Here is a 56263-nt window from a genome sequence, read left to right as displayed (position 1 = left end):
GCTGACAACTTATTTTCCTCTCAACTTAAAAAATGCTCATCAGGATTGGAGCAAAAGGCGGCGAAAGCTGTCACGAAGAACAGCTTTTGCGAGTAAAAGCGTAGCGTTAGGAGCAACGGTTCACCGAGGCTGCCTTAAGTTCTGTAAAATGCACAGAATTTAAGTCAAAGCTCACCCTGCGCAGTTGGCTTGGCTGAAGTCGTGCCCGGGGAACGCGCCGTCTGGAGCGGAAATCCGGTGTTTATCGAGGATTAAGGGAAATTGGATATTATTATATCTCACAAATTGGTTAACCAACTCGCCTGTTATCGTAGAATCGTTACTCTAAGGTGTGAAAGTAAAGAAAAGTGAATCAATTTGAATGAACCGTGAAACTTTGGTATATTATAAGCAATATGGAATCTAAGAAGTGGCCAAGTAGATGGAAATTGTGAAACAGAAAGTATAGCGAATGTTGAGAGCTATACCACCGCTTTTCATTGAACCCTACCACGGAGATGTTATGCAAACATAACCGAGTCGTTTTCGTTACTAAACGTCCGAGGGCTTATGAACGTTATAAGCTGAACGAAGGTGGTACCACGTCTATCCAGCACAAAGACGTCCTTATTTGAGGGACAGCTTTGTGCTTTTTATTATGTCTAGGGAGGAAAATAGTATGAGCAATCAGCAAAACGATTTTTCAAAATGGTATATCGATACGATCCAAAAGGCAGATTTGATGGATTACACGCCAGTGCGTGGGTGTATCGCATTTAAACCGGATGGCTTTGAAATTTGGGAGCACATCCAAGAAGAGATGAATAAGCGCTTTAAAGAAACGGGCCACCGTAATGCGTATTTCCCAATGTTAATTCCTGAGTCATTCTTCCAAAAGGAGAAGGATCATATTGAAGGGTTTTCTCCTGAACTACCATGGGTAACGGAAGCTGCGGGCGAGCAGTTGGAAGAGCGTTTGGCGCTACGTCCTACATCTGAAACGATGATCGGTCATTTGTATTCGGATTGGATTAAAAGCTACCGCGATTTGCCAGTGTTAATTAACCAATGGGCGAACGTTTTCCGGTGGGAGAAGAAAACATTGCCGTTCATCCGTACATCCGAATTCTTATGGCAAGAAGGTCATACAGCACATGCGGATGAAGAAGAAGCACGTACAGAAACAATGCAAATGTTGAATATTTATAAAGAAGTGGTTGAAGAATTGCTTGCGATTCCTGTCTATGACGGTCAAAAAACGCCATCAGAACGCTTTGCCGGTGCGGTTGACACGTATTCAATCGAAGCGATGATGAAGGACGGAAAAGCGGTACAAGCAGGAACGTCCCACTATTTAGGTACGAAATTCGCGGAAGCGTTCGACATCAAGTATTTGACGAAGGAAAACCGTCATGAATTTGTCCATACGACATCTTGGGGCACGTCCACGCGTCTTATCGGTTCTGTCATTATGGTACATGGTGATGAGCAAGGGCTCGTATTACCACCACGTATTGCACCAACACAAGTCGTGTTAATCCCAGTAGGACCATGGAAGAAAAATCCTGCCATCATGGAGAAACTCGACGCAATCTTTGCGGAGTTAAAAGCGAAAGGTATCCGCGTCCGTTTGGATGATTCCGATCAATCGCCAGGTTACAAATTCAACGAGTGGGAACTAAAAGGCGTTCCTGTTCGTATTGAGCTTGGACCACGTGACTTGGAAAACAACCAAGCACTTATGAAAGCACGAGATGAAGGCGAGAAAGTAGCAGTTGAATTGTCTCAAGTTGTTGAAAGTGTAGAAAAGGAATTACAAACGATGCAAACGCGTTTGCTTGAAAAGGCACGCGCATTCCGCTCGGAGCATTCCCACACACATATCGACACATTGGACGAGTTGACAAAGCATATTGCGGACTCAGTAGACAAAGGCGAAATCCCTGGATGGATCCTTGCAGGCTGGTGTGGAGACGACGCGTGCGAAGAGCACGTGAAGGAAGAAACGAAATTTACAACACGTAACATCCCATTCAATCCACCAGCAGAAAAGTCGACATGCATTAATTGTGGCAAAGACGCTAAGCATACAGTGTGGTTCGCGAGAGCTTATTAATAAAAAGCTTAGTGAATTAGGCAGTTCCACATTGAAGTGCATGGAATATACCATATACCCCCCTGTTCAGTTTTCCGACTGAATGGGGGATTTTTTTATTCTGTTTTTGGGAGTGCATGTTGTTGGGGTGATGTAGTACGAAGGTCATGAAATGGCAATAACTTTCACTATACGATTGATAAGTCGACGTATCCAATCGATAACTTCTCGTATCCAATCGAATAAATTGTGAACTCGATCGATAAAAAGAACCCACCATGATGAAAAACCTTTAGTTGATCAAGGGCATGCAGCGCAAAGAAAGATATGAGCATAATAAATGGGTCATACATTATAATTCTACCAACTTTACCATACTAAATGATAATAGTTCCCATGTTTCTTTAATTTGCCACAAAGTTGTTTCAATCTTAAAACATATAGAAAAATGCATAGAAAAAGAATGAAGTACAGGGTAGGGTTAAAGTATAGAAAAGGAGGTATTAGAAATGAGAAAAACTTCAACACTCGTTCTAGGATTCCTATTAGTAGTGGCATTTTCAATGGTTGGCATGATGGCAAATCAATTAAAAGCCAACAAAGAAGAGGCGAACAAAAAAGAAGAAACAACTGTAGAAACACCAACACAAGTAGCGGGCATTGTACATAATCCTCCATCTTTGGATGATGTACCGGACGGCCCATTAGGAGAAGCCATTTTACGTGGTTATGAACTAACAAATGACACATCGAACGTTTTGAGAAGCGAAGCACCAACTGCCGCAGATGGTGAGGCACGTGTTAATGAATTATCATGTACTAGCTGTCACGCAGGAGCAGGTATGGAAGAGGAAGTATCATCACTCGTCGGGATGGCATCTGTATATCCCATGTACATCGGACGTTCAGGACAAATTGTTACTTTGGAAGAGCGGATTAATGGATGTATGGTCAGAAGTATGAATGGCCAAAAGTTTGCGGACGACGATGAAGATTTAGATGCAATGGTCGCATATTTAACGTATATTTCTGAAGGGATTCCTGTCGGTGCAGACCTTCCATGGCGACACCAAAGTAACATGGAAGACGTCCCGGTACCTAGCGTTGCGGATGGTGAAAAGCTTTATCAGCAATCCTGTATCGCTTGTCACGCAGCGGATGGGGCAGGTACAGGCTCTAATACAGGTCCAGCGTTATGGGGGGATGGTTCATTCAATGACGGCGCAGGCATTTCAAGAATGTCCAAAATGGCAGGTTACATTCAACATAATATGCCGATCGGGGCAGCAGGTACTTTGACAGACCAAGAGGCAAGTGATTTGGCGGCATTCATCCTGTCACATGATCGCCCGGAATGGAAAAATCATGACAAAGACTGGCCAGCTGGCGGAAGACCAACTGATATCATTGATAAAGAGCGTCGTGAGCAAATCCAAAACGGTACAATTGATTGGAATGAAGTGCTCGGCAAAAACTGAGTCATAGCATAATAAAACCGCGTGAAACGAAGGATGTTCACGCGGTTTTTTCATTAGCTCAAGCTTTGTTCCATTACCCGTAAAATTTCTTCACTAGAAATGGCACGCTCCCCGCCACCTTGGACAAACGATTCATTTCCGCCTCCTTTACCATTCATTAATGGCAAAGCCGCAGCCGATACTTGTTTCATATTCGCTTCACAAGAAGAGCCACGAGCTGCAACAAATTGTAATTTATCTTCATTCACAGCGACGAGCAACACAACGACCTCACTATCCAAGCCGACAAGAAGGCGCGCTAGTTTTTGTAGCTCTTGTATCGATCGATTCTCAAATGTACCTTTCACAATTGCATCATGCTGACAGGCCAATAAATCTTTCGCTTCAAATGTCAACAATGCTTCTTTGGCGTCTTCAAGCGATTTCTCCAACAGTTGCTGTGAAGATAGTAACTTCTCAATCGCCATACTAACACCGGTTTCCGGGGCACTTAATAATTTTGAAGCTGTTGAAAGTTCTTCATGTTTACGATGAAGCTCATGTAGTACGCGTTCACCACATACAAAATGTACACGAACTTTCCGTTTCTGCTTTTCCGTAGAAAGGATTTTCAACATTCCAACTTCACCTGTTGAGCGGGGATGCGTTCCCCCACAACCGTTATAATCAAAGTCTGGAATGATGACAAGACGAATCTCGTCGGTTACAGCGACTTGTTTACGTAGAGGGTAATGCACCAATTCATCCTCCGTCACCCACTTCGTTTCAATAGGTCGATTTTCAAGAATGATCGAATTGGCCAATTTTTCAGCCGCTGCCAATTGATCTACTGAAATTGACTCCACGTCTAAATCAATCGAAACGAGCTCCTTCCCTAAATGAAAACTTACCGTCTGGAAGCCAAAAAGCTCAACAAACGCTGCCGTCAAAATGTGTTGGCCAGCATGCTGTTGCATATGGTCAAAGCGGCGCGGCCAATCAATTTCCCCTGTCACTTCTGGTGAACCTAGATAGTGCTCATCAAGAAAATGCCGAATTTCGCCGTCAACTTCCTCCACATCTATAACCGTAATCCCTTCAAGGGTCCCCGTATCATGCGGCTGTCCTCCACCGGTCGGATAAAATGCAGTATTATCAAGAACAACATAGGGACGCCTGTTTTCATCCTCACCACTATGTACAATGCATGCACGAAACGACTTTTGATACGCATCTTCATAATAAAATCGATTTTTTAACATAGAAACGTCTCCCTTAGAATGTGTAAATAGCAGTGTCCATCTACAAAATAATGATAGTTTAATGCTTCACGTAGTGTAAGTGTACATGAAATAAAAAAAGCTTCCCACTATTTCAGTGAGAAGCTCCGTTCATTTTTTTGCAAAAAAGTCACAATCCGTTCCATCAACAGATCATATTTGTCCTTCCATAACGACTTCATCGCAATCGTTAAAAATAGAAGTGACACTAGAAGAATACTAGATACAATCGTCGTCAGTTTAAAAAACAACATCTCGTTCAGTCCACCAATTGCGATGGAAATTGCAATACTACCAAGTAACATAATTGACACGATAGGCAGTAGCTGGATGAATAAATCATAATTTCTCTTTTTCATAAATTGAATAATGAAAGGCGATATAAAGCCAATCAAGAGTATATACAGTACAATAATTAGCGTATCTAAAACGACCAAGAATTTATCCACTTTCAAGCCCCCTTGCTAATCTACTTTTACAATCTATACCCGATATCCACGCAAAATATTCATAGACAAAAAGAAAAAGAAAAGGCCCGAGCAATGAAGAGGGATTAGCATCCTACAAACGAAGCATAATTCCTCAGAACACCGTATAACCGTTCATAAAACCCTAGTTTGTCAAAGGCATTCAGCGCGACAGCAACTCCACCAACAAAAAATCCCCGCGATCATAAGTGTTCAAACGTGGCAAACTTCTCCTTAACGGTTCATATTCCACGCAAACGCGGCAAAACTCCGCAGAACGCGGCAAACTTGCCCAAAACAACTCATACTTCTTGAAAACGCCGCATAACCGTTCATAAAACCCTTGTTTGTCAAAGGCATTCAGCGCGATAGCAACCCCACCAACAAAAAATCCCCGCGATCATAAGTGTTCAAACGCGGCAAACTTCTCCTTTACGGCTCATACTCCACGCAAACGCGGCCAACTTGCCCAAAACAACTCATACTTCTTGAAAACGCCGCATAACCGTTCATAAAACCCTAGTTTGTAAAAGTCATTCAGCGCGACAGCAACTCCACCAACAAAAAATCCCCGCGATCATAAGTGTTCAAACGCGGCAAACTTCTCCTTAACGGCTCATAATACAAGCAATCACGGCAAAATTCCTCAGAACGCGGCATATCCGCTCCAAACGCGGCATAATTCCCCAGAACGCCGCATAACCCCAAAAAAAAGGATGAACAAAAAAGTTCATCCTCTCCCATCAATTATTTATTCAACAATCTCAAAGCTCTCTAGCATATGCGTAAATCTCGCGCCGTGCCCCTCGGCCGCTTCAAGAAAATACTTTTGCGTAATGACAAAGCTTCCGTCCTTCCCGTTACTAGTCACGTAAACATCGATCACTTTCCCATCCCATGTCGATTCAGTGAGGCCATGTAGCCAAAAACCTTCAACTGGCTCCGTCACCGTTTCGATCGGTCGCAATTCAGGAAAGTCCTTTTTCAATGCTTCCTCAATTTCCTTTACCAACAAATCCGGTTTTTTAGATGCGACCTGCTTAATCTCCATACTGACTTCAGGATAATTTTCAGGAAGGGGCTCAATCGTAGTAATGACATCCGCTTCTTCTCCATTGATCATCTTATAACGTGATTCATCCACGTATATAACATATTCAGAATTGGCGCCTTCATTTAACGTAACGTTGGTCGCCTCATCTTTCCCCTCAAGACTTTGAATAATCTCCTTTTCCGGAACAAACATATCTTTTACACTCTTGATAAGGGCTAGGCCAGTGTCCGTTTGCAGAGTGAACGCAATAATCACTGCCGCTGCAGCGACAATAACGGCGGAAATCAATCCTTTTCGTTTTTTCACTTTATGCTTCCTCCCTTTAAATAGCTCTTCATCCAAATGACTCCAAATGTCTTCTTGCAATTCATTCACAACATCATCTGTCTGCTTGTATAATGCCTTCTTCACATGCTCCTCAAAGTTACTCACCCGGATTCGCCTCCCTTTCAAACGGCTCCAATTGAACCTTCAGCCGTTTTCTTGCTTTAAATAATCGCGACTTGACGGTGTTTTGATTCAACCCTAAAATGTCCGCAATCTCTTTTTCGGAAAATCCTTTAATATATTTTAGGATGATTGGTATACGATGCCCATCATCTAAAGCTTGAATCACATCATAAAGATCCGCCAAATGGTCGAATGAAGCTTCTGCCAATGCTGCATTGTTCGCTAAATCAGAGGGTGAAATGTTCACCAATGAAGATTCTTTTTTCATTAACCGTAGGCATTCATTTGTCAGTATTCGGTAAAACCAAGGGTCAAAGGGTAAATTTGTATCGTAACTGTCAATTTGCCGGAAAACACGGATAAACGTTTCTTGCACCGCATCTTTTGCTGATTCTCGGTTGCGGGTAATTGCGGAGGCGGTGCGGATTGCGTTGCTTGCATACGCCTCATAAAATTGACGGAAAGCAAGTTGATTTCCGAAACGTATTTGTTTGACCCACGTATTGTCCTTCACGCGGCGCACTCCTTTCACTGCCAACGAATTTTGTTGTCTTCACTATATATACCCTTCGAATGTTTAAAAAGTTTTCAGCACAAAAAAAGATTTCACAAGAGCCAAAGCGGTTCTGTGAAATCTAAGTCGTTATAATTTCTTTAGTGCAATTTTACGATTTGCGAAGCTAGGCAACGTCATGCCGACTAAAATAATGGCGATGCCGACAAGTTGCAAGATGGTCAAATGTTCTTGCAATAAAAGCACAGAAGCTGTGACAGCTACCGGTAGTTCAATTGCACTCAAAATGGAAGCAGCCCCTGCCCCCACTTTCGGAATGCCGATTGAAAACAGTAAAATGGGCAAGATGATACCAAAGACACCTAAAATCAGTCCGTATATCCACAATCCATCGACCAATGTGCCATCAAACAAAATCTTCGGCTCTTGGAAAAATGTGATAGCAATTGCAGCAAAAAAAGACATGAACAGTAGCCGTGTTTGCATATCCATCCCTTCAACAGGACGTGAATTAGACATTAAAAAAGCAGAAAAACTCACTGCTGCAGCCATCCCCCAAGCCCAACCTTGCCAAGGAATGCCACTTAGGTCTGCATCAATGACTCCGGCCGCTAAAAGGGTTCCTCCGAACAAAAAGACCAATGCAATAACTTCAATCCGCTTAGGTAATCGCCGACGCGCGATACAGTCGAAGAGCATCCCAATCCATGTGAATTGAAAAAGCATGACCACGGCAAGAGAAGCAGGCATGTAACTAATTGCTTTACCGTAAACAGTTCCAGTCAAGGCGGTGAATAAACCAGCGATGACAAGCGTAAAACCGCCCCCAAACTTTGGGAGTTTTCGATGTGTCACAACGAAAATGATTACTGCTAATACAAATCCAATATAGTATTGGCTAGTCACTGCCTGGGCAGCTGTATAGCCATCACGGATAGCCAATTTAATGATCGTCGATAGAATACCATAACTGCTCGCACCAATAATGACGAACAATGGATACATCCAAAATTTCATGTATGCTCCTCCAGTCCACGAAATAGTATAGCACGGACTGAATGGAATAAGCATTGAAAAATCTTTTAGTTGTTCTATACAAACTAGAACAACGGGTGTTATACTATTTATAGAACAAACAAAAGAAAGGGTGTAAGTGGTATGGAAGAGTTAGCAAATATCCCGTGGAAGCTTATCGCGCCGGTGCTTGTACTGCAGTTCATCTTAATGGTAATAGCCTTAATTGACCTCATCAAAAATCAGCGGACAAAAGACTCATTCATTATGTGGTTATTCATTATTTTACTTCTCAATCTAATCGGTCCTATTTTGTATTTCATCTTCGGGAGGCGTCAAGAATGACTCAACTTCTTCACGTGCAACAACTTACTAAGGTGTTTGGCAATCATCGAGTGGTAGACAGAATTTCATTTGAATTAGCAGAGGGAACTTCCACCGCGTTAATTGGACCAAATGGGGCAGGCAAAACGACGACATTGTCCATGTTGGCAGGGTTAGTGACACCTACAGAAGGAACGGTATTGTTTCATAATGAACAAAAGAAGGATTTGCGCTCATCTATCGGTTTTTTGCCGCAATATCCAAAGTTTTTCCCATGGCTGACGGCTTTGGAATTCACGGAGATGGCCGCTCGTTTAAGTGGGGTAGAAACGAAACAAGCACGATTAGAGGCGCAGAAGACACTTGAATTTGTTGGACTTAGCGACGCATTAAAAAAGCGAGTGGGCACTTTTTCAGGTGGTATGAAACAACGTTTAGGATTAGCGCAAGCAATCGTACACAAACCTGAACTTTTACTGTTGGATGAACCAGTATCAGCGCTTGACCCAGTAGGGCGTCGGCAAGTCATGAATTTGCTGAAAGAATTGCAGCAACAAACGACAATTTTATACTCAACGCACATTTTAAATGATGCAGAAGAAATGACGGACCAGCTTTTATTTTTACGAAAAGGTGTGCTAGTGGAAAATGGTTCCCTCACAGACGTTAGTAAAAAATATGCGAATCCTCGTATTCTTATTGAGTTTGAATTAGATACGGAATTCAAAAGGTTCGTCGCACTTGCGCCATGGAAGGCAACGAGTGAACGTCAACGTGTTTCAATCGATCCAATAACGGAAGAAACGAATATGTCAGAAGTGCTAGCGTTCTTGCATACCCATTCTTGCATCGTTCGAAAAGTTGAACTGCAAACCGCGAGCTTAGAAGAAATCTTTATGAAAGTGGTGGTCGAAGGATGAGAAATCTGGGGGTTTTATTGCAAAAAGAATGGCGGGAAAACGTCCGTAATTATAAGCTATTTTGGATACCTGTCGTGTTCATCATCTTCGGGATTATCGAACCAGTCACAAACCACTTTCTTCCGCAAATTATGAAAAGTATCGGGAATATGCCTGAGGGGACGGAATTCGTGTGGCCGGAACTTCGAGGTGAAGATATATTTGTATCTTTAATGGGGCAATACCAGATGATCGGAATGCTTATTCTCATTCTTGCGTTTATGGGGTCTATCGCTAGTGAACGAAAAAATGGGACGGCTACGTTGCTTTATGTACGACCGATGGATTTTGGAAGCTATTTTCTCAGCAAATGGATAGTTGTCAACGCCATTATGCTGGGAAGTATGTGGGCGGGTTTCCTAGCTGCTTGGTATTACATCGACATTTTATTCAACCCAGTTGATGTAGGGGAAGTCATGCAGTTTGCCGGCACATATAGTTTGTGGGTTGTTTTTGCGGTCACAGTCGTCCTTGCGTTAAGTGCATGGCTTTCCACAGGAGGTGTAGCGGGCGTTTCCATTTTGGTGTTAATCGTTTTACCGGTAATTGATTCTTTCGTTGGTATGTATTGGACGATTTCACCTTTGAAACTAGCGACGTACGCATCATATGCTTTTCAAGATGCGCTAGTGGAGACTTCAGCGGTTTGGCTGAGTATCGGATTAACTGTTGGGTTAATTATCGGGTTACTCCTGATTGGGATTTTTTTCGCCAAGCGCAATGCTGCGAAGACGACTGTGTAAAGAAGATCTCTTGGGGGGATGCCGCGTTCCGGGCGGTTATGCGGCGATTTGCTGGAATATGCTGAGTTCTGTGGGTTTATGCGGCGATTTGCAGGAACATGCTGAGTTCCGTGGGGTTATGCGGCGTTTTGCTGGAATATGCTGAGTTCTAAGAGGTTATGCTGCGTTCGGGGGAACTATGCGGCTTTCCCAAGAAATATGCCGCGTTTAAGAAAAGTATGTGGTGTTCTAAAGCTTCAGAGTAAAATGGATACTGGATTCCCAATCAGCATGAACCCGCGTGGAGTTCCTGTAGGCGGAAGTTGTCTTTCGCGCAGAATGCTTTTACCAAACAAAAGGTTTTGATTTAGTGCTTTACAAGTAATCGAGAGCGTTCATGAGTATGCATGCTGTTTTCGTTCAGACTTTTAATCTCGTCCAGTATAAAACCGCGTGAAAGCAAGGTGTATGGAGCCATTGCTTCGCGCGGTTCTTTGTGGTTGCTAACAGGTGTAATTGGTTTTACTCAGTTGAAAATTTTTCTTCACTTGAGGAGGAGTCTTTCGTATCCCGTGGTCGATTTTCCTCTTCCTCTTCCATCCGCACATCTTCTAGTGGGATGGAGTCGACGGTTTGCATATCTTCATGCATATCGTAAATACTTTCCTTGTCTGTTGGCAGGTTTTCAGGATTGTCCATGAACGAACCTTCTGCATCTTTTCTGTCGTTTTCCGTGAAATTCCGTTTTTTGTTCATGTGTGACACGTCCTTTCTTGTTACGCTTTTTTCTACTATTCACGTTTTAATGTGAGATGAAACATGCAGGTGTTTTTGATTGAAAATTGGGTAAAGTATACTAAAAGTCAAGAAGAATAGGAGCGTTTTGCCAAATGACGAAAAAGCATGTGGGAACATTTAATGGAGTAGATGAGGCGGTAATAAAAATCTCGGGATTACAAGCTGAAGGATATCGAGATGAACAAATTTCAGCGGAAGTGAGTTCGGAAAATGTCGCGTCTGCATTAGAAAAACGCACTTCAATAGTAGTCGATAAAATGACGGATCCACATCAAGAAGATCGAGCAGTATCGCTTTTCATTGAAGCTGAAGAAGAGGAAAGGGATAGTAGTGCTGAATTGACTGAAAGTGGAGAAGTTCTTTCCAGTGAGGATCATAACGAACCAAGGGATGCCAACTCTGAATTGATGCCAAGAATTAATACAACAAACCTTTAAAAGGAGTAAGGGACAGTCCTCGTCACAGGGGGTATGACGAGGACTGTCCCTACCAATGAAAATGCATTATCGTCGGCTATGATGATCATCCAAATGTTCTTTGAATTCACCGACTTCTTGTTGGGCTTCACCTTTCAGTTTGTCCATTTTTCCATCAGCTTGCATTTTTGCATTATCGGTTGCATTTCCAAATTGATCTTTTGCTTCGCCTTTGACTTTATTGACTGCGCCCTTCGCTTTTTCAGAGTATCCATTGTCTCTCATGTTAACATCCTCCTTAAATCGTTGTAGTTATTGGATACCCCACAGAAAAATTTACTAAACGCAGCAAGTTAGCAAATTGTTTTTCTAGTTGTCATGAGGGGAAAGTACTTAATAGAGTTCGTAATTTTGCGGACAAACTCATCTTTCTCGGCTAGGGCGAGTTGGATATAATGGTAATGTAGCGATATGTTTTGGAGGAGATGGCATGATTCGAAAAGGACGTTTTGCAATTTGGAATGGGAAGGAATATCCCATTGTTTCAAGAGATCGCAAATACTTTCTACAATCAGAAAATCTTGAGGATGCGCAGCAAGGTTTTATCAGCTTAGAGCAGGAAGGTGTACTCTTTAAAGAAGTTGCAATCCAAGAATTGGAGGATGCATACGAAATTTTCCCTTATGCGATGCTTTCAGGCTACCGCTTTGCGATGGAAAGCTATAACGAGCAAAATGGAATGATCACGCTCGTTACGAATAATCCGTATGCAATTAAAAAAGTCGATGTCAGTCCACATGGCAAAGATGAATACCAGATACAGATTCCGTTTGAACAAATTACGGTTTTAGAAGACCGAATACCGATACTTGGATTTGAAGAATGAAGGAAGGGAGCGAGGAACTCTCTTCCTTTTTTCCTGCTCGCAAGCAGGTGAAGCGGTGCAAGTTGTCGTTAAGATCCTTGTTTCAACAATTGTAGGACAGATTGAGCTTGTTGCATATGCAACGAGAGGACGTATTGGCTCGCTTGCATAAGCACATTCGCTTTTGTCAGTGCCATCATTTCTTTTGCGATATCGACATCTCGTATGCGTGATTCTGCTGCAGTCAAGTTTTCTTCCATCGTCAATGCGTTGTTATAAGCATGTTCTAGACGATTGATGTAGGCGCCTATTCTAGAACGTTCGGAGGAAACCTGTTTAATGGCATCGTCTACAAAAGAAATCGCTTCATTCGCTTGTTCTTGTGTGGCAATTGAAGCGTCTTTCAGTGCAAGCGCGTCGATCCCCATATTCCCGATTGTAAATTCTATGGATTGTCCAGCGTTCGCTCCTGCTTGTGTTTTGAATGAAGACTGAGAGCCATCGAGCAACGGTTTTGTATTGAATTCGGTATCTTTCGAAATACGTTGAACTTCTTTTTTTAACTCTTGGAATTCGAGTTCAAGTTGTTCACGGTCGACATCTGTCATCGTACCATTAGCAGCTTGAACACTTAACTCACGCATGCGTTGCAAGATTGCATGGGTTTCGTTCAACGCACCTTCTGCAGTTTGAAACATTGAAATACTATCTTGAATATTACGTTGCGCTACTTGAAGACCACGGATCTGAGCACGCATCTTTTCCGATATTGCTAAACCAGCCGGGTCGTCTGCTGCGCGATTTATGCGTTTCCCTGAAGAGAGTCTTTCCATAGATAGAGCAATTTGGCTTTGATGCATGTTCATATTCCGAACGATGTTCAATCCCATTGCATTCCATTTGCCGAGCATACCTGTTCCCCCTAAACAGTCATTATAGTTAGTATCGGACTAATATGGAGAATGTTAACAATTATGTGCTACTATTCAGGTTTATTGTTAATTTTGTACAAACTATCGTCTGTTTGTGAAGGTGTCCCACGGCCATCCGTATTATTGGAGATGAAAAATAAAGAATCTCCGTCTGAGTATACGTCACGAATACGTCCATAGCCTTCAATCGTATCTACTATTTTCATATTTTCAGGATCAATAACCAATATTGCTTCTCCACGAAGTGCAGCTACATATAACAACCCCTTATGAAATGTCATTCCCGAAGGTGCCCAAGTTTCATTGTTTCCTGATGTAAGTAAAGGGGCTTCCGTCCCCGTCAATGTTTCCTGTCCTTCGACGAGTGGCCATCCATAATTCCCACCTTGAATAATCCTGTTCAATTCATCATTTGCAGATGGTCCGTGTTCTGAAGAATAAAGGTTTCCTTTCTCATCCCACGCAAGTCCTTGAGGATTCCGATGACCTAAGCTAAATATCGTGAAGGTTCCATCCGCTTCGAGTTTTAAGATTTTTCCATTAAAACTTGTTGGATTCTGTGCTTTGTTAGGAACAGATCCATCACCAATCGTTGCATAGAGCACGCCTTCCGGTGATAATGCCAACCGACCACCATGGTGGAATGAGCCGGATTCAACCGCATCCAATAGGATAGCTTTTTCGTGCCATGCATTGTTATCGTACGTGAGCGTCACAATTCGATTAAAGGGCTTACCGTTTTCGTCATACGTATAAAATGCATAAGCAGACTTGGATTGACTGAAATCGTCTTGAAGCACAAATCCTAGTAAACCTGCTTCAGCTGCATTGGATAACGATTTTGAAAGACGGACGCGTTGACGTTCTTTCGTTCCGTCTTGTTTGATTTTCACAATCGTTCCGTTGCGTTCTGTTATGAAGAAGTTCTCACCGTCTGATGCAATCGCCCAAGGTATTTCTAAGTTGTTTGCAATTTTTTCAATGCTTCTATCGTTCTCATCAAGTTCTTTCGATGAACAACCTGCTAAGACAACTATTACAAGTATCCATACAAATCTTTTCATTGATAACCGTCCTCTCAACAAATATTCAAGAAATGTGCCGGGTCTACAGAATTCAAATTCAACGAGTATGAAAACCAGGGAGAAACGGACATGCTAGAAATGACTACATCGAAGGAGGAAGGAAGATTGTCGAGGAAGCATACCCATTTTTATCGATGAATCTCCTCATACCGACTGTTATACAAATCGTTTAGGCGGGTCAGAAAATGAAAGCACGATTATTTGTATAGGAAGGGAGGCATACTAAATGAGCTTGGCAAGTATTGGAGTACCTGGTTTAATCATCATTTTAGTCATTGTCTTAATACTGTTTGGACCTAGAAAATTACCGGAGGTCGGTTCGGCAGTTGGTAAGACATTGGCAGAGTTTAAGAAATCGGCTCGTGACATCATTGACGATGAAGAAGGCAAGAAGGAAGAGCCGAAGAAAACCGATATTGCTTGAAGGTGATGAAATGGTAGCGCATGATGAAGAAAAGGAACCGTCCGCAACTGTCGATGGACAAAATGCAGCGGCAAAGATGACAAGCAAGGAAACTGATTCGACACCGCTAATCTCTTCAAATCAAAGTGGCGATGGAGGAGAAGAGGATCCAACGCTCGTCGATCATCTGACGGATTTGCGTAAACAACTGATTAAGAGTACGGTGACATTTGTCGTCTTTTTTATCTTAGTTTTTTCGACAATAAATTTATGGTTTCCAGTTGTTACGAGAGGTCACGAGCTCATTGTGCTTGGTCCGTTAGAAGTTGTTACGTTCTATATGTCTCTCTCGCTGGCCTTGTCGTTCGGCTTATCGCTCCCCTTCATTTGCCATTATCTTTGGCAATTTGCAAAGCCGGGTTTACTAGAGAAGGAAAGCCAATTCATCGGGTTGTACTCGCCAATTATGCTCTTGTTGTTCATAGGGGGATTGGCCTTTGGGTATTTTGTTGTTAACCCATTAAGTTATCGCTTTCTCGTATCCATAGGAGCGATGAATTTTACCGTCATGGTGTCCGCACAAGAGTACGCTAAATTTTTGCTGATGACGACGATGCCGATAGGTTTACTATTTGAATTGCCGATTGTCGCAATGTTTCTATCCGCAATTGGTTTACTGACAGGAGATACATTAAAAAAAGTACGAAAATGGTCGTATATCTCACTCGCAATCATTTCCGCACTTATTACGCCTCCTGATTTCATTAGCCAACTCATCGTGCTTATCCCGATGGTTTTGCTCTACGAAGCGAGTATACTAATTGTGGTCTATATGGAAAAACGAAAAAACAACGGGGCTGTACAGAAAGTCAGTGAAAACTGATTGACTGTGTCAGCCTTTTTTAGATTGACGCCCCATAATCTGTTGCTCTCGAGGTGATGGGTTGTATTAGTGGATGGGGATTAAAAGATCGACTTGTTCTTCCGCAGCCTGCTCGTCTAAGTGGAAGCGTTCAAGGTGGAAGGCATCACTTCCTTTTGGAGTATACCCATTATCCTTTATCCACTGAAAAATCTTGTCATAGCCATTTACAATCGTTTTGTTTGTACAAGTTGTTTTGGCATATTGCATCGTTGGAATGGTAAAGCCAATCATCTCTTCAGGAATGACTTCCAATGTCGTCACTTCAAGGCAAGCAAAATAGGTCGTCACAATTCCGTTTCCTACATATGGAGAACATAAAACTTGTCGATCCACATAATTCTCTACTTCGAGCATTCTCTTTTCAAATTGTTGTTGTACTTTCATGGCAGCTTCAGGAAAGCCGGATGGAAACGGGGCAGTCGTACTTATTCCGACAAATTTGAATTCCTTTGTTACAATCTCACATTCTTCTTTAGCATGTACGTGACTCATTTCGTTTTTCCAACCCTTTCAAATCTTTTTTAAAACTTACTTACGTTAATTCGACAGCTTGTATGAAAATTCCTTTCACAAAGGGCTGTTTCTTTAGAAGATTTTTAAATATCCTTCTACTGAGGGTGGAGAGTGCTATAATGAACCTATTAAATTGTCTGACGACTGGATGTGGGAACATGCAACAGGAAGGGTACACACCAAAAGATATTCAGTTTTGGAAAATTGTTTTTGGATTAGGAATGGCGTCTGTATTTATATTTGCGGCGATGTATTCCATGCAGCCGTTGCTACCTTTATTTACAAAGCAGTTTGGGATATCTGTATCCTATGCGAGTACAGCGATGTCGATAACGACAATCGGTCTTATTGTTGGTTTGGTGGTTCTTGGCTTTTTCTCCGATCGAAATGGAAGAAGGCTTTACATACAGTTATCACTGATAGGATCCGTCATCCCTTTCTTCATAATCCCTTTAACAGATTCTTTTTTTGTCATTATCCTGTTCCGCTCCCTCCAAGGATTTGCTTTAGCAGGTGTTCCTGCGGCTGCCCTTGCGTATATGAGTGAGGAAATACATGTACGATATATTAGCATTGCAACTGCAACGTATATTTCTTTTAATAGTTTGGGGGGCATGATTGGTCGTTTTTTGACAGGTTTTGTCGCTGAACAATATACGTGGCAGACATCGTTATACATACTCGCTATATTTGGTGCTGTCCTCTGGGGGATTCTGCTGTTTGTATTGCCAAAATCCAAGAAGTTTGTCCCGAGTGCCAATGGAATGAAGAAGGATATCGAAGGATTCATGTTCCACTTGAAAAATCCTTCGTTGCTGCTCGTTTTTGGGTTAGGGGTTGTGCTCCAATTAGCATTCACAGGTGTATGGACGTTTTTGCCGTTTCATCTCATGGAGCCGCCTTATTCACTATCACTAGACACCATTTCATATATGTATTTAGCGTATGGGTTTGGAGTAGTTGGTGCACCGCTTGCAGGTTGGTTGGCGGGCAAGTATGGGCTTAGAAATGTACGATTAGTCGGTGTCATTCTGTTATCAACGGGCATTGCAATGACTTTGTTTGCCCCGCTTGAATTGATTGTTATCGGCTTATGTATCATTTGCCTTGGATTTTTCACAGCGCATTCATTGACAGCAGCTTCTGTCAGCAAAGAAGCGACACATCATAAGGGGAGCGCGTCCAGTTTGTATCTCGTCTCCTATTACATCGGTGTAGCAATGGGAAGTACGTTGCTTAGTCCACTTTTTGAAGCGGGAGGATGGAGTGTTCTTATTGCGTTCACAGCAATCTTACCAGTCGTATATGTCAGTATTATTCGGTTTAATAAAAGAAAGAAAGCGCATGGAGTGCGTTGATTTGTAGGAAGGAGTGAGGAATTGACGAGCGCATTATTCGGGCTATCTATACTATCCACCGCCCTCATTGTACTTTGTTTTTATTTCACCTTGACGTTTTTTCAGCATATAAAGTCGGGTGATGAACGGCTTGCTCAACAGTCGAAAGTTGCTGCGGTTATTTTACTTGCTGCAAGCTTGTTACTGCCTGCCTTCGTTGCATTTTAATAAACAAACCGCATGGAGCCAAATCTTTGATTCCATGCGGTTTCTTCATTTGATTTTACTGAAAGGTTTCCGGAATGCTATGGAGGTCAATGCCCCATACAGCCGGGAGTAAGAAATAGATGGCAGTAGTTACTAACAGAACGCCGATAATATTGAGCACCAAACCGGCTTTTGCCATATCCGGAATGCGTAAATAGCCGGAGCCGAATACAACGGCGTTTGGCGGCGTTGCAACCGGTAACATGAATGCACAAGATGCAGCAACCCCTGCCGCAATCATTAATGCGTATGGGTGAAAACCGAGTGCAACAGCGAGTGCAGCCATAATTGGGTACATCATGGATGCCGTCGCAGTGTTCGATGTAATTTCCGTTAAGAAGATGACGAGTGTCGCGACAATTAAAATGACGACGAGAATATGAACGCCTTGCAATCCAGATAATTGAGAGCCGATCCATACCGATAATTCCGAACTGACGAAACCAGCAGCAATTGCTAGTCCTCCACCAAATAACAATAAGATGCCCCACGGTAATTTGACTGCGGTGTTCCAGTCAAGCAGGTGGTCGCCCTTCTTGTTTACGGATGGAACAATGAAAAGCAAAATGGCAAAAACCATTGCAATGACACCGTCACTAATCCCGTCGATGAACTTAGACAGAAGGAACGTTCTCGAAATCCAGGCGAAAGCGGCCAAGATGAAAATAATAAGAACCAGTATCTCTTCAGCAGATGCGCTACCTAACTTCTTCTTTTCATTGTCAATGACTGCACGCCCACCAGGTAACGTTTTCAATTTGGAAGGATACGCAAACTTCACAAGATAAAACCACGTGATAAATATGAAGGTCCATGCGAGAGGCACGCCAAACAGCATCCATTTTGCAAAGGATAATTCTATGCCATACAATTTATCAATCGCTCCAGCGAGTAAAGTATTTGGCGGCGTACCGATTAATGTTGCCACACCTCCAAGCGATGCGGAGTAGGCAATTCCAAGCATGAGTGCTTTACCAAAACCGAAATTTTCTTTCGACGTATCAACGGAAGGGTCATCACGTAAAGCATCAGAAATTTGATAGATAATGGCAAGTCCAATCGGTACCATCATCATGGCCGTTGCTGTATTGGAAATCCACATCGATAAAAACCCTGTAGCCACCATGAATCCGAGAACAATACGGTCCATATTCGTACCGATTGCAGAAATAATCGTTAACGCAATCCGTCGGTGTAAATTCCATTTCTCCATTGCTAGCGCAATCATGAAACCACCCATGAATAAGAAAATCGTTTCGTCTCCGTAAGCAGATGCAGTCGCCTTCACGTCCAACCCACCTGAAAGTGGGAATAATACGAGCGGCAACAGTGATGTAACGGGGATTGGAATGGCTTCAGTAATCCACCAAGTCGCAATCCACATTGTACTTGCTAAAATAGCGACGCCTTCTGGAGATAGCCCTTCTGGTTTGAAAAACAATAACGTTATGAAAAATAATAGCGGTCCTACAATGAGACCAACCAATTGTGCTGGAGAATAGCTTCGTGGATCTTTGCCGCCACCGGCATTTCCTACACCAACCGCCTGTCCACCCCCTCCCCCTGAAGCAACTTCAGACGAATTTGGCTGAAAGAAAAACCGAAATAAACCTTTTGCTTGGTCATGCATGTCCCATAAACGGTTCCAAGTAGACGACAACACTTTAAATTCCTCCCTTTTGTTAGAGAATTTTAAATTCTGTTTTTAGTAAGTATACTAATCTATCATTGTCGAATCAAGCTGGAATTAGTAAAATGCTGTCGATTATAGGAGGTGGGAACCAATCGGTTGGTTGCTTAAAGACCCTTCTTCTCGTTTGGAAACAGAGGGCGTTCAAAAAATAGCAGGGGAAGCAATTGCAGTAGAAATTTATAATCCATCGTTGTTTGAGCATTTTCATCTAAAAGTGTTAATGTAGAATTAAAAGAAGATAAATCTTTCTTTTATTTCTCCACTTCATGTTTTTCTGTTCTTATGTCGTCTTTTAACCCTTCCGATATTTTGTGCTTACTTTATCTACCTCCAAAGAATATGAATTCAAACTCTCTGTCTTTGTCAAAAGACATATTAATTAAATGGCTTTCTTCTTTCTCAAGATCATAAATAAAGTAATTGATATCCACACCATCAGGGTGCATAGAAAAACTAGCTATATGCATAGGATATCCAGCTAGTTTAATAGGAAATGGAAGGTTGCTCTCTGGTACGCCAAAATCAATTTTATCATCCTTTAGATTAAACTCTACGTTGTATTCCTTTTTTAGCTCTTCGAACTTTCCATCCGAAATATAGCCCATAATATTTCTCGATTGGCGATCAGCAACCTGTAAGTAACTACTATATTCTGCAATATCCGTTTTGAGTTGTTCATTCTCTTCTTTCAACTCCTGGATTTCCTTTTCTTGATTTTCAATTTTATTCTCGTATTTTTTAACTGTTTGATTCAATTTATCATCATTCGAGCAACCGACTACAAACAACAAAATAAAAGCAAACGCCCATATTCTTTTCAAGTAAATCCAACCTTCCAATTTTATAATAATAGGGTGAATCTTCTTCTACCTGCTCTAGCGTAGGTAGACATTAGACGGCATGAAAGGATTGAAAGTTTCAACAATTCATTCTCCTACAAAAGATTTTTAAATGATGATCAAGTCATGATATGTTCTGGAAATTGAAGCTGAAAAATATTTATGTCCTTCCATCTATTGGGTAAGTTGCTTTGGTTGAGTATCGACATGCTGTTAAATATGTATTTTAGTATATTTCCACAAGAGCCAAGAGTTGAGCATATTTTTTTGAATCCAAAAGTTGCTCCACTCCGTCTAACAGATAAAGTCAGGGAGGTGTTAACAGTTAATCATGCAAAATAACAATGATTTCGGGAGCATTCTAGATGATTATGGAGAGTCTCTATTGCGGTTAGCTTTTACATACGTAAAGAGCTATCAGACTGCTGAGGACATTGTGCAGGACGTTTTCATGCGTGCGTATGAGAAAAGAGCGGATTTCCGGGGTGAGGCAAGTTACAAAACATATTTGTATCGCATGACAATAAATCGCAGTCATGACTACTTAAGAAGCTGGCACTATAAAAATACGCTCCTTACAAATAGAATAGCTGAAACAATTCATAGAGCATCTTCTACTGAAGCACTTATTGTAACCAAAAGTGAAGAAGACCAACTTGGAAAAAAAGTACTTGAACTTCCTGTGAAATATCGTGAAGTACTCGTTTTATATTATTATGCAGATTACACAATAGATGAGATAGCAGAAATTCTAGACTGCCGGACAACCACAATTAAAACTAGACTTCGAAGAGCTAGACAGCGAATGAAGGAGAAGCTGAAGGCTAAGGAGGTATTTCTGAATGGATGACAAAAAAATCAAGGAAGCTATCGATAATTATATTGGAAAAGAAAAAATGTATGACCCTGCAATGAAGGAAAGGTTTCTAAATGGTTTATACTCTAACCGTGAAAAAAGAAAGAAGTATGCGCCCACACGTTTAATCCCATCAGTATCTTTACTCTTCTTGCTGTTTGGTGGTGCATTCTTTTATTATATTTCAGTTGAAAGAGAGAATAATGAAGTTATCAATCAAACACACATTTCGCATCCAAAACTCGAGAATTCTGAAGGATCTTTAATCCCTGATGAAGAAATTGAAAAACATGATCGCGCGGAAAACAGTTCAGAAAAAGAAATTGAAAAAAAGTTATTAGCATTGACGGAAGAACTTTTTTCCCTGTTAAAGGAGTCCAACTACGAAAAAATAGCTGAAAAGGTTGATCCCGAACATGGTGTTATCTTTGCTTTTTATGCGGATTTTGGTCATCCCGATGGCTATGGAGGGCAATATGTCAACTTATCAAAGAAGGACATAAGTAAAAAAAATGATACAAAGTATGTATGGGGAATGGATGAATCAGAAAAAGAATTTGAAATGTCTTTAGATGAATATGTTCAGCAGTTCCTCTTACGAAGATGGGGATGGAGAGATGTAGATTATAGTATTGTTACTTTTAATGAACCAGCAGAGAATTTTGCGGGTGTTATCAATACCGTCCATGAATTTTACCCCGATGCTAAATACGTAGAATACTATTCGCCAGGAGAAACCGAGCATTTATTCCAATCACTGCGGTTCATCTACCAAGAAAGAGACGGAGAATGGTTTCTTATAGGAATAGCTCGTGATGTAGCTACTGTATGACAAATAGTAAATGGAAGAAGACGCCAGATGGCCAATCTAAGGATTTATCTTGAGTGAAAGTAACCTCAATTCACATAGAAATTCAAATAGAGGAGAAACTAAACAGACGCTAACGAAAAAACGGCACCCCGTTGAAGGATGCCGTTTATCTGTGAGAAAGACTTTTTATGCTGATCCGTTTTTCGAGGTGAATGGTTCTGCGAGGGATTCAAACTGTTTCATCAGCTTTCCTCTGGCATCTTTATTTCGCATCAGATAGGCCGCTCCAATGCCTAATGCCGCAATCGCCATTTTCTTCATTAAAAAGCCACCTTTCTCACTGTGGATTGTGGATCTCTGTTAAGGTGCCCTAAAAGGTTGAAGTTATCCATATTCACTTCATTTTTATGATTGAAGCATGAAACAAACCGACTAGGATTCCGTCTAATCGTAAAAGGGGGTGGGAATGATTAGAAGATTATTTATCGTTGTTTCTATAATTTTCATTTTTGGACTATTTGGCTGTGTGAAAAGTAACAACAATGAAGAAAATGTAAGTGGTGAACCGAAAATCACCAATGACTCTAAACAGGTAGATGATTTCGAAGTAACAATAAATGTTGAAAAAGACCTTAATGTTTATGCCACGATTACTTATATAGGAGAAGCAGCAGAAAAAGATATATATCATGGTGGAAGTATTTTTTTCTTTAATATCTATCAACAAGATGGTGATTTTGAATATTTTGGTGCTATGACTCAACCATTAATAACAACAACTCTGATTCAGAATGAACCTCACATAGTAAAATTTGAAGGGATAGAAAAACTTAAATTAAAGACAGGTACTTATGAATTTGAAGCTATTGCTAATTTTTCCTTGGATTCAGATGACGTATTAGAAACAAAGTTTGAAATTCCTGTTTCTAAAATTACGAAACCGATCACCTTTTTCATTACAGAATAAATAGTCGCTCACTATCTTTCGTGTTGCCAGGTATTTTTTTAGGCGGCCAGCGCATTCATGCGTAAACAAAACGAATCGTTCTTTGTTTCCTTTCCCTTCTCGTATCCAAATTTGTCGGGTATCCCATTTCACATCCGAGAGCTTAATATTCAGGAATTCACTTATCCTGCACCCTGTTGTATAAAGGGCCTCCACCATTGCGCGCTCCTTTGGATCTGGCCTGGTCAACTCTTGGAGAAGCGTAAGTTGCTGTCTGTTTAGATAGTAAGACAAGGAATCATCGAGTTTCGGTGATTTGACCGTGAAGGTAGGATTTTTCTTCAGTTTGTCCTCTTCCATGCAATAGTGACAAAACGATTTAAGCGCGGTTAGTTTCAAGTTGATCGATTTTGGCTTTAACGCATTTTCTTCCATATCTGCCAGCCATGCGGGAATGTCAGGTGCTTTGACTTCATCAAATGGTTTCGCACAGTAATAAAAAAATTGTTGCAATGAAATTCGGTAACTTCGTGTGGTTTCCGGACTGAAACGTGCATGGTCATTAAAAAATTCTTCAATGACTTGATTCAATTTCTTCACCCCATTATATTTTGATAGGTAATCATCATTTCTTCGCTTGGAATCCGTGCATATACGCGTGTGGTGTTCAAATCCGCGTAATTCAGAAACAGTTCCAGTAGCTCTTCCGTCCGATTTTTCAACTGTACATTCAAATAACGTCGCTGATTTTCCCTTCCGTGGTAGAGAAATATGTATGCAGTAAACGTATCATCCACGGCACGGCGAAGTAATTTCATTTGTTTTGACGTAGATAGTCCGATGACTCCTTCATGTCGACCTGGACAGCATCGATGGCATTATCTACAAGCTTTATATATGGTGCCTGCAATTTAAAGATTCCCTTTTTGAAGGTTTGCCGGTCTTTGGCCAATATAGTCAGAACCATAGGAAGGTAAATCAGATTCTCGAAGTGAGGAAGTGCCTCTTGTGGGATAAGCATTAGATCACCATGCCTTCTTTGTTCATGATGGGAACGAGAGTAAACACATTATTTATGGTAAATGTGCGTTTTGACTTTCGTAAAAAGCAGTAAGTGACATACTAATCATCAACACAGACGAAGGCGAATACGTATCAAGAGAATAATAATATTGAAAAGAACACTTTGTCGCTGTAAAAAGCGGGGAAGTGTTTTTTTTGCATGCACATTAAATTTGGAAAGTGATTTTTGCTGACCTTGACAATCGAAAAATAGAAAAGCCCACTTTATGACAAATCAACACCAAGAAGATAGGTGACCGCTGTAGTTTTTTAAGTATCATCTAATAATAGAGAATTTTACCGACATTTGGATAATTGATAGAAATAATCATATGATATACTGGGCTATGATAACGTTTGGTTTTGAGTATAGTGGTGCGACTAATTTTCAGGTAGGGAGATTTTAAATGAAAAAAAAGATTACTCTTATTATTTTCATGCTAATAATAATTGGAACAATGTCCTGGTTAAGCCAAAAAAATAGTGAAGGTTATGTTTTCGGTACAATCGACTCAGAAGATGACACAAGTTTATGGGTAATAGAACTACAACCTACTGACGTTGAAGGAAAAACACAAGTCGAAATAAATGAGATTTTAGAGGAAAAAGCATCAGAATCTCGTGGTACTTTTTATAAAGTACCTCTAATTAACAGAATAACTAAAAAAAGTTTTGTTAAAGGAGATAAAGTAAAAATATATTGGCGTGGGTCAGTAATTCAAACAGCACCAGGTAAGGTAAACAAAACGAATTTTATTAAAAAAATAAAGGATTAGGTATATAAAATAATGAAGTATTGAGGGCTATTAAATATTTTAAATATATACGGATAAACGGTTAGTGTAAAATATTTTTTGATTTGAATTATATTGCGAAGGAGAAGCACTTTGAAAAAGAAAATTTTATTATCATTTATTATTTTTCTATTAATAATTGTGAGTACGAATACTCAAGATAAAGTTGTAGAAGCAGATTCCAATGAAATAGGATTAACAAAAGAAAAGGCTGCCGAAAAGGCTGCTAAGAAGCAAGAGAAGCTAATTTTGAAATTAGAGAAAGAACTTTCCAAAATTGACTTGACATTTGAAAATTTAAATGAGAATGGCGATCTTTATTTTGATGATAATCAAGTCGTAATACAATTAAGTTCTTTAAATAAAAAGAATGCCGAATTCAAAAAGTTAGAAAAGATTTCTAAAGAATTGAATAATTTTTCACCAACTGAATTTAAAATAGAGGAAACTAAATATTCTTCTAATGATTTAGTTGAAATGCAAAAAAAACTTTAGTAAACAAACTGAAGGGTTAAACTTAACCAATAATTACATTTTATCTTTAGACACTAAAAACAATAACTTAGAACTTACAATTGAAAATATATCCGTGGAAAATGAAAAGATTCTTCAAGAAATTTATGGAGACGCTATATCAATTATTCGTGATGACAAATTATCAGTTAACAATAATATTGAACATCAAGCATTTAAGGCAAGAACGAGTGATTTTAATTCTCAAGGTGCGGGGATTGGAATACAGACAAAGTTTAGCCAAAATAGGAAGAATTATACTCATCAATGTTCAACGGCAGGTGTTGCGCAAAAAGGTTCAGACTTATGGGTAATCACCGCGGGACATTGCGATGATTATAGTAAAACTTTTTACCAATATGGATCTGTTTTGGGTTCAACTCATTTAGATGCTTTTGCAAGTGATTATGATTTCTTATTAATAAAAGTCAATGATTCTCCTCTAAAAAGATATGCTTCCAATGGATTATACAGTGTTTCGGCTGACTCATCTACTGGGTATGATAGTAAGTTGACTGGTTCTTTCTCTCAATATGAAGGTTTAAGAGTTTGTAAGGTAGGAGTCAAGACAAACAAGACTTGTGGGGTTGTAACCAAAAAGAGATACCAATCAGGTTCATTTTATACGGGGTTAGTTTATTTTGAGGTAGAAAATGAAGGACAAGTTGTTTCTTCAGCGGGTGATAGTGGTGGTGCATGGTATACTCAAAGTCTTCCTTATAGACTCGTTGGAATCCACGCGGCCGGCAATACGGAAACGAATTCCACTAAAGCGCTCGTAACTCCTTGGGTTGAGGTTAGTGAAAAATACAATTTAACTTTATATACAAGCGATTCTACCTCCCCGATGAATTAAATTATGTCTCTAATAATAAATTCATTAAGGATAATAAAAGTTTTCAAAATATATCTAAAAAACATGCTGACCTACAGGCTGATTGTTGTATGCAAATAGTGAAGACCATGTTTTCATCGACAATGAATCATACGAGCAAATCGAACTTCCTTCTGGACAAATATTAAAAGGCCATCGGGTGGAAAGTTACATGCCATTTTAGAATTCACAGTTCCTAATACTGTTGAAAACTATGGGGTGTTATTAAGAAATGGATCTTTAGGAACTTGGATTATGATTAGATTTGAATAATACATGATTGCTTTATTGAGTGGACTGCTGAAGAAGACAGAGAATGCAGGTATGGATTTTCCCTACACAGATCTCTCGAAATGTAGTACGTATTTTACAAAGCTCGAAAAGGGTCTTTCTTTCTCTATTTCAGGTTAGTTGTACTTTCCAATCCAATAGATAATTAATAAAAAACGGCTAAACCCTTTAGCATTATGATGTTTAGCCGTTTTCAAAAAAGATTAGGATTCTGGTTAACAGCCATTCCCTACACAACAACAGTGGCTCAAAATCCGCACAGTTGGCTCAATCAGTCCGCAATACTCAGTGATTTATGTTCCGTTGTGAATTCAAGTACTTTTGTCATTTTGAATCCCTCTTTTTAAAGTGTATTGATTGGATTGGTATAAAATAAAAAAATAATAAAAGCACATTTCGCCTATTAAAAATAGGTGAAATATGCTTTGGTTACTGTTACCCGTAACTATATTTTAATGGGTATATGTAGGTAATGATTGGTTGGTCTTTATTATCAATTAGCAAAATTGAAATCTACTGTAATTGTATGCGATAATCCTTCCATTCCAGTTACATGAATCTTAGCGCTACTCCATGCTCTTGGACCACCATCTCCAAGGACTCTAGTATTATAATCAAATCCAGTATTATACCAGAAAGTGTTGTAGGCTGGATTTTAAGAAAGCTTTCCACCCCAATAAGTTGAAGAATGCGCATCAACTTTTCTGTTTGTCACAACATACATAGGATCTGGTGTCCAACTACCCCAGACTGTATCAAACCTGATTTGTGTGCCACTTGAATTTAAGACATAGTCTACATATAATTTAGCGGTTACACCAGCTTCAGTTTTTACTTTCCCCTTTTTTTCACTATCGTAGAATATGCTCTGCCGATTAACTATATGCCAAACTCAAAGTGAATCTAGACAGATAAATAAACCGCGCTAGATGATGTTTCAGACCTATATGTGAAAATCACAGAGTTTTATGAAAGCAATGAATATGATATCCAGGGATTGGTTTTACAATGAAGGAATAATTAAAATAGGATTTTGATATTTGCTCATATATTGAACAAATCATCCTTTTAGGTGGATTATTTTGCAACTCTTTTCGTTTTGGAACATATTATAATTATAAAAGAACGCTTCGGGGGGTGTTGTTCATGAAAAAATGGTCAACTTATATATGGAAATTAATTTGGGTTATTGGATTATTTTTATTAACAATCATCAGTTTTGATATTTTAACTCAAATTAATAATAGCTCACATTTCAATGCTACTTCTTGGACTAGTTCTATTATCCTTTTTATATGGGGTGTTTATCTATCACTCATTTTTATAAAGAAATGGTCAATTAAAATAAATGCACCTTTATTTATTTGCGTATTCATACCTAGTTTCCTCTTTTCGTTAATTCCTCCACTAACTTCAACTATTTCAATTTCTTTTCCAATTTGTATGTGGTTTCTAAAAATTTTTAGTTCCAATTTGATTGAAATTGTTGCTGGTTTAACATTCATGTTAAGTATTTTCGACAATTCGAAAACCGAGAGTGAATAAAATAACAAACGGTTGGTATTGAAATCTAGAATATTATCCTTTAAACGCAATTCATCTCTAATATTTGGCCCTACACTATTTACCGTAATTTACCAGTGTTGAGTTTTATTTGCTCTGCACCATTCTTTTTGTATCCCTATTAAAACTTAGAGCTCTTGTTCAACTAACGGGTGCTTTAGTTCAATAAGGACAGTAAAATATTTCGCCAAGGCTGAGACAAAACGAAAAAATGCAATGGCAAAAATGGCCGCATGCATTTTTTTCTGCTTTTACAATTTTTCTTTTTCATTTTCATGAGTGGATTGGAGCGGAAAAAGGCCGACTCCTCGAAAATGCTGACGCATTTCGTTCGTGCGATGCTTATTCGAGGAAGCTTATTCAATGTCCTGCGGGATTGTAGCGCGAATGTTGAGAACCCGCAGGAAAAGCCGTCACGTAGAACGGCTTTTGTGAGCATAAGCGAAGCGTTGGGAGCAAGGATGCCTTAATTTCCGCAAAGTACGCAGAAATACGGCCAATCGAACTCTTCGTTGTTCGATTGGCTCAAGCGCGCCCCGCGGAAGCTACTTTCGATTAAAAAATCCTTTGCTATTCGGCCAGAACCAAATAGCAAAGGATGATTTAGTTAGTATGTTTGTTTAAAAAATCTTTCATTAATTGATTTGATAACGTGTTTTCGTCAGAAAATAAGTTATGGCTGCTATTTGCTAGGATGTGTAGTTCACTATTTGGAATAAGTGCATTCATTTCTTCGCTTTCTGAACAAGAAGTAATCCAATCATGATAGCCAGCTAAAATTAATGTAGGCACATGTAAATCATTTAACTCCTCTCGTACATCATACGTGCGAAGGAAATCTCCAAAACCTTTGTTTATTGCTTCGACGTTTCGTTTAATAGTGGGTCTCTTAGGTGGCGTTGCACGTGTATCCAATGTAGCGACTGCTTTTGAATATAATGGAGCCATAATTCTATCGTATTCTTGGAGCTCTTCAATTGTTTCAAATTTGCCTTCCCACAGTCGATCGGCCATTGCTATTTGTTCTTGAGTACCAACGTCTTCCACATGCTTTTTCGCTTTTTCCAAGAAGCTATAGGAAGGTGCAGTAGCCGCTAAGATGAGGCCTGCAAGATGATCTTCATATTTTACGGCATAACTCATTGCAACTATGCCACCATAGGAATGACCTAGGCTCCATATTTTATTCAAACCTAGATGTTGTCGAAGTGCTTCCACATCTTCTACGTTTTGTGTCAACGTATAGTTTTCAGGTCGATCCTTTTCGGAAAACCCACAACCGCGTTGATCGATATATACGAGTTAAGCGGTTTTTGTCAGTTCATCCAAATAGGGCTTAAATGTTATGTGGCAGCCACCAGGCCCTCCATGAATAACAAATACCACAGGTTTTTCTTTCAGTTGGTCTCCGTCGATTTCAATGCTTTGTCCATCTACGTCATAGAAAATCTTTGTACCGTTAATATGTGCATACATCTTCACTAACCTCCATTTTTTTATAAATCCATGTTCATTGGTTGTGCAAGAGATCTAAAAGAAGACGCATAGCTTATCACGTCTTTCTATCTATCGGACAAACTAAGTCGTCCATTGAATAAGAAAAGTTAGATGCTACGTTATTTTCTTAATGATAGATTTCACTTACTCAGCTACGCATTCAAACTTAGAAATCAGTTATTATCTGGTTATTCAATTTGGTCGGTAGCTACTTTTTCCGTTCTTTTCGGTAGAATGAAAGCAAATAATGCAATGACACCAACACATAAGCCGATTAATGAACATGCGATTAAGAACGGCCATAAACTGATGAAGTTAATTGAAATTAAAAATGCTGCATAGATAACTACGCTTCTACGAAAATGCCATAGTCTTTTTTTGTAACGGTCTTAAATACAAATTGTTGTCCTTTGTCACCATCTTCTTTAAATAAAATACTGAATAAAACAGTTCCTACGAGTGACACGAGTAATCCTAAAATAACGGGGTCAATATTCGTTTGCATAATATTACAGAGAATAGTTGTCAACCCACCGCCGATAATACCCGTAATTGCTCCATATGAGTTTGCTTTTGGCCAAAAAAGTCCGAGCATTATAGGTACAAATGTAGCTCCCGAAAATATTTTTAAGGTGAAGAGCAAAAGTCCCATGATGGATGGAGTTAAAATAGCTGCAACAGTTGAGATTGCGCCAATGATGACAAGCGTCCATCGTGCTAATGTAATTGTTCTTTTATCGTCAACCGGTAAACCTTTCGATTTTAGGCGATGTTCATATAAATCTCTCGTGACATGTATGCTTGCTCCAAGCAAATTTGAGTCAATAGTCGACATACAAGCACCTAGAATACCGGTAACGATTACCATACCAACCCAAGGATTAATGATCTCCATTGATAATACAGGTAGAACGGTTTCTGGATTTGCTAAATTGGGCAATAGCGATTTACCAATACCCCCGATCAATGTAAGTCCGAAAGCCATCGATACACCCATAAACAATGCAATGAGTAAACTAATTCGCTGAATAGATTTCACGCTTTTTGCAGAATATACGCGCTGGATTTGCGTTTGACTAACCGTGTTTAAAGGCATAAACGTAATAACCCAGCCAATTACCAACATAAATGTAACGGTTTCAGTCGTGTTCATAAATTGGCTACCAAGAACATTGTGCAGTAATTCTCCTCCGTTTAGAGACGCGGCGAATAGTGAACTAGTTGGATCCATTGCTTTGAAACCGAATAAGATAACTAATATAAGACCAATTAACATAATAATTGTTTGAACCCAGTCTGTAAGAGCAACGCCCATTAACCCACCAAATGTAGTGTAAGCAATCGTGATAGCAGCTGTAACAACTATTGCAACAATCGGATCTATACCAAGAATTGTATTAAGAATCATTCCAATGCCGAGAATACTCCCCCCTGCACTCCCAATCAGTGCAATGAGTGAACAGATTGTTGTCAAGGTAGCAACCGGTCGATTATACCTGACTGCCATCAAATCTGGCAGCGTAAAAACATCGTAATGTTCTGCGATTTTCCCGGATCTTCCCTGAAATAAAGAACAAAACAAAATAAGATGTGCTTGCTGCAACCAACATCCAAATGAGAGAAAATCCTCCCGTGTAAACCAATCCACTAAAACCCATATATGTGTTCGCTCCAACTACTGTAGCAAGCACGGTACTAAATAGCACAGCAGAATTCATCTTGTTATCTGCAACATAGAAATCTGCTCGCGATTCTTGTTTCCCGGAAAGCATAACTCCAATTACAATCATTGCAATTAAATAGAGAATAGGGATTAAATAATATGTTTGCCATTCCATGATGTTTCCCCTCCAAATCCATTACTAAATTTAATAGTGTAAATCCTATCAGCTTGTATACAATATATCAATAGTAATCTGAATAAATATAAAACGGTAAATAAATGTAATCGTTAGATAAAAGGCTTTGTTAAAACAATGAAATACCTTACATGAACTTAAATATTTTTGTCGGAAATATAGGTGTTAGATTATTTCTTGAATTGCTGTAAACTAAAATAAGAAGTAGAGAAGCAGAAATTCGAACACTTGGGGGCGCGATACTATGGAGATAAGACTTTTACAAGCACTTGATGCTGAAGAATACTTTATGCTACGGCTAGAAGCTTTACAAAAAAATCCTGTGGCATTTGCTGCTAGCTTTGAAGAAGAAAAAGAACAACCTATTGAAAAATACATAATACGGTTTCAATCCGAAGACTCGTTTACATTTGGGGCTTTTGACAAGGGGGAACTTGTAGGAGTCGTTACGCTCATAAAAGAAAAGCTCATTAAACTCCGTCATAAAGCAACTATTGTAGCTATGTATGTTTTGCCTGAAAAACGCGGCATGGGGATTGGAAAAGCTTTACTAGAAGAAGTGATTGCGAAGGCAAAAGAAATAGAAGGTGTCGAGCAGGTTTATTTATCGGTCGTATCGACAAATGAGCCAGCGAAAAAACTCTATTCTGTAGTGGGATTTGAATGTTATGGAACAGAGAAACGAGCATTACAGCTAGGTGATGATTACTATGATGAAGATTTGATGGTTTTATTTCTTGCTGAATAAGGACTACTGGCGCAATAAACGACATGAAGAACTCATTTTGATTCATCTTTGTTTCACTCTGTTGCGTCATCGAAACAGCCTTAATTGGAGGGGATTAATATAATGCTAAGTCCATTTGAAAAAGTAGCAAATTGGATGGAGGCCTACGACCGACCGTGGGGAATTGCAGGTGGGTGGGCAATTGATCTTTTTGTTGGACAGGTAACCCGAGAGCATTCAGATATAGAAATTGCCATACTTCGGGAGGATCAGCATGGACTAAAAAGATTGCTGCATGATTGGTCATTCAAGAAAGTTGTAAAGCATCAATTTGTTGACTGGGGTCCAGAGACATTGGAATTGCCGATTCATGAATTGCATGGAACGCATCAAGGTTATGGTGACCAATTGGAGCTGCTGTTGAATGAAGTGATCAATGATCAATGGATTTTTAGAAGGGATCCGAGGATCAGCTTTCCAAGTTCATTGCTATTCTTAAAGTCTCCACAAGAAATCCCTTTTTTACATCCGGTTATCGTGCTCTTGTATAAGGCTAACAACACACGAGAGAAAGATCATGCGGACTTTCTTGCGGTAAAAGATTTGATTGGCAAAGAGGATCAGGAATGGCTTTGTGATGCACTTAAGGTTCATGTTCCTGGTCATTTGTGGATTTCTGAGTTGCAAGGAGAGCTGGTATGAATCGAATGATGATAATGAAGCGTTAAAATGGTTTTCTCCATTAACAAAGACGAGTGCCATACAGTTCTACTTATTAGAAGCCGATTGCATAATTGCAATCGGTTTTTTATGCATATGTAACTTTAAATTTCTATATATTCCTCACCAATTTCTAATCTATCTCACAGTGAATTCAAATTCAGTGAGTCTATGATTATAGCTATCGGTTAAGTAAGTTACTAAAAGAGAAAGGGGACGGTCTCATGGCAATTGAGATATTTTGTCGGAAAGAACAAAAATATTTGATTACCCGAAACCAATATGAACAATTAGTTGAGCAGATTGGACCAAGAATGAGAAATGATAAAAACGGAACAGATGGCCGGTATACCGTCACAAGCTTATACTTCGATAATCCGGATCGGACGATTTACTTTGAAACGAAAAACAAGTTGAAGTATCGCCAGAAGTTGAGATTGCGCGTATACGATGAGGCAACTCCGGAAAGCACTGCTTTTTTTGAAGTCAAGCAAAAGCACAACAAAGTGGTGAATAAGAGGCGTATGCTCTTGCCGCTAAAAGAAGCATATCGCTATTTGTCTGCGGATACTGATTCAGACTTGAGTCAGTATGATACGACGAATTATCAAGTGCTAAAAGAAATTGATTATTTTCGTAAGTATTACGAGTTGCAACCAGAAATGATTGTTAGCTACAACAGACACGCACTGCATGGTGTCGATAACGTGGATTTACGAATGACGTTCGACTTTGACTTGCGATGTAGAAGAGAGGACTTAATGCTTGAACACGGTCCGTATGGTGATTATTTCATTGACGAAGATCTTGTCGTATTGGAAGTGAAGGTTGAACACAGTGTGCCTTTATGGCTCGCACGAATTCTACAAAGTTTGGAGTGCGAACAACGAAGTGCTTCGAAGTTTTGCACGAGTACAGAATTATTAAAGGGTGTTGTGACACCACAGGTAGTTCGAGAGAAAACAACTATTGGAGGAATGGAAGATGCAACAGATCAACAACTTGTTTTCATTTAACGGATTAGAAGGGCAGCCAACGATTCTAATGAGTATCGCGGCAATGGCTTTAGCTGCAGTATTAAGTTTAATCATTACGAAGGTGTACATATCAACATTTACAGGGGAACGGTATTCGCAAGCATTCGTGCATACGATTATAATGATGTCTGTCGTCGTATCTGTCGTCATGAATGTGGTTAGTGGGAATGCAGGTGTGGCGTTTGGTTTATTCGCTGTATTTTCGTTAATTCGTTTTAGAAGTGCGGTAACGAATGCCAAGGATATTGCCTATATTTTCTTTGGTCTTTGTGTCGGTATGACGGCGGGATTATTTCAATTTGAGTTGGCAATTGTCCTAACTGTATTTGCTAGTCTGATCTTCTATTTGTTATTTAAATTCGATTATGGCAAAGGGAAAGACACCCAAATCTTAAAAGTGACAGTACCTGAAAACTTGAATCATGAAGATTTGTTCGAGGATATTCTTGGGGAGCTGACAGATTTCCACCAATTGCGCCAAGTGGAGACGACCAATTTAGGAACGATGATTTTATATACATTTGCCATTCGTAGTAAGGTAAACACGAAGGATCAAGTTCTGCTAGATGCAATTCGCGAACGTAATGCGAACTTAAAAGTGTCGCTGTCTTATTTATAATGACTAACTAAAAAACCACACCCTTAATGCTGTAGGGGAGTGGTTTTTTAATGGGTTTCGGACTATTGAGTAGAACTCGATTCTATCCACTCACTCGACCACTCCTCAATTTCTTGCATAATCGGTGTCAAAGACATCCCCTTGTCGGTCAATGAATACTCAATCCGTACTGGTGTCTCAGGGTATACTTCGCGAACGACAAAACCTTGTTGCTCCAAATCCTTTAAGCGTTCCGTTAACGTTTTTCCGCTCACGCCTAATTTCTCGGTCATCGTGCAAAATCGCTGTGGTCCAGACATCAATTGATACAAAATTAAGGCTGTCCAACGCTGACTCAATATGGAAATGGCCTTTTCAAATCGTGGGCATAGTTCAAAGTTATTCATGGCAAAGGTCCTTTCGCTTCTAATCGTTTGTTGTTGACAATATCCATTGTAGCATATAAAGTTAGTTACATAAAGTAAGTAACTTACCAGGAGGAATGAAAATGAAATTTCATCAACGACCGTATATTTATACCGGAGAAGTCCGTTTAAAGGTAACAGATCTTAACAAATTAACAGACTTTTATACGGAAATTATTGGGTTCAGTGTCTTGGAAAAAGGAAGTGGCCAAGTAGTATTGACAGCAGATGGGAAGACACCTTTACTCGTATTGGAGCAACCGGAAGCGATACTGCCCAAAGAACCGAGACGGACGGGGCTCTATCATTTGGCTCTTTTACTACCGACACGCGCGGATCTTGGAAAAGCGATTAAGCACTTTTCACGGAATCAAGTGCCATTAGGGGCGTCAGACCATCTTGTGAGTGAAGCGCTGTATTTAAATGATCCTGATGGAAATGGAATTGAAATCTACCGCGATCGTGAACCTGATTCCTGGAAGTGGCAAAATGAGCTCGTGGCAATGAGCACGGACCCATTAGACGCGAATGGCGTCGTTGCTGAAAGTGGGAATGAGGAATGGAATGGCCTCCCGGCAGACACAGTCATGGGGCATGTTCACCTACATGTAGCCAACTTAGGAGATACGAAAACGTTCTATGAAGCGTTAGGATTCAAAGTTGTCAGCCATTACCCGCAAGCATTATTCATGGCGAATGGGAACTACCATCATCACATCGGACTGAATACGTGGAATGGGATGAATGCCCCTCGTCCTACTGAAGGAAGTGCTGGAATGGACGCATTTACGCTCGTTTATCCGGATGAAAAAACTTTGCAAGAAGCGATAAAAAACGTTCGAGAGCTCGAGCATATCGTTGAGCGTATTGATGCAGCGTTTGTCGTGGAAGACCCTTCAGGCAATCGTGTTATTTTGAGGTTGGAAGTATAAGAATATGCACTAAAACATTCGTGATGAATTGAAATCTTAGTTTTGTTAATCTTCGTCAAGTCAATTACAGTGAAAATAGCTATAAGAAAGAAGGATTTTATACAAAAATATAGAATACTTATATAGACTATTACTAAATGCGTGAAGATTGCTGTCCTCATGCTAAACCCAAAGGAGCTAATTATGAATGCTGTAGTATTTGATTTTGATGGAACATTGGCAAATACTTTACCGATTTGTTTTTATGCTTTTCAATCTGTATTTAAAGAATTTGATAAGAGGGAACTTTCTTCGGATACCATTAAAGAAATGTTTGGCCCTTCTGAAACAGGAATTATTCGAAATAACCTTTTACATCCTAATAAGGAAGAAGCAATTGAATATTTCTATGAAAAATATTCGGAATCACATCAAAGCTTAGTAGATGTCAATCCTGAAATTCTTAATTTACTGAAGTCCTTGAAAGAAGCAGACATAAAAACAGGGATTTATACAGGAAAGGCTAAAAGAAGTTTAGATATCTCTCTAAAAGCACTAAATATGGAAGGTTTATTTGATGTCATAATAACGGGTGATGATGTCATAAAACCTAAACCTCATCCAGAGGGTTTACTGAAAGCCTTATCTCTTCTACAAGTAGCAAATTCTGAGGCGATTTATATTGGAGATAGTGATGCAAATATAGTTGCCGGTGTACAAGCTAATGTCTATACAATCGGCGTACAGTGGTTACCTGAATATCAAACACCTGCATTTAGCGAACAACCTGATTTGGTCATCAAAAGTGTAAAGGAATTTAGAAGGTTTCTTAAAGTAGGTGCCTTATGAAACATCAATGGTTGGAGTGGGCAAAAAGAATTCAAGCTTTGTCTCAGGCGGGATTAACTTTTTCGAAAGATATGTATGACATTGAGCGTTATGAGGAATTACGTACAATTAGTGTAGAAATAATGTCAGCTTACACTGAACTTGAGATGAGCAAAATTAAAGATTTATTTGCGAATGAAAAAGGATACCAAACGCCTAAAGTTGATGTTCGAGGTGTAGTGTTTAAAAACCAACAGATTTTACTGGTGAAAGAAAATATTGATGATAAATGGGCTTTGCCAGGAGGGTTTTGTGACATAGAATTATCTCCTTCAGAGAATGTAGTAAAGGAAATAAAAGAAGAATCTGGTTATGATGTACTCCCAATCAGATTACTTGCGGTATTGGATAAAAATAAACACCCACACCCTCCAGAACCATATCACTACTATAAGATATTTATCTTGTGTGAGATTGTTGGAGGAGAAGCAACTACAGGCATTGAAACGAATAAAATTCAATTTTTTTCGGAACACAATTTACCGCAGCTTTCTACGAATAGAAATACCGAGTGTCAAATTAAGACACTCTTTGAATTTTTGCGGACTCCTGAAAAAGAAACACTATTTGATTAAGATTAATTTGTAATGATGGCATAGAGGTTAGTTGATACAATCCTTTATTCAAACTTCCCAATAGCTAATGAAATCGCGACTTTTTGGTATTATAAATTTAAATGAATAGGGAAACGGAAGTTTAAGAACGCTGATTTCGTATCAGTGTTTTTTGTTGATGACTTCAGTTCTTTTATGCGATTTATCACTCAGGGAATCGCTTTTTTCTTTGGTAAACTGGATGTTAGCATACATAACAATAAAATGTGAGAGATTAAATTTTTCCGTACGTTGTATAAGGTGTAAAAGCTTTTACAAAAAATAAGGGGATTTGTAAATGAAGTCAACTAGTAAAAATTTTATCCGAAGATTACAGAAACAAAAAGAGGACGCACTAGAATTCATCGTGGACGCCTACTTACCATTAATAAAAGGAATTACGTACAAGGTGCTCTCCCCTCTTGGTAACGAAGGGATTGTGGATGAATGTGTCAATGATGTATTTCTATCCATTTGGGACAACGCAGATAAGTTCCGCGGAGACGCAACGGATTTCAGAAAATGGATTTGTGCAATAGCTAAATTCAAATCCATCGATTACTACAGAAAAGCAGTGAAACAGGTGGAGATTACTTCGGAACATATGAATTTGAATGCCGAAATGTCCATTGAAGAGGAATTAATCAAAATGGAAGATCGAACAGAATTGATTACGCTCATCAATCAACTAGAGCCCATAGATCGAGATATATTTTTGATGAAATTCTTCTTAGGCTACAAGACGGCAGACATCTCCAGACAAACAGGTCTAAGTATAACCGCAATAGACAATCGGGTGTTTCGTGGCAAGAAAAGATTGTTGAAGGAAGCGATTGATCTTAAAGCAGGAGGTTTTGTGTTGTGAAAGATAAAAAAGATATATATCAGTTGTTAAATGAAATGGATTTTAATGATAGTGAAATGGAAGAAATGGAGATTAGTGAATTTGATAGAGCCAAAGCGAAAAAGAAATTAAAAGCATCAATACGTCGAAAGAGGAAGAAACAGGGATGGAAAATGAAAGTAGTAGCAGCTGTAGTTGTATGTGGATTAGCAGTCTCTACATTAAGCCTGGCTTTTCCTGCTCATGCTGGAAACATACCGATTATCGGTGATGTTTTTAGGTTTTTAGACAATGGAAGAACGGGCATCTACGATAATTATCAAGAGTATTCCAGCGCGGTCAATTTGACGGAGGAAAGTGATGGCGTAAAAATTACCATCAATGATGCAATATACGACGGGAAAACCGTTTTACTGACCTACTCCATGGAAAGTGAAAAAGATTTGGGAGAAAAGCCGCTTGCAAGTGGTTATTTGGATATTAAAGGGACAAATGGTGGTTCAGGAAGTAATCAAATTTCACATGTAGGCAAAAATCAATATGTGGGCTTGATTACGGGAAGTAGATTAGATGAAAAGGATCCCGAAAGTGTAAAGGTACAATGGAAAGTTGACCATATTACGATTGAGGAAACACAAGAAGAAATTAAAGGAAAATGGAATTTCTCTCTTTCATTAAAAGCATCTGCTAATGATGTTCAGCTATTTGGCCAAAGTGCTGAACAGGATGGGGTGAAAGTAACGGTTGATAAAATTTCAGTAACCCCAATGTCTTTCATTGTGTACTATAATCAACTAGTTTCTAAAGCGATAAGCGATAAATGGCACAATGTCGATGTTGAAATTGAAGTTAGAGATGATTTAGGAAATCGCTATGAAGGTTTTGGAAATGGTGGGTATGGTAATGTAAATGATACGCAAATGAACTGGAGTAAGACATTTCAAAAGTTGGATCCGAATGCGACAAAGCTAATTATTACACCTTATGTGACAATGATTGAATATACAGCAGAAAATCATGGTGGTGTCGAAATTACCGGAAACGGTGCGAATCAAACGGTGAAAAAAATTACCAATCCTACAAAGGAAGGAAAGGGTAGAGAAGAATTTACACTAGAAGACATTATTATTGAATTGGATAGTAACTAATTTAAGCAATAAGACATCTATTCACTAGTAAATAGATGTCTCTATTGCTTTATTCAGTCAACTTGTGGGGAGTTAGCACTTCTTGGATTGTTTAAAAATACCGCGTGAATCGGAGTTCTGTAAACGTCGATTCACGCGGTTTTACAATCCGCTTTCTCTCCACAATGTTTATAAACTTTCCGATGAAGACTATGAGTGACTTTCGTTTTCATTCTTTTCGACATGGTTCAGGAATTGATCACCCCAATTGCATATGGACGTAACAACGGGTTCTAAACGACGTCCAATTTCGCTTAACTCGTATTCAACCTTTGGGGGAACGACAGGATAGACAAATCGAGTAACAATATGATCGTCTTCCAGTTCTCTTAACTGCCGGATCAGCATTCGTTGGTTAACATCTGGAAGTTTTTCTTGTATTTCACTTAGTCTTAAAGGGGATTGCTGTAGTAAGCACCAAATAATTGCGATTTTCCAACGGCCTCCGATAACAGATAGAGCCAAATCTTTACTTGTATAAAACTCTTTTTCTTTATACGTAATCTCCAATTTTTTCATTCCTTTATCCTTTAAATAATCTCCTTGCTGACAAAAATGTCAGTATTGCCATTAGAATTTTACTATGCAAATATAAGAAGAGTAAAGTGCATTATGTGATACATCATAACTTATTATGCTTTATGTTCATAGTGACAAAAATGTCAGTATTGAAATATTGTATGTCCGCATGCCATGATGGATACAGTAAATACAATAATTAGAAAGAGGGATGTTTAATGAAAAGTAAAGCGGCCGTAGCGTTTAAACCGGGTGAACCACTACAAATCGTGGAGATTGACGTAGCAGAACCGAAAGCAAAAGAAGTGTTAGTGAAAATCCTTTATACTTCCGTTTGTCATACAGATGCTTTTACATTATCAGGCGATGATCCTGAAGGTGTATTTCCAGCAGTGTTAGGCCATGAAGGTGCCGGCGTTGTTGTAGCAGTTGGTGAGGGAGTTACAACTGTCCAACCGGGCGACCATGTCATTCCGTTATATACAGCTGAATGTGGAGAGTGTAAATTCTGTCGTTCGGGGAAAACAAACTTATGTAGCGCAGTTCGTGAAACACAAGGTAAAGGTCTAATGCCGGATGGTACAACGCGCTTCTCTTACAATGGAGAGCCTATTTATCACTACATGGGAACAAGTACGTTTAGTGAATATACAGTGGTACCCGAGATTTCATTAGCTAAAATTGATCCTGAAGCACCGCTTGATAAAGTCTGCTTGTTTGGGTGTGGTGTGACGACTGGAATTGGAGCAGTACACAACACGGCGAAAGTAGAAGAAGGCTCTGTGACAGCTGTATTCGGATTAGGCGCTATCGGATTAGCGGTTATTCAAGGGTTGGTGCAAGCGAAAGCAGGCAGAATTATTGCTATTGATTTGAATGAAGACAAGTTCGAATTAGCGAAGAAAATGGGTGCAACGGATTTTGTAAACCCTGCTAAATTCGATAAACCAATCCAAGAAGTCATCGTCGAAATGACAGACGGTGGGGTTGACTATAGCTTCGAATGTATTGGAAATGTAGAAGTGATGAGAGCAGCCCTTGAATGTTGCCATAAAGGCTGGGGTGAAAGTACAATTATTGGTGTTGCAGGTGCCGGGAAAGAAATTCATACACGTCCATTCCAATTAGTGACAGGACGCGTGTGGAGAGGTTCTGCTTTTGGAGGCGTAAAAGGAAGAACTGAATTACCAGGTATGGTAAATGACTATATGAATGGTGAAATTGACTTAGATTCTTTCATTACGCACCACTTGGATTTTAAAGAGATCAACGAAGCGTTTGAATTACTTCACAAAGGTGAGTCGATCCGTACAATATTGACATATGGAGAGTGATTTAAATGAGTGTAGAGCTTATTGAACAGCATCGTTCATTCGGTGGTCAGCATAATAAGTATCGTCACTTTTCACAAGTGTTGCAGTGCGATATGACATTTAGTCTCTATTTGCCTTCAAATGAAAGTCAAAAGCCCATTCCTCTTATTTGGTGGCTTTCAGGCTTAACTTGTACGGATGATAACTTTAGCCACAAAAGTGGGTTCCAACGCCTCGCAGATCACTATCAAACAGCTGTCATCATGCCAGATACATCTCCTCGTGGAGAACAGGTAGCAAATGATGAGGGCTATGATTTAGGGCAAGGTGCAGGATTCTATGTGAATGCAACGCAGGAACCGTGGGCAAAGAACTATCAAATGTATACGTACATCGTTGAAGAATTACCAGCAATTGCGAAGACGCTAATTCCGAACTTTTCAGGTGAAGAGAGCATAATGGGGCATTCCATGGGCGGACATGGAGCGCTCGTAATCGGCATGAAAAATCCAAGCAGATATAAAGCGATTTCAGCATTTTCACCGATTTTGCATCCAAGTAAATCACCTTGGGGCATTAAGGCGTTTACAGCGTACTTAGGTGAAAATCAATCCGACTGGAAATCATGGGACGCTGCAGAGTTGATAAAGGATGGAAATGTTCCTCCATTACTAATCATGCAAGGGAGTGCGGATAATTTTTATCCACTTCAATTGGAAGAAACGGATTTTCTTGCGAATGCCCGCCAAGCAAACCAGGAAGTGCAATATAAAAAACTAGAAGGTTATGATCATAGTTATTATTTTATTGCAACTTTCTTAGAGGAGCATTTCGCTTTCCATATGAACCACTTTCAATAAAACAATCCGCAGTTACGTATAGTGCACGTATGAAAATATCCACATGATTCGTCAATGTGGATATTTTCGCTTGGTGCTTTTCGTTATGAACGGGAAGTTGCTACAAGCCAGTATGAAGGAGGCTATTAAATGGATTTCAAACAATTACTGGATGATCGTCGCGTGATGCCATTTTTGGGGAAAGCACGTTTTGGAGTAGAGAAGGAGAGTCACCGTGTAGACCTTTCAGGAAACTTAGCCAAAACGGATCATCCAAGCAGCTTATCGGTGCAAGATCATCATCCTTATATACAGCGTGATTTTTCTGAAACCCAAATGGAGTTAATCACGCCTGTAACCGAGTCTTTGGAAGAGCTACTTAATTTCTTATCTGCCATTCATGATGTCACGTATCGATCGATCAGTGAAGATGAAATGCTTTGGCCATTAAGCATGCCTCCTGCGCTTCCTCAAAATGAAGAAGAGATCGTAATTGCCAAACTGAATAATCCGGCCAGTGTGGAATATCGCCAAGCGTTAGCAAAATCATACGGCCGTAGAAAGCAAATGATTAGTGGGATTCATTTTAATTTTGAGTTTAGCGAGGAACTGCTGAAAGCGCTGTTTTCTGCACAAACAGAAATTGCAGATTATGATCAATTTAAAACTGCAGTCTATTTAAAAGTGACAAGAAATTATTTGCATTATCGTTGGCTCTATACTTATTTGTTCGGTGCATCTCCACTTAGTGAACAAAACTTTTTCGAGGAAAATACGACGAATGAGCCGGTAAGAAGCTTACGAAACAGCAAATTCGGTTATACAAATCGTGAGGATGTTAAAGTATCCTTTAATAGTATTCACGACTATGTTTCAGACCTCACAACCTTGGTGAAAAATGGGCAGTTGGTGGAGGAAAAAGAGTTTTATTCACCGGTTCGATTACGTGGTGGGCAGCGGGTTGCAGATTTACAGAATCATGGAATTCAGTACATCGAATTACGAAATATCGATTTGAATCCTTTTGAACTGAACGGCATTAGCTACGAACAGGCCAAGTTTTTACATGTTTTCTTAGTGTATCTTCTTTGGAAAGAAGAAGGGGCATGTTCCGATGAGTGGGTGCAAGAAGGGGATTTAAACAATAATACCGTTGCGTTAGAACATCCTCTGGAAAAAACGGCATTTCATAAGGAAGCACGTACAATCGTTGAAGAGATGGAGCAGTTTGTCCAGAAGTTTAAGCTAGAAGTTCCTGAATCATTGTTTGAAAACGTCAAAAACATGATCGAAGAACCAACGTTGACGTTAGCAGGTAGACTAGTGGAACAAATCGGTACTGGCGAGCAATGTCAAGTCGCAACAACTTTTGCGAAGGATAATTACGATACTGCTTGGAAGCATCCTTATCAGTTAGCAGGTTTCACGGATATGGAGCTCTCAACGCAAATTTTGCTTTTTGATGCAATGCAACAAGGTATTAAAGTCGATATTATAGATCGTCAAGAGCAGTTCATTAAACTCCAAGTCAATGAACATGTGGAATACGTGAAAAACGGCAATATGACAAGTAAAGATACGTATATTTCGTCACTCATAATGGAGAATAAAACAGTTACTAAGAAGATTCTTCATGCACATGGTTACCGCGTGCCACAAGGTGAAGAATTTCAAAGTGAAGAACAAGCAATGCGTGCCTATCAACAATTTTCAACGAAACCTTTTGTTGTGAAACCAAAGTCAACAAATTATGGTTTAGGCATTTCCATCTTTAAAGAAGGTGCAGCATACGAAGACTACGAGAAAGCCATTTCACTTGCTTTTAAAGAAGATTCTTCGGTATTGCTTGAGGAATTCATACACGGAACAGAGTACCGTTTTTTCGTTGTAGACGGTAAAGTGCTTGCGGTTCTATTAAGAGTGCCTGCGAATGTCGAAGGAGACGGCAAACAGACAATTGAAGAATTAGTCGCCCAGAAAAATCGTGATCCACTAAGAGGGAGAGACCACCGTACGCCGTTAGAGATTATCCAATTAGGAGAACTGGAAAAGCTGATGCTAAAAGGTCAAGGTTTTGAAATCAGTTCTGTTCCTAAAAGTGGAGAGATCGTTTATTTACGCGAAAACTCGAACATTAGTACAGGTGGAGATTCGATTGACGTTACGGATCAAATTCCGGATGATTACAAAAAGATCGCAGCGGAAGCGGTGACTGCAATCGGTGCACGAATTTGTGGCATTGATTTACTTATTGAAAATACGGAAGTGCCTGCAACGGATGAAAATGCATACGGAATCATTGAAGCAAACTTTAATCCATCGATGTATATGCATATTTATCCGTATAAAGGAGAATCTAGACGCGTAACGCAACACATTTTACGCTTACTTTTTCCTGAAGTAGGATAATCTTTCGTTTAACAAGGTTTTAGTCGCAAAAACAATCATGAAAGGAGCATGTTGGATGAATACGACTTACAATGAAACAGTAGCAAGTTTTGAGAAGATTACTGCAGAAAAAGCACAAGAATTGGTCAAAGGTGACGGAGAGGCGGTCATTTACATTGGCAAGGCGGTTTGTCCGTATTGTCAATTGTTCATTCCAAAGCTGAAAAAAGTTGCGGATAAAACAGATACACTTGTCTACTATGTAGATAGTGTGGATCCATCGGACATGGACGGGATTACTGCTTTTCGGAAAGAGTACGATATTCCGACTGTTCCTGGTTTCATTTATACAAAAGGCAGCGACGTTAAAGTTAGATGTGATTCTTCGATGACTGAAGAAGAAATTGAAAACTTTATGAAAGACTGATTATATCGATGAGAAGTTGTCAGAAAACCGTGTGAAACCAAACTGTTGAGTCTTGGTTACACGCGGTTTTTAGCATGTGATGAATGAATGCTTGTATTGACGTGAAAGTATCGTCACCTCAAAAAATGGATAAAATTCTATAGAAGAAGATTTATGGACATGCTAGAAAGAAAATCTTCCTAATTTCTACGTGATCGTGAAACTATTTTCGACACCGACCGTAATAAACCGTATACTAAGAAGTAATGTACATAATTGGTAAAGGAAGTGGAAGATTGACGAAGAAATTATGGTTCCAAGTCGGAGTAGGAATCCTATTAGCAATATTGGTCATTAAGTATTTCCTGGAGATCAGTTTCTTGTTCGCTCCGATTATCATCATTATTAAAGCGATCATTTTACCGCTTTTGCTCGGTGGCGTGCTGTACTACATGACCGAACCGATTCAACGATTTTTAGAAAAGCGGAAGTTTCCTCGTTGGGCAAGTATCGTGTCCATCCTTGTAGCGCTAGCGCTCGTTGCTTGGGGCTTCTTTGCAATTGTTGGTCCACCTGTCACGCAACAGGTGAATAAACTCGTTGAAAACGCACCGGCAATTGGAAAAGAATTAGATAAGATGAAAGATGTGTTCCTTGACCAAAAGGGCGAATTGCCGGAGAAACTGGAAGAATCGCTTGATGCTGCTGCGGACTCGTTACAAACGATTGCGGTAAACTTCGGAAAGTGGATTGTTCAGTTTTTACAATCGCTATTCCAAGCAGTATTTTTGCTCATTTTAGTGCCGTTTTTCTTCATCTTCATGTTGAAAGACCACGAAAAATTTGCGCCGGTCATTTACAATTTATTTACCGGAGAACGTAGAGAATGGGTCAAGAAAACGCTGAGTGACATTGACAATGTTCTTCGTTCTTACATTCAGGGTCAATTTTTAATCAGCGCGATTCTCGCAATGTTGATCTTTATCGGCTACAAGATCATTGGATTGGAGTATGCACTGTTGTTGGCGCTCTTCGCTTTATTCATGAACCTCATTCCATTCATTGGTCCATGGATTGCGGTCACGCCAGCTGTCGTCATTGCATTTTTGGATGAACCTAAAATGGTCATTCTTGTCGCGATTGTCACGTTGGTAGCACAACAGATTGACAGCAACCTCATTACACCAAACGTCATGGGGAAATCGCTCGACATCCATCCGCTCACGGTCATCACAATTATTTTAGCTGCGGGAAACATTGCAGGATTTGTAGGCATCATCGTTGCCATCCCGGTCTATGCAGTAGCGAAAGTGATCGTGCGCAATGTATATGAACAACGAATGAAAATAAAAAGAGCCGCTACGAAGGATGTAGCGGGTTAAGGTAGGGAACCTCCATTATTATGGGGGTTTTTTCATTCTAAAATACAGTTTTTCAAGTAGGAGAAGCTACTCAATATACTTCTATCAATAAAATCATCGAAAATTCAATCGAATATGGTAAACTTGTGTAGAAGTAGTTACATGCTATGTAAAACGAAGGAGACGGGGCATTTGATCGACATTCAGCCATTGGATTTGGATAAAAACAGACGAATTATTATCACTTCAGATATACATGCAAACTTGCCATTGTTTAAAAGATTACTTGAAAAGGTCAAATACACAACGGAAGATTACTTGTTCATCAATGGAGACCTTTGCGAGAAGGGGCCAGACAGCCTTGCGACGGTTGCCTTTGCAAGAGAACTTGCTAGTTGTGCAGATCGGGTTTTTATTACGAAAGGGAATTGCGATGTTGTGCACCAATATGTTTTCAACAACGTAGAGGGCATCAAAAACTATATGGCGAAGCAACCGTATTCGATTTTGAATGAAATGTTGGAACAGCATAATCGAAAACTGGAACACTTTCCGTCGTTGCGGGAGTTAGGGGAGTTCTATCGCGAACATTTTGGTGAAACACTCGATTGGCTGGATCACTTACCAGTTGGTTATGAGACAGATGAATTCATTGTTATCCATGCAGGTGTGGAAAATCGGGAAGATTGGAGAAATACAAGTCTCGAATCTGCTTTGTATATGCCTTTATTTTATGAACAAGGTCATCAGTTGGACAATATGGTCATCGTCGGGCATTGGCCAGTCGTCAATTACCGTTCTGAAACGGTCAGTTCGAATTCTCCTGTCATAGATACTACTAAGAGAATTATCTCATTGGATGGTGGCAATGGCATTAAAAAAGACGGACAATTAAATGCCCTTATTATTAAAAACGGAGAAATAACTTGTACGTATGTGGATGAATTAGAAGAAAAGGAAATTGTACAGGACCATATGGACTTAACGAATCGAGTTGGGACGGTGACGTATCCGAACTATGAGCTTATTGAGATTAAAAAAGAATCCTATTTTACACTGTGTGAAAACGTGAAATTGGGTATCCAGCAATGGGTGAAAAATGAATACATAGATAATGGCATGTGCAAGGGCGATGTAAGTACGACTTTCCTTAGTGTGAAGAAAGAAGAAACCGTTTCAATCGTAAATGCTACATGTGAAGGATACACGCTCATAAAGAAGAGTGATGGGAGCGTAGGTTGGATTCCAAAAGAGTGTATAAACTAATAAAATTGGAAGGGGATAGGGAAATGGCTATGCCAACACATATTGTAGCTGCAGGTGGAATTGTAGAGGACGAAGCTGGCAATATTCTCCTCGTCAAAACGAAACATGGAGGATGGGTATTTCCAGGTGGGCAAGTCGAAGTGGGTGAGAATCTAATGGATGCCGTTTGCCGGGAAGTAAAGGAAGAGAGTGGCATTGATATTGAGGTAACGAGACTGATCGGTATTTATTCCAATACGGGTATCCATAAATGGTATGACGGAGTAACTGATGTGCCGACAAAGGTGATGATGGATTTCGCGTGTGTCCCGATAGGCGGGGAGCTATGCACATCTGAAGAAACGTCCGATAGCCGTTGGGTTCAAAAAGAGCTTGTCCTCGACTACATTTCTGCACCTGCGTATCGCACGCGTTTTCAGAAATATTTGGAAGGTAGTGGTGTCGTTGCCTATATGGAATATGTGACACATCCGGAATTCAGTGTAAAGTTGGATCAGAAAGTATGACGAAACGACAAGTAAAATTACCACCGATGAAGTGGCATGTGACAGTGGATGTGAAACGAAAAGCGGGGATTGTACTTGTAGGTACTGTGACAATTCTACTCCTAGTGTACTTATTATCACAAATTCTAAGTTATCCAATCGGCAAATTGTTGTTTTTTAGTGTAATCTGTATTACTGGTTACGCGCTACATAAATGGGCTTCTTCCTATTCGAATAAAAAGCTTCCATTTGAGAAGTTGCTGAAGATAGAGTTGCCGGAAAAAATCATTCGTTTACGAACTTGGGGATTTGAACTTGTCTTTGCTTTACTCCTTCTCTCCATAGGTGCAGATCCTATTAAAGATTTAATGGACATGAAAATTCCTGTCTATCGCATAAACACGCTATTTTTGGAATTGGCAATTCTGTTTATCGTTTTGTCTGTATTGCCGATGTTCATTTATTTGTTTATTGAAAAGTGGAAAAGACCGCAAACGGAAGGATCACCTGCGAATAAGCCCTGAATGATTGTCTTTCCTTTTTTATCGATCTCTTAGAGAAGAAAGTGTCCGTTTTAAACACCTTACTTGTAATGCTTTGCTTTTCCGTGCAAAAGCCGTCTTTGTGACGGCTTTCCCGGGTCTATATGGTGTACAATCTTTCAATAGATGATATTATTTCTTTGATTCCATAAATTGATCATACATAATCTCTTTATAATAGTGCTCATAACCTACCATTCCTAATTCCCTTGCCGCCTTAAGCTCTGCATCTCTATCATAAGGAACGCGCACAAAGTTTATGGAGTTTGTTCCATGAGAACCATCCACAATGACATATGTAGCATCAATTAGATCTAAACCCACACTTCCTACATTACAGAGAGTGCCGATTTCATAGCTTCTTAATAATGTAATGTGAATATCTCCATAAAACACAATATCTGGCGTGCGTTTGTTGTGTAGAGAATGTGTTTCTTCACTATTTTCAAAGAGAGATAAACACTTTTCTTTTGGATGATACTCAGGTGCAATTCGCTCAAAAACGCTCCTTGGTGAGGCATGGAAACAACGAAATAGCTTCTCGTTTAATTCAAACTCAATAAAAAATGGTAAGGAAGCTAGGTAATTAAAATCTTCATCTGATAGCTGACTTTGGAACCATTTAAGGATTTCATTATCTGTCTCTTCTCGGATAAATACATCCCAATTTCCATAAATGACTTTCTCGCAATGCTTTCTAACAAGTTTAATACATTCAGAACCCCGCGGACCTTTCCCTACCAAATCTCCCAAACAAAAAATTCGTTCTACACCACGTTTTTCAATATCCTCCAGCACGGCTTCTAAAGCAGTTAAATTCCCATGAATATCTGAAATGATGGCTATTTTTGACAAACTAATCCCCCCAGATCAATGTGAAATATTCTTCTGAACTAGATAATAATTCCATGTGAATCCGACCACTAAACTTCCAGCACTATTAGCTGAATGCGTTCATTCAAGGAACGTCATGTGATCTGTCTAGTTGTAACGATATTGATTAACTCATCGATAGTTCCCGTACATTTTTCAATATTCGATAGATGATAAAAGGTACTAGTTGTTTCAAAATTATTAATATCGTCATTACGCGAGTACAAATATATAGTTTTTCCTTGGCCAAGAGCGATGCCCAATTCAATATGGCTGCCTTTTCCACCTGGCAATAAAACGATAATGAAATCTGCCTCCAAAACAGCATTTTTTTCTTGTAGTCCGATTTCCATTAACTCTTCAATCGTGGAAGCACGGCCGTTCTTTGTCCAATCATATGTATGAATGAATCCCTTATCTACTAACCGCATACTTACATGGCGAACGATTTCTTTGTTCTGAAAGCTGGATGCTACATAGAACTTTTTCATATGTATTTTCTCCTTAATGTAATAAACTGAGCGCAGTTGCTACTTGATAACTGCGCCCAGATTTATGCATGATGTCTGTTATTTTTGTTTTTGCTGATAATTACTATGTTAACGATTAACCAAACAACTTGAAGGATTACTGGGAAAATAAATACGATCAATAATAATGAAAATGCAATTAATTTTGCCTCGGGTGTTTGTGTAACGCCTGCACCATCAATATCTCTAAGCCAGACGAAGGCAGTACCTACTGAAAAAATAACAGCCCAAAAAATGTTAGCTATCCACCAATAAAGCCATAGCTTGCGCATAATCTCACTCCTTATCTTAGCAGAATATCTCTATTCTATAGTGCATAAGAATATTTGGAAAGGGACCTGAGTTATATTGCACACTACGGCTTAAGGTGTAATTAGGTTGTGATGTAAAAAGTATAATCTTGATTTACCTAAATATTATCGTTACGTTAAAATGTCGGTATCATTGTTTAAACAACTTGCTCTAACGCTTATCTTTTACTTGCTACAGCTGTTCATCGTTACGGCATTGTCATTTTGGATTCTTATAGGGTAGTACAGAATCAGTGGCTTAATCCTAATCAGCCGCTCCTAATTCCGTACGATAATATAAACCAAATAAATAACGTAAACCGCCGCAAGTACGAAACCTTCACGTTTTCCAATTTTGAAACCTGTCCGTGAGAACACCAATAAGACTACAGTGAGAATAATCATGAGCACGACGTCTGTAAACACTTTATCGCTCACCGCTAATGGCGAAATGACAGACGAAGCACCAAGTACAAATAGAATGTTGAAGATATTGCTTCCTACAATATTCCCTAGCGCAATTTCGCTTTGTTTTTTCAATGCTGCTGAAATTGACGTGACGAGTTCAGGAAGAGAAGTCCCAATAGCGATAATCGTTAGACCAACCAATGTTTCACTCATGCCTAGAGAGTAGGCAATTTTCGTTCCATTATCGACGACCAAGTCTCCCCCGAAAATAATAGCGGCCAGCCCTAGTAAAGTCATTACAATGTTTTTACCCCAGGTAATGTTCTTGGGAGTAGGTTCATTCACCGCATTTTTCCGGCTCTTTAGGCCAATTTCAATGACGTAATACATAAAAATGGAAAGAAACAAGAGGAAGATAAAACCATCACTGCGTGTAATCATATTGCTACTGAACCCTTGCAAGAAAATGTCGCTCATCAGGATGAGCAATGCCACACTTGCAAGTAACGTAAACGGGATTTCTTTTCGAATCGTTTCACTTTCGACCTTCAAAGGATAAAGGAAAGCGGCCAATCCTACGACGAGCGTAATGTTAAAGATGTTACTCCCAACAACATTTCCGACTGCAACGTCAGCACTTCCTTCCAGTGCTGCGATAATACTGACAGTCGCTTCTGGAGAACTTGTCCCAAAAGCGACAATGGTCAACCCAATTAAGATTGGTGGAACTTGGAGTAATCTTGCGATGTTTGAAGAGCCATCGACAAAGTAGCCAGCTCCTTTTATTAATAAAATAAATCCAACGACTAATAAAACATATGCCATGTGTTTGATGTCCCCTATCACATTTACTTATTGTTTCGAGTATCTTCTAATCGCTATCCATACATACCCGATTTGCACCAATTATAAGCTTGGATGCAAAGCAATCTACACTTCAAAATAGTACGCCTTATGCAAGTTGCAACCGGGATTAAACTTGGCTCGACAAGACGGGCATTCGGAATGACAGCTCATATATTGTTCGACAGTCATTTCCCATCCGCACGCCCCACAAAGTATTGCTTTTTCATTGAACCGTTCCTTCGGCCAAACGGCGGGATGCCCACAACCAGATTCTTCATGGCATGAAAAACAGGGAAAGTACAAGCCACAGCAATAAAACTTAATTGCGATAATATCCAGGTTTGAATGGTAATGTACACAACGCGTTTCGCGATCGACGAGACTTCCTAGTACATCATGTCCATGGCACAGCATTCAACCACGCTCCTGTTTGCATAAATTCCTGTTCATAAGGTGAGAGTCCTGTAAGGTGTGATTTTTACTTTAACGGACAAAATCCGCACTGAATAAGGCCGGGTACATCTTTTGAAAAACAACAAGTCGTCCGCACAGTCGTATTCAGCAAATCAGATGGCTCACACCCTTGTAAATAATTTGCGAATAAAGAGCGTGAGGCGATACCTGTCCACGTTTGATCGTCTTTTAGGATATCCAAGTCTATCCGAGCTTCCATTGAAGTCGCTGGATTGCCAAGAAGCACGTGATATTGCCAAAGAAGGAAACCAAAGATATTTTCCCAAAGCGTCAACGGTGAAACCGAAGTGACCGTTCGCAACTGCTTGATGACTGCATGTGCGTGTCGTAAAATCTTTCGAATCGCTTCTTCATGTGCATCATCGTCTATAGGTTGCCAGTCAGTTGCATCGGCATAGAGACTAACCGTTCGATTGCCGTACTCCTCAATTGCCCCAAATGAAAGTTTGCTTGCATCTCCTTCCCAAATATCTCCGTAGGCTGCGAGGTTATAAAACTGCATGGCAACAAACATACCGACTCGACGCATCATAAAGGAAGCTGCTACCGTCAAATTTGGACTTCCACTAACTACTTGCACAGCGTTCAAGCAATCGAGTGTTTTCTGTTCATGTAAGAGGTCTTGAAGTGTAAATAAAGGATGCACGGGTTCAGTTAGGTACACACTATAACTATTCAGCTGTCTAATTTGTTCGCTTGTTAAATTTTTCATAGTTCCAGTATAAATAGTTTTGCATGATACAACAAGTTGAGCGAGCGCTCAGTCTGGGCTATACTGAATACAAAAATGAGGGATGTGTTGTGGGTGACAAAACGTCTTGAAAAAGAGGAAGTAATGAACTTTGTAAAAAATGAGATGGATCTTATTATTCCACTATCCAATGGGGAGCCGCACAAGCTACTTGATATGTTGGAAGAAAATTATACGCAGTTGCAAAACGTTAACGTGCATCAAATGTTAGCGTTACGGGAAAGAGATTATATGAACGGTAAAATGAAAGGTCATCTTTCACATATCTCTTATTTTCTCAGCGGAGCGACACGAAAAGCATATTGGGACGGGAACGTAGAACTCATACCTAATTCGTTCCATGAACTGTATCCGCTCTTAAAAAAGACAACTGCAAATCCGATCGTCCTAGCTGTTGCATCACCGATGGACGAGCACGGCTATTTTTCACTTGGGACACAAGCAGATTATGTTGCGGACTTCATCGGTGAAGTTCCTTTTATCCTTGAAGTGAATCGCCATATGCCGCGGACATTCGGGAAAAACGTCATTCATCGTAGTCAGATTTTAGGATACATAGAAAATGATCAGCCGTTAACAGAAGAGATTCGTCCAGTCATTTCTGATAAAGACCGCAAGATTGCCGAATATATTACTGAAGAGATTCAAGATGGCGATACGTTACAAATTGGCATTGGAGCCATTCCGAATGCAGTCATGAGTATGTTGAAGGATCGGCGCCATCTAGGTATTCATACGGAAATGCTTACCGATGGAATTGTTGACCTTGTTGAAGCTGGAGCTGTTGATGGAATGCGTAAGTCGACCCATAAAGGGAAAATTGTCGCAGCGTTTGCTTTTGGAACACAACGTTTATACGATTTTCTAGATAATAATCCATCTGTGGAATTTTTGCCGGTAAGTGTTGTCAATAATGCTTATGAAATTGCAAAAGAAGAACATATGGTGTCGATTAATGCAACGACAGAAGTCGACCTTTATGGACAATGTGCGTCCGAAACCGTCGGTGGACGATATTACTCATCGAGTGGTGGGCAAGGCGATTTTGCAAGAGGGGTTCGGCTCTCCAAACACGGAAAAGGATACGTATGCATGCATTCGACAGTAAAAAACGATACGATTTCACGCATTAATTTGCATCTAAGTCCAGGATCGATCGTGACGACTTCTAAAAATGATGTCGATAATATTGTAACCGAGTATGGAATTGCACGTTTACATGGCAAATCAATTGCTGAACGCGCAAAAGCTTTGATTGACATTGCGCATCCGAAATTCAGAGAACAATTGTGGTTTGATGCAAAAAAATTTGGGTTAATTGACTGAGAGGGGCTTATGACAGCCTCTCTTTCTTTTCAAACAAATGCATTGCAATCTAATACCCCTCATGGTATATTAAATAAAAATAATACCAGGAGGGGTATATATGTTTTTTAAGTCATTCACAGATGAAAATTTAGCACAAAATGCATATTTAATCGGATGTCAACGGACGGGTGAATCGATTATTATTGATGCGCCACGTGAATTTGATCATATTTTACGAGCGGCTGAAAAAGAAGGGCTGCGCGTTACAGCGGCTGCCGATACACATATCCACGCTGATTATGTTTCAGGTGCCCGTCAACTCGCGGTTCAGCACGGTGTGAAGCTGTATTTATCGGATGAAGGCGATGAAAACTGGAAGTATACGTACACAGATGGTATTGCGGTGGAGTTTGTCACGGAAGGTTCCAAGTTTTCAATAGGAAATATTGATTTTGAAGTATGGCATACACCAGGACATACGCCTGAAAGTATTTCATTTTTGTTAACGGATCGTGGAGGCGGCGCAACCGATCCAATGGGGATTTTCACAGGGGACTTCGTGTTCGTCGGTGATGTCGGTCGTCCAGATCTACTTGAAAAAGCAGCTGGTATAGGTGGTACTGCAGATAGTGGTGCTCGCGACATGTACAAATCCGTCCAACGGTTCAAGGAACTGCCAGATCATCTTGTCGTTTGGCCTGGGCACGGCGCAGGATCGGCATGCGGTAAATCATTAGGTGCCGTACCCATTTCAACAGTCGGATATGAAAAGAAATTTAACTGGGCACTTCAAATTACGGATGAAGAAACGTTTATCACGGAACTGTTGAAAGACCAGCCGGAAGCACCTGTTTATTTCGCTGAGATGAAGAAGCAGAACAAAGTTGGACCTGCTATCTTACGCGATGAAAAAGTACGCGTGTTAACGTCAAGTGAAGAACTTGCTAAAATGGCTGCAGAAGATGGAGTCTTCGTTTTGGATACAAGGCCGGCAACAATCGCTGATAAAGGCTTGCTGAAAGGATCCATTAATATCCCATTCAATAAGTCCTTTGCAAATTGGGCGGGATGGTTAGTAAGATACGATGAAAAACTCGTCGTCATAGCGGAAGAGAATGAGCAAGAAGATGTACAAAAAGCATTGCAATCTATCGGATTCGACGCAATTATTGCGTTCGCAGATCCAGCTTTGTTAAAAGGGCTTGAGACGGAAAGTTACGATACGTTGTCCGTACAGAATTTTGTAGAAGAAATGAAAGATGAAGATGCATTTGTCATTGACGTCCGCAATGACGGAGAATGGAACGATGGACATCTCGAGGAAGCGCATCATAATTTCTTAGGTAAATTGCGTACGACTGAGCTACCGGAAGACAAGACATTACTTGTTCATTGCCAAAGTGGCGCCCGTTCTGCAATTGCATCCAGTGTGTTAAAAGCACGAGGATTCAACAATGTAAAACATATGGCTGGCGGGTATAGCGCATATACGGCCACCTATTCTAAAAAATAAAGGAGATTACGGAAATGGAATGGATATTCATCCTAGCAATTGTCGCCTTTTTTGTATGGCGCATGATGCCAGCAAAAGGCGTAAAAACAATTACAACGAATGATGTAAAAGGACTGCTGAAAGACAAATCGAAACAATTTATCGACGTACGAACACCAGCAGAATACAAAGGAAATCACATCCGTGAATTTCAAAACATCCCGTTGAACACGCTAAAAGCGAAAGTGGACAAACTCGACAAAAACAAGGAAACAATTGTCATTTGCCAAAGTGGCATGCGTAGCGCACAAGCAGCCAACATCCTAAAAAAATCCGGTTTTACAAATGTTACGAACGTCAAAGGCGGCATGATCGCCTGGCGTTAACAATTGAACAAGCATCTCGACAGCCTCTAGTGCTGCGGGATGCTTTTTTTAATCGCGTCGGTGGAATGGTCCTTGGCAGATACTAGTAAATGACCCGCATGCATTAAATAATGTTGTCCCGCGCTCAAGAAAGTGAGTTCCACGCTCAAGGAAGTGTGTTCTGCGCTCAAGGAAGCGAGTTTCGCGCTCAAGGAAGTGAGTCCCGCGCTCAAGGAATCGGATTTCGCGCTCAAGGAAGTGAGTCCCGCGCTCAAGGAAGTGGGTTTCGCGCTCAAGGAAGGGTACCGTCAAGAAGTATGTGTAACACACAATAGCCAACAATTTAGCTGATTTTACATGGAGTGGCGGACATGTTAGCCTTGGCAGGCTAGGCCAGCTTGTTAATAAAGCTGACCTCATGGC

67 protein-coding genes and 1 pseudogene are annotated in these 56263 nt (G+C 39.9%); 39 read left to right on the top strand and 29 right to left on the bottom strand.

Annotation, left to right across the window (positions count from 1 at the left end; translation table 11 throughout):
• The first annotated feature begins 658 nt into the window (after positions 1 to 658).
• Positions 659 to 2095 carry a proline--tRNA ligase gene (gene proS / locus QT711_RS15410; RefSeq protein WP_317945706.1) on the top strand — a complete coding sequence of 479 codons (1437 nt, stop codon included), beginning with the start codon at positions 659 to 661 and terminating at the stop codon, positions 2093 to 2095.
• A 167-nt stretch (positions 2096 to 2262) separates the two neighbouring features.
• On the opposite strand, the gene QT711_RS15405 is transcribed toward proS, so the two are convergent.
• Entirely contained in the window at positions 2263 to 2427 is a 165-nt protein-coding gene (locus QT711_RS15405; protein ID WP_317945705.1) for a hypothetical protein, read from the bottom strand.
• A gap of 156 nt (positions 2428 to 2583) precedes the next feature.
• Here QT711_RS15405 and QT711_RS15400 point away from each other — a divergent pair, with 156 nt between their 5' ends.
• Positions 2584 to 3552 carry a c-type cytochrome gene (locus QT711_RS15400; protein ID WP_317945704.1) on the top strand — a complete coding sequence of 323 codons (969 nt, stop codon included), beginning with the start codon at positions 2584 to 2586 and terminating at the stop codon, positions 3550 to 3552.
• A 53-nt stretch (positions 3553 to 3605) separates the two neighbouring features.
• Here the strand turns inward: QT711_RS15400 and QT711_RS15395 are convergent, their stop codons facing one another.
• From QT711_RS15395 to QT711_RS15375, 5 genes are all read right to left on the bottom strand, one after another.
• The gene (locus tag QT711_RS15395) at positions 3606 to 4793 is read right to left on the bottom strand and encodes an alanyl-tRNA editing protein (protein ID WP_317945702.1); all 1188 of its coding nucleotides are present in this window, start codon (positions 4791 to 4793) and stop codon (positions 3606 to 3608) included.
• A gap of 107 nt (positions 4794 to 4900) precedes the next feature.
• Positions 4901 to 5260: a hypothetical protein gene (locus tag QT711_RS15390; protein WP_317945701.1), complete on the bottom strand. Its 360-nt coding sequence runs from the start codon at positions 5258 to 5260 to the stop codon at positions 4901 to 4903.
• Between the two features lie 769 nt (positions 5261 to 6029).
• Positions 6030 to 6764, bottom strand: a complete 735-nt coding sequence (locus tag QT711_RS15385) for a hypothetical protein (protein ID WP_317945699.1) — start codon at positions 6762 to 6764, stop codon at positions 6030 to 6032.
• Positions 6757 to 7296: an RNA polymerase sigma factor gene (locus QT711_RS15380; RefSeq protein ID WP_317945697.1), complete on the bottom strand. Its 540-nt coding sequence runs from the start codon at positions 7294 to 7296 to the stop codon at positions 6757 to 6759. Before QT711_RS15380 ends, QT711_RS15385 begins: the two co-directional genes overlap by 8 nt.
• Positions 7297 to 7425: 129 nt before the next feature.
• Positions 7426 to 8313: an EamA family transporter gene (locus tag QT711_RS15375; protein WP_317945695.1), complete on the bottom strand. Its 888-nt coding sequence runs from the start codon at positions 8311 to 8313 to the stop codon at positions 7426 to 7428.
• Between the two features lie 141 nt (positions 8314 to 8454).
• Here QT711_RS15375 and QT711_RS15370 point away from each other — a divergent pair, with 141 nt between their 5' ends.
• Genes QT711_RS15370 through QT711_RS15360 form a run of 3 tightly spaced genes read left to right on the top strand, consistent with a single transcriptional unit; the run spans position 8455 to position 10336 of the window.
• The gene (locus tag QT711_RS15370; RefSeq protein WP_317945693.1) at positions 8455 to 8655 is read left to right on the top strand and encodes a PLDc N-terminal domain-containing protein; all 201 of its coding nucleotides are present in this window, start codon (positions 8455 to 8457) and stop codon (positions 8653 to 8655) included.
• Positions 8652 to 9554, top strand: coding sequence for an ABC transporter ATP-binding protein (locus tag QT711_RS15365; RefSeq protein ID WP_317945692.1), 903 nt, complete (start codon positions 8652 to 8654; stop codon positions 9552 to 9554). Before QT711_RS15370 ends, QT711_RS15365 begins: the two co-directional genes overlap by 4 nt.
• Complete coding sequence (locus QT711_RS15360; RefSeq protein ID WP_317945691.1) at positions 9551 to 10336, top strand: ABC transporter permease; 786 nt, start codon at positions 9551 to 9553, stop codon at positions 10334 to 10336. The genes QT711_RS15365 and QT711_RS15360 overlap by 4 nt, the downstream gene beginning before the upstream one ends.
• Positions 10337 to 10837: 501 nt before the next feature.
• On the opposite strand, the gene QT711_RS15355 is transcribed toward QT711_RS15360, so the two are convergent.
• Positions 10838 to 11071, bottom strand: coding sequence for a hypothetical protein (locus QT711_RS15355; RefSeq protein WP_317945689.1), 234 nt, complete (start codon positions 11069 to 11071; stop codon positions 10838 to 10840).
• Between the two features lie 134 nt (positions 11072 to 11205).
• On the opposite strand from QT711_RS15355, the gene QT711_RS15350 reads away from it, so the two are divergent.
• Positions 11206 to 11550 carry a hypothetical protein gene (locus QT711_RS15350; protein ID WP_317945687.1) on the top strand — a complete coding sequence of 115 codons (345 nt, stop codon included), beginning with the start codon at positions 11206 to 11208 and terminating at the stop codon, positions 11548 to 11550.
• 66 nt (positions 11551 to 11616) lie between these two features.
• Here QT711_RS15350 and QT711_RS15345 read toward each other — a convergent pair whose 3' ends face one another.
• Positions 11617 to 11814, bottom strand: coding sequence for a CsbD family protein (locus QT711_RS15345; protein WP_317945686.1), 198 nt, complete (start codon positions 11812 to 11814; stop codon positions 11617 to 11619).
• A gap of 205 nt (positions 11815 to 12019) precedes the next feature.
• On the opposite strand from QT711_RS15345, the gene QT711_RS15340 reads away from it, so the two are divergent.
• Positions 12020 to 12415, top strand: coding sequence for a hypothetical protein (locus tag QT711_RS15340; protein ID WP_317945685.1), 396 nt, complete (start codon positions 12020 to 12022; stop codon positions 12413 to 12415).
• Between the two features lie 68 nt (positions 12416 to 12483).
• Here QT711_RS15340 and QT711_RS15335 read toward each other — a convergent pair whose 3' ends face one another.
• Positions 12484 to 13305 carry a flagellin N-terminal helical domain-containing protein gene (locus tag QT711_RS15335; RefSeq protein WP_317945684.1) on the bottom strand — a complete coding sequence of 274 codons (822 nt, stop codon included), beginning with the start codon at positions 13303 to 13305 and terminating at the stop codon, positions 12484 to 12486.
• Between the two features lie 71 nt (positions 13306 to 13376).
• Positions 13377 to 14390 carry a PQQ-dependent sugar dehydrogenase gene (locus QT711_RS15330; RefSeq protein WP_317945683.1) on the bottom strand — a complete coding sequence of 338 codons (1014 nt, stop codon included), beginning with the start codon at positions 14388 to 14390 and terminating at the stop codon, positions 13377 to 13379.
• Between the two features lie 247 nt (positions 14391 to 14637).
• Between QT711_RS15330 and tatA the strand changes: the two genes are divergently transcribed.
• Positions 14638 to 14835 (top strand): twin-arginine translocase TatA/TatE family subunit, encoded by a 198-nt coding sequence (gene tatA, locus QT711_RS15325; RefSeq protein WP_317945682.1) that lies wholly within the window; start codon positions 14638 to 14640, stop codon positions 14833 to 14835.
• Positions 14789 to 15697 carry a twin-arginine translocase subunit TatC gene (tatC, locus tag QT711_RS15320; protein WP_398296241.1) on the top strand — a complete coding sequence of 303 codons (909 nt, stop codon included), beginning with the start codon at positions 14789 to 14791 and terminating at the stop codon, positions 15695 to 15697. Before tatA ends, tatC begins: the two co-directional genes overlap by 47 nt.
• 66 nt (positions 15698 to 15763) lie before the next feature.
• Here the strand turns inward: tatC and QT711_RS15315 are convergent, their stop codons facing one another.
• Positions 15764 to 16231 (bottom strand): GyrI-like domain-containing protein, encoded by a 468-nt coding sequence (locus tag QT711_RS15315; protein WP_317945679.1) that lies wholly within the window; start codon positions 16229 to 16231, stop codon positions 15764 to 15766.
• Positions 16232 to 16371: 140 nt separating this feature from the next.
• Here QT711_RS15315 and QT711_RS15310 point away from each other — a divergent pair, with 140 nt between their 5' ends.
• Positions 16372 to 17610 (top strand): MFS transporter, encoded by a 1239-nt coding sequence (locus QT711_RS15310; protein ID WP_317945677.1) that lies wholly within the window; start codon positions 16372 to 16374, stop codon positions 17608 to 17610.
• 21 nt (positions 17611 to 17631) lie between these two features.
• Entirely contained in the window at positions 17632 to 17817 is a 186-nt protein-coding gene (locus QT711_RS15305; protein WP_317945675.1) for a hypothetical protein, read from the top strand.
• Positions 17818 to 17872: 55 nt separating this feature from the next.
• Here QT711_RS15305 and QT711_RS15300 read toward each other — a convergent pair whose 3' ends face one another.
• A complete protein-coding gene (locus tag QT711_RS15300) occupies positions 17873 to 19519 on the bottom strand; it encodes an SLC13 family permease (RefSeq protein WP_317945674.1) in 1647 nt (548 codons plus the stop codon).
• Positions 19520 to 19869: 350 nt separating this feature from the next.
• Positions 19870 to 20370 (bottom strand): FtsB family cell division protein, encoded by a 501-nt coding sequence (locus QT711_RS15295; protein WP_317945672.1) that lies wholly within the window; start codon positions 20368 to 20370, stop codon positions 19870 to 19872.
• Between the two features lie 349 nt (positions 20371 to 20719).
• Here QT711_RS15295 and QT711_RS15290 point away from each other — a divergent pair, with 349 nt between their 5' ends.
• The gene (locus QT711_RS15290) at positions 20720 to 21238 is read left to right on the top strand and encodes a sigma-70 family RNA polymerase sigma factor (protein WP_317945671.1); all 519 of its coding nucleotides are present in this window, start codon (positions 20720 to 20722) and stop codon (positions 21236 to 21238) included.
• Complete coding sequence (locus QT711_RS15285; protein WP_317945669.1) at positions 21231 to 22076, top strand: hypothetical protein; 846 nt, start codon at positions 21231 to 21233, stop codon at positions 22074 to 22076. Before QT711_RS15290 ends, QT711_RS15285 begins: the two co-directional genes overlap by 8 nt.
• Before the next feature lie 165 nt (positions 22077 to 22241).
• Here the strand turns inward: QT711_RS15285 and QT711_RS15280 are convergent, their stop codons facing one another.
• Positions 22242 to 22376 carry a hypothetical protein gene (locus QT711_RS15280; protein WP_317945667.1) on the bottom strand — a complete coding sequence of 45 codons (135 nt, stop codon included), beginning with the start codon at positions 22374 to 22376 and terminating at the stop codon, positions 22242 to 22244.
• Positions 22377 to 22521: 145 nt separating this feature from the next.
• Here QT711_RS15280 and QT711_RS15275 point away from each other — a divergent pair, with 145 nt between their 5' ends.
• Positions 22522 to 23022: a hypothetical protein gene (locus QT711_RS15275; protein ID WP_317945665.1), complete on the top strand. Its 501-nt coding sequence runs from the start codon at positions 22522 to 22524 to the stop codon at positions 23020 to 23022.
• On the opposite strand, the gene QT711_RS15270 is transcribed toward QT711_RS15275, so the two are convergent.
• Positions 22954 to 23592 carry a tyrosine-type recombinase/integrase gene (locus QT711_RS15270; RefSeq protein ID WP_317945664.1) on the bottom strand — a complete coding sequence of 213 codons (639 nt, stop codon included), beginning with the start codon at positions 23590 to 23592 and terminating at the stop codon, positions 22954 to 22956. The genes QT711_RS15275 and QT711_RS15270 overlap by 69 nt on opposite strands.
• 5 nt (positions 23593 to 23597) lie before the next feature.
• Entirely contained in the window at positions 23598 to 23819 is a 222-nt protein-coding gene (locus QT711_RS15265) for a hypothetical protein (RefSeq protein ID WP_317945663.1), read from the bottom strand.
• 651 nt (positions 23820 to 24470) lie between these two features.
• Between QT711_RS15265 and QT711_RS15260 the strand changes: the two genes are divergently transcribed.
• The 4 genes from QT711_RS15260 to QT711_RS15245 all read left to right on the top strand — a co-directional run bounded on the left by QT711_RS15260 (position 24471) and on the right by QT711_RS15245 (position 26428).
• A complete protein-coding gene (locus QT711_RS15260; protein ID WP_317945662.1) occupies positions 24471 to 24839 on the top strand; it encodes a hypothetical protein in 369 nt (122 codons plus the stop codon).
• A gap of 111 nt (positions 24840 to 24950) precedes the next feature.
• A complete protein-coding gene (locus tag QT711_RS15255; protein WP_317945661.1) occupies positions 24951 to 25352 on the top strand; it encodes a hypothetical protein in 402 nt (133 codons plus the stop codon).
• The gene (locus QT711_RS15250) at positions 25330 to 26226 is read left to right on the top strand and encodes a chymotrypsin family serine protease (RefSeq protein WP_317945660.1); all 897 of its coding nucleotides are present in this window, start codon (positions 25330 to 25332) and stop codon (positions 26224 to 26226) included. The genes QT711_RS15255 and QT711_RS15250 overlap by 23 nt, the downstream gene beginning before the upstream one ends.
• Positions 26227 to 26308: 82 nt before the next feature.
• Positions 26309 to 26428, top strand: coding sequence for a hypothetical protein (locus QT711_RS15245; RefSeq protein ID WP_317945658.1), 120 nt, complete (start codon positions 26309 to 26311; stop codon positions 26426 to 26428).
• A 1411-nt stretch (positions 26429 to 27839) separates the two neighbouring features.
• Here QT711_RS15245 and QT711_RS15240 read toward each other — a convergent pair.
• The 5 genes from QT711_RS15240 to QT711_RS15220 all read right to left on the bottom strand — a co-directional run bounded on the left by QT711_RS15240 (position 27840) and on the right by QT711_RS15220 (position 31433).
• Complete coding sequence (locus tag QT711_RS15240) at positions 27840 to 28040, bottom strand: hypothetical protein (RefSeq protein ID WP_317945656.1); 201 nt, start codon at positions 28038 to 28040, stop codon at positions 27840 to 27842.
• 661 nt (positions 28041 to 28701) lie between these two features.
• Positions 28702 to 29391, bottom strand: a complete 690-nt coding sequence (locus QT711_RS15235) for an alpha/beta fold hydrolase (protein ID WP_317945730.1) — start codon at positions 29389 to 29391, stop codon at positions 28702 to 28704.
• A gap of 9 nt (positions 29392 to 29400) precedes the next feature.
• A complete protein-coding gene (locus QT711_RS15230) occupies positions 29401 to 29574 on the bottom strand; it encodes a hypothetical protein (protein WP_317945654.1) in 174 nt (57 codons plus the stop codon).
• A 367-nt stretch (positions 29575 to 29941) separates the two neighbouring features.
• Positions 29942 to 31102 carry a sodium:solute symporter family protein gene (locus tag QT711_RS15225; RefSeq protein WP_317945652.1) on the bottom strand — a complete coding sequence of 387 codons (1161 nt, stop codon included), beginning with the start codon at positions 31100 to 31102 and terminating at the stop codon, positions 29942 to 29944.
• On the bottom strand, positions 31086 to 31433 hold the full coding sequence (locus QT711_RS15220) for a sodium:solute symporter family transporter (RefSeq protein WP_317945651.1): 348 nt from the start codon (positions 31431 to 31433) through the stop codon (positions 31086 to 31088). Before QT711_RS15220 ends, QT711_RS15225 begins: the two co-directional genes overlap by 17 nt.
• A gap of 265 nt (positions 31434 to 31698) precedes the next feature.
• Here QT711_RS15220 and QT711_RS15215 point away from each other — a divergent pair, with 265 nt between their 5' ends.
• The 4 genes from QT711_RS15215 to QT711_RS15200 all read left to right on the top strand — a co-directional run bounded on the left by QT711_RS15215 (position 31699) and on the right by QT711_RS15200 (position 34557).
• The gene (locus QT711_RS15215) at positions 31699 to 32202 is read left to right on the top strand and encodes a GNAT family N-acetyltransferase (RefSeq protein WP_317945650.1); all 504 of its coding nucleotides are present in this window, start codon (positions 31699 to 31701) and stop codon (positions 32200 to 32202) included.
• A 102-nt stretch (positions 32203 to 32304) separates the two neighbouring features.
• Positions 32305 to 32883: a nucleotidyltransferase domain-containing protein gene (locus QT711_RS15210; RefSeq protein WP_317945649.1), complete on the top strand. Its 579-nt coding sequence runs from the start codon at positions 32305 to 32307 to the stop codon at positions 32881 to 32883.
• Between the two features lie 242 nt (positions 32884 to 33125).
• Positions 33126 to 33917, top strand: coding sequence for a polyphosphate polymerase domain-containing protein (locus tag QT711_RS15205; RefSeq protein ID WP_317945648.1), 792 nt, complete (start codon positions 33126 to 33128; stop codon positions 33915 to 33917).
• Positions 33886 to 34557: a DUF4956 domain-containing protein gene (locus QT711_RS15200; RefSeq protein ID WP_317945647.1), complete on the top strand. Its 672-nt coding sequence runs from the start codon at positions 33886 to 33888 to the stop codon at positions 34555 to 34557. The genes QT711_RS15205 and QT711_RS15200 overlap by 32 nt, the downstream gene beginning before the upstream one ends.
• 62 nt (positions 34558 to 34619) lie before the next feature.
• Here QT711_RS15200 and QT711_RS15195 read toward each other — a convergent pair whose 3' ends face one another.
• Entirely contained in the window at positions 34620 to 34943 is a 324-nt protein-coding gene (locus QT711_RS15195; RefSeq protein ID WP_317945646.1) for a winged helix-turn-helix transcriptional regulator, read from the bottom strand.
• Positions 34944 to 35044: 101 nt separating this feature from the next.
• Between QT711_RS15195 and QT711_RS15190 the strand changes: the two genes are divergently transcribed.
• The 6 genes and pseudogenes from QT711_RS15190 to QT711_RS15165 all read left to right on the top strand — a co-directional run bounded on the left by QT711_RS15190 (position 35045) and on the right by QT711_RS15165 (position 39345).
• Positions 35045 to 35893: a VOC family protein gene (locus tag QT711_RS15190; protein WP_317945644.1), complete on the top strand. Its 849-nt coding sequence runs from the start codon at positions 35045 to 35047 to the stop codon at positions 35891 to 35893.
• Between the two features lie 180 nt (positions 35894 to 36073).
• Positions 36074 to 36721 carry an HAD family hydrolase gene (locus QT711_RS15185; protein WP_317945728.1) on the top strand — a complete coding sequence of 216 codons (648 nt, stop codon included), beginning with the start codon at positions 36074 to 36076 and terminating at the stop codon, positions 36719 to 36721.
• Positions 36718 to 37335, top strand: a complete 618-nt coding sequence (locus QT711_RS15180) for an NUDIX hydrolase (RefSeq protein WP_317945643.1) — start codon at positions 36718 to 36720, stop codon at positions 37333 to 37335. The genes QT711_RS15185 and QT711_RS15180 overlap by 4 nt, the downstream gene beginning before the upstream one ends.
• A gap of 30 nt (positions 37336 to 37365) precedes the next feature.
• Positions 37366 to 37440, top strand: a pseudogene (locus tag QT711_RS15175) (GNAT family N-acetyltransferase); the annotation flags it as partial.
• A 211-nt stretch (positions 37441 to 37651) separates the two neighbouring features.
• Positions 37652 to 38218, top strand: coding sequence for a sigma-70 family RNA polymerase sigma factor (locus QT711_RS15170; protein ID WP_317945641.1), 567 nt, complete (start codon positions 37652 to 37654; stop codon positions 38216 to 38218).
• A 35-nt stretch (positions 38219 to 38253) separates the two neighbouring features.
• The gene (locus QT711_RS15165) at positions 38254 to 39345 is read left to right on the top strand and encodes a DUF4179 domain-containing protein (protein ID WP_317945727.1); all 1092 of its coding nucleotides are present in this window, start codon (positions 38254 to 38256) and stop codon (positions 39343 to 39345) included.
• A gap of 189 nt (positions 39346 to 39534) precedes the next feature.
• Here the strand turns inward: QT711_RS15165 and QT711_RS15160 are convergent, their stop codons facing one another.
• Complete coding sequence (locus QT711_RS15160) at positions 39535 to 39903, bottom strand: winged helix-turn-helix transcriptional regulator (protein WP_371391323.1); 369 nt, start codon at positions 39901 to 39903, stop codon at positions 39535 to 39537.
• Positions 39904 to 40121: 218 nt separating this feature from the next.
• On the opposite strand from QT711_RS15160, the gene QT711_RS15155 reads away from it, so the two are divergent.
• The 8 genes from QT711_RS15155 (at position 40122) to QT711_RS15120 (ending at position 48485) form a co-directional block, all read left to right on the top strand.
• Entirely contained in the window at positions 40122 to 41237 is a 1116-nt protein-coding gene (locus tag QT711_RS15155) for an S-(hydroxymethyl)glutathione dehydrogenase/class III alcohol dehydrogenase (protein ID WP_317945640.1), read from the top strand.
• 5 nt (positions 41238 to 41242) lie between these two features.
• Positions 41243 to 42076, top strand: a complete 834-nt coding sequence (gene fghA, locus QT711_RS15150) for an S-formylglutathione hydrolase (protein ID WP_317945639.1) — start codon at positions 41243 to 41245, stop codon at positions 42074 to 42076.
• Positions 42077 to 42205: 129 nt separating this feature from the next.
• Entirely contained in the window at positions 42206 to 44464 is a 2259-nt protein-coding gene (gshAB, locus tag QT711_RS15145) for a bifunctional glutamate--cysteine ligase GshA/glutathione synthetase GshB (protein WP_317945638.1), read from the top strand.
• A gap of 55 nt (positions 44465 to 44519) precedes the next feature.
• On the top strand, positions 44520 to 44870 hold the full coding sequence (locus QT711_RS15140; RefSeq protein WP_317945636.1) for a thioredoxin domain-containing protein: 351 nt from the start codon (positions 44520 to 44522) through the stop codon (positions 44868 to 44870).
• 275 nt (positions 44871 to 45145) lie between these two features.
• Complete coding sequence (locus QT711_RS15135; RefSeq protein ID WP_317945634.1) at positions 45146 to 46231, top strand: AI-2E family transporter; 1086 nt, start codon at positions 45146 to 45148, stop codon at positions 46229 to 46231.
• Between the two features lie 171 nt (positions 46232 to 46402).
• Positions 46403 to 47476, top strand: coding sequence for a metallophosphoesterase (locus QT711_RS15130; protein WP_317945632.1), 1074 nt, complete (start codon positions 46403 to 46405; stop codon positions 47474 to 47476).
• Between the two features lie 23 nt (positions 47477 to 47499).
• Positions 47500 to 47982, top strand: a complete 483-nt coding sequence (locus QT711_RS15125; protein ID WP_317945631.1) for an NUDIX hydrolase — start codon at positions 47500 to 47502, stop codon at positions 47980 to 47982.
• A complete protein-coding gene (locus tag QT711_RS15120) occupies positions 47979 to 48485 on the top strand; it encodes a hypothetical protein (protein WP_317945629.1) in 507 nt (168 codons plus the stop codon). Before QT711_RS15125 ends, QT711_RS15120 begins: the two co-directional genes overlap by 4 nt.
• A gap of 150 nt (positions 48486 to 48635) precedes the next feature.
• Here QT711_RS15120 and QT711_RS15115 read toward each other — a convergent pair whose 3' ends face one another.
• The 6 genes from QT711_RS15115 to QT711_RS15090 all read right to left on the bottom strand — a co-directional run bounded on the left by QT711_RS15115 (position 48636) and on the right by QT711_RS15090 (position 52636).
• Entirely contained in the window at positions 48636 to 49358 is a 723-nt protein-coding gene (locus tag QT711_RS15115; protein WP_317945628.1) for a metallophosphoesterase family protein, read from the bottom strand.
• Between the two features lie 113 nt (positions 49359 to 49471).
• On the bottom strand, positions 49472 to 49867 hold the full coding sequence (locus tag QT711_RS15110; protein WP_317945627.1) for a group-specific protein: 396 nt from the start codon (positions 49865 to 49867) through the stop codon (positions 49472 to 49474).
• Between the two features lie 62 nt (positions 49868 to 49929).
• The gene (locus tag QT711_RS15105) at positions 49930 to 50178 is read right to left on the bottom strand and encodes a DUF3923 family protein (protein ID WP_317945625.1); all 249 of its coding nucleotides are present in this window, start codon (positions 50176 to 50178) and stop codon (positions 49930 to 49932) included.
• 297 nt (positions 50179 to 50475) lie between these two features.
• Positions 50476 to 51429, bottom strand: a complete 954-nt coding sequence (locus QT711_RS15100; RefSeq protein WP_317945623.1) for a calcium/sodium antiporter — start codon at positions 51427 to 51429, stop codon at positions 50476 to 50478.
• A 105-nt stretch (positions 51430 to 51534) separates the two neighbouring features.
• Positions 51535 to 51864 (bottom strand): CHY zinc finger protein, encoded by a 330-nt coding sequence (locus tag QT711_RS15095; RefSeq protein ID WP_317945621.1) that lies wholly within the window; start codon positions 51862 to 51864, stop codon positions 51535 to 51537.
• A gap of 64 nt (positions 51865 to 51928) precedes the next feature.
• Complete coding sequence (locus QT711_RS15090; protein WP_317945619.1) at positions 51929 to 52636, bottom strand: hypothetical protein; 708 nt, start codon at positions 52634 to 52636, stop codon at positions 51929 to 51931.
• Between the two features lie 93 nt (positions 52637 to 52729).
• Here QT711_RS15090 and QT711_RS15085 point away from each other — a divergent pair, with 93 nt between their 5' ends.
• From QT711_RS15085 to QT711_RS15075, 3 genes are all read left to right on the top strand, one after another.
• Positions 52730 to 54001, top strand: a complete 1272-nt coding sequence (locus QT711_RS15085) for an acetyl-CoA hydrolase/transferase family protein (RefSeq protein WP_317945618.1) — start codon at positions 52730 to 52732, stop codon at positions 53999 to 54001.
• 100 nt (positions 54002 to 54101) lie between these two features.
• A complete protein-coding gene (locus tag QT711_RS15080; protein WP_317945616.1) occupies positions 54102 to 55496 on the top strand; it encodes an MBL fold metallo-hydrolase in 1395 nt (464 codons plus the stop codon).
• 14 nt (positions 55497 to 55510) lie between these two features.
• Positions 55511 to 55861 (top strand): rhodanese-like domain-containing protein, encoded by a 351-nt coding sequence (locus QT711_RS15075; protein ID WP_317945614.1) that lies wholly within the window; start codon positions 55511 to 55513, stop codon positions 55859 to 55861.
• Positions 55862 to 56263 lie beyond the last annotated feature (402 nt).

Origin of the sequence: Sporosarcina saromensis (genome assembly GCF_033253735.1) — a bacterium.
GTDB classification, from domain to species: domain Bacteria; phylum Bacillota; class Bacilli; order Bacillales_A; family Planococcaceae; genus Sporosarcina; species Sporosarcina saromensis.
Note: the sequence above shows the minus strand (reverse complement) of the source record. Positions and strands in the feature narration are given on the sequence as shown.

Coding starts and splice junctions, on each gene's coding strand:
- proS (WP_317945706.1), top strand. CDS start 659: ATGAGCAATCAGCAAAACGATTTTTCAAAATGGTATATCGATACGATC.
- QT711_RS15405 (WP_317945705.1), bottom strand. CDS start 2,427: ATGTATGACCCATTTATTATGCTCATATCTTTCTTTGCGCTGCATGCC.
- QT711_RS15400 (WP_317945704.1), top strand. CDS start 2,584: ATGAGAAAAACTTCAACACTCGTTCTAGGATTCCTATTAGTAGTGGCA.
- QT711_RS15395 (WP_317945702.1), bottom strand. CDS start 4,793: ATGTTAAAAAATCGATTTTATTATGAAGATGCGTATCAAAAGTCGTTT.
- QT711_RS15375 (WP_317945695.1), bottom strand. CDS start 8,313: ATGAAATTTTGGATGTATCCATTGTTCGTCATTATTGGTGCGAGCAGT.
- QT711_RS15370 (WP_317945693.1), top strand. CDS start 8,455: ATGGAAGAGTTAGCAAATATCCCGTGGAAGCTTATCGCGCCGGTGCTT.
- QT711_RS15365 (WP_317945692.1), top strand. CDS start 8,652: ATGACTCAACTTCTTCACGTGCAACAACTTACTAAGGTGTTTGGCAAT.
- QT711_RS15360 (WP_317945691.1), top strand. CDS start 9,551: ATGAGAAATCTGGGGGTTTTATTGCAAAAAGAATGGCGGGAAAACGTC.
- QT711_RS15355 (WP_317945689.1), bottom strand. CDS start 11,071: ATGAACAAAAAACGGAATTTCACGGAAAACGACAGAAAAGATGCAGAA.
- QT711_RS15350 (WP_317945687.1), top strand. CDS start 11,206: ATGACGAAAAAGCATGTGGGAACATTTAATGGAGTAGATGAGGCGGTA.
- QT711_RS15345 (WP_317945686.1), bottom strand. CDS start 11,814: ATGAGAGACAATGGATACTCTGAAAAAGCGAAGGGCGCAGTCAATAAA.
- QT711_RS15340 (WP_317945685.1), top strand. CDS start 12,020: ATGATTCGAAAAGGACGTTTTGCAATTTGGAATGGGAAGGAATATCCC.
- QT711_RS15335 (WP_317945684.1), bottom strand. CDS start 13,305: ATGCTCGGCAAATGGAATGCAATGGGATTGAACATCGTTCGGAATATG.
- QT711_RS15330 (WP_317945683.1), bottom strand. CDS start 14,390: ATGAAAAGATTTGTATGGATACTTGTAATAGTTGTCTTAGCAGGTTGT.
- tatA (WP_317945682.1), top strand. CDS start 14,638: ATGAGCTTGGCAAGTATTGGAGTACCTGGTTTAATCATCATTTTAGTC.
- tatC (WP_398296241.1), top strand. CDS start 14,789: ATGAAGAAGGCAAGAAGGAAGAGCCGAAGAAAACCGATATTGCTTGAA.
- QT711_RS15315 (WP_317945679.1), bottom strand. CDS start 16,231: ATGAGTCACGTACATGCTAAAGAAGAATGTGAGATTGTAACAAAGGAA.
- QT711_RS15310 (WP_317945677.1), top strand. CDS start 16,372: ATGAACCTATTAAATTGTCTGACGACTGGATGTGGGAACATGCAACAG.
- QT711_RS15290 (WP_317945671.1), top strand. CDS start 20,720: ATGCAAAATAACAATGATTTCGGGAGCATTCTAGATGATTATGGAGAG.
- QT711_RS15285 (WP_317945669.1), top strand. CDS start 21,231: ATGGATGACAAAAAAATCAAGGAAGCTATCGATAATTATATTGGAAAA.
- QT711_RS15280 (WP_317945667.1), bottom strand. CDS start 22,376: ATGAAGAAAATGGCGATTGCGGCATTAGGCATTGGAGCGGCCTATCTG.
- QT711_RS15275 (WP_317945665.1), top strand. CDS start 22,522: ATGATTAGAAGATTATTTATCGTTGTTTCTATAATTTTCATTTTTGGA.
- QT711_RS15265 (WP_317945663.1), bottom strand. CDS start 23,819: ATGAAATTACTTCGCCGTGCCGTGGATGATACGTTTACTGCATACATA.
- QT711_RS15260 (WP_317945662.1), top strand. CDS start 24,471: ATGAAAAAAAAGATTACTCTTATTATTTTCATGCTAATAATAATTGGA.
- QT711_RS15240 (WP_317945656.1), bottom strand. CDS start 28,040: ATGAATGTTAAACCAGCAACAATTTCAATCAAATTGGAACTAAAAATT.
- QT711_RS15230 (WP_317945654.1), bottom strand. CDS start 29,574: ATGTATGCACATATTAACGGTACAAAGATTTTCTATGACGTAGATGGA.
- QT711_RS15225 (WP_317945652.1), bottom strand. CDS start 31,102: ATGGCAGTCAGGTATAATCGACCGGTTGCTACCTTGACAACAATCTGT.
- QT711_RS15220 (WP_317945651.1), bottom strand. CDS start 31,433: ATGGAATGGCAAACATATTATTTAATCCCTATTCTCTATTTAATTGCA.
- QT711_RS15215 (WP_317945650.1), top strand. CDS start 31,699: ATGGAGATAAGACTTTTACAAGCACTTGATGCTGAAGAATACTTTATG.
- QT711_RS15210 (WP_317945649.1), top strand. CDS start 32,305: ATGCTAAGTCCATTTGAAAAAGTAGCAAATTGGATGGAGGCCTACGAC.
- QT711_RS15205 (WP_317945648.1), top strand. CDS start 33,126: ATGGCAATTGAGATATTTTGTCGGAAAGAACAAAAATATTTGATTACC.
- QT711_RS15200 (WP_317945647.1), top strand. CDS start 33,886: ATGCAACAGATCAACAACTTGTTTTCATTTAACGGATTAGAAGGGCAG.
- QT711_RS15195 (WP_317945646.1), bottom strand. CDS start 34,943: ATGAATAACTTTGAACTATGCCCACGATTTGAAAAGGCCATTTCCATA.
- QT711_RS15190 (WP_317945644.1), top strand. CDS start 35,045: ATGAAATTTCATCAACGACCGTATATTTATACCGGAGAAGTCCGTTTA.
- QT711_RS15180 (WP_317945643.1), top strand. CDS start 36,718: ATGAAACATCAATGGTTGGAGTGGGCAAAAAGAATTCAAGCTTTGTCT.
- QT711_RS15170 (WP_317945641.1), top strand. CDS start 37,652: ATGAAGTCAACTAGTAAAAATTTTATCCGAAGATTACAGAAACAAAAA.
- QT711_RS15165 (WP_317945727.1), top strand. CDS start 38,254: ATGGATTTTAATGATAGTGAAATGGAAGAAATGGAGATTAGTGAATTT.
- QT711_RS15160 (WP_371391323.1), bottom strand. CDS start 39,903: ATGAAAAAATTGGAGATTACGTATAAAGAAAAAGAGTTTTATACAAGT.
- QT711_RS15155 (WP_317945640.1), top strand. CDS start 40,122: ATGAAAAGTAAAGCGGCCGTAGCGTTTAAACCGGGTGAACCACTACAA.
- fghA (WP_317945639.1), top strand. CDS start 41,243: ATGAGTGTAGAGCTTATTGAACAGCATCGTTCATTCGGTGGTCAGCAT.
- gshAB (WP_317945638.1), top strand. CDS start 42,206: ATGGATTTCAAACAATTACTGGATGATCGTCGCGTGATGCCATTTTTG.
- QT711_RS15140 (WP_317945636.1), top strand. CDS start 44,520: ATGAATACGACTTACAATGAAACAGTAGCAAGTTTTGAGAAGATTACT.
- QT711_RS15125 (WP_317945631.1), top strand. CDS start 47,500: ATGGCTATGCCAACACATATTGTAGCTGCAGGTGGAATTGTAGAGGAC.
- QT711_RS15120 (WP_317945629.1), top strand. CDS start 47,979: ATGACGAAACGACAAGTAAAATTACCACCGATGAAGTGGCATGTGACA.
- QT711_RS15110 (WP_317945627.1), bottom strand. CDS start 49,867: ATGAAAAAGTTCTATGTAGCATCCAGCTTTCAGAACAAAGAAATCGTT.
- QT711_RS15105 (WP_317945625.1), bottom strand. CDS start 50,178: ATGCGCAAGCTATGGCTTTATTGGTGGATAGCTAACATTTTTTGGGCT.
- QT711_RS15100 (WP_317945623.1), bottom strand. CDS start 51,429: ATGGCATATGTTTTATTAGTCGTTGGATTTATTTTATTAATAAAAGGA.
- QT711_RS15095 (WP_317945621.1), bottom strand. CDS start 51,864: ATGCTGTGCCATGGACATGATGTACTAGGAAGTCTCGTCGATCGCGAA.
- QT711_RS15090 (WP_317945619.1), bottom strand. CDS start 52,636: ATGAAAAATTTAACAAGCGAACAAATTAGACAGCTGAATAGTTATAGT.
- QT711_RS15080 (WP_317945616.1), top strand. CDS start 54,102: ATGTTTTTTAAGTCATTCACAGATGAAAATTTAGCACAAAATGCATAT.
- QT711_RS15075 (WP_317945614.1), top strand. CDS start 55,511: ATGGAATGGATATTCATCCTAGCAATTGTCGCCTTTTTTGTATGGCGC.